General features: G+C 67.3%; 48 protein-coding genes (1 of these 48 only partly in view). 32 read left to right on the forward strand and 16 right to left on the reverse strand.

Annotated features, from left to right (window positions below; translation table 11 throughout):
* Positions 1-122: 122 nt before the first annotated feature.
* From ACSFBL_RS19135 to ACSFBL_RS19165, 7 genes are read left to right on the forward strand one after another with little or no spacing between them, the layout of a single operon-like run.
* Complete coding sequence (locus tag ACSFBL_RS19135; RefSeq protein ID WP_435517387.1) at positions 123-995, forward strand: branched-chain amino acid ABC transporter permease; 873 nt, start codon at positions 123-125, stop codon at positions 993-995.
* Positions 995-2,056: a branched-chain amino acid ABC transporter permease gene (locus tag ACSFBL_RS19140; protein ID WP_435517388.1), complete on the forward strand. Its 1,062-nt coding sequence runs from the start codon at positions 995-997 to the stop codon at positions 2,054-2,056. Before ACSFBL_RS19135 ends, ACSFBL_RS19140 begins: the two co-directional genes overlap by 1 nt.
* Positions 2,043-2,741 carry an ABC transporter ATP-binding protein gene (locus ACSFBL_RS19145; protein WP_435517389.1) on the forward strand — a complete coding sequence of 233 codons (699 nt, stop codon included), beginning with the start codon at positions 2,043-2,045 and terminating at the stop codon, positions 2,739-2,741. Before ACSFBL_RS19140 ends, ACSFBL_RS19145 begins: the two co-directional genes overlap by 14 nt.
* Positions 2,738-3,433, forward strand: coding sequence for an ABC transporter ATP-binding protein (locus ACSFBL_RS19150; RefSeq protein ID WP_435517390.1), 696 nt, complete (start codon positions 2,738-2,740; stop codon positions 3,431-3,433). The genes ACSFBL_RS19145 and ACSFBL_RS19150 overlap by 4 nt, the downstream gene beginning before the upstream one ends.
* A 23-nt stretch (positions 3,434-3,456) precedes the next feature.
* Entirely contained in the window at positions 3,457-4,644 is a 1,188-nt protein-coding gene (locus ACSFBL_RS19155; RefSeq protein WP_435517391.1) for an ABC transporter substrate-binding protein, read from the forward strand.
* A gap of 26 nt (positions 4,645-4,670) precedes the next feature.
* Entirely contained in the window at positions 4,671-6,227 is a 1,557-nt protein-coding gene (locus ACSFBL_RS19160) for a class I adenylate-forming enzyme family protein (RefSeq protein ID WP_435517392.1), read from the forward strand.
* 25 nt (positions 6,228-6,252) lie between these two features.
* The gene (locus tag ACSFBL_RS19165) at positions 6,253-7,398 is read left to right on the forward strand and encodes a CaiB/BaiF CoA transferase family protein (RefSeq protein WP_435517393.1); all 1,146 of its coding nucleotides are present in this window, start codon (positions 6,253-6,255) and stop codon (positions 7,396-7,398) included.
* 13 nt (positions 7,399-7,411) lie between these two features.
* Here the strand turns inward: ACSFBL_RS19165 and ACSFBL_RS19170 are convergent, their stop codons facing one another.
* Positions 7,412-7,999, reverse strand: a complete 588-nt coding sequence (locus tag ACSFBL_RS19170) for a histidine phosphatase family protein (protein WP_435517394.1) — start codon at positions 7,997-7,999, stop codon at positions 7,412-7,414.
* 50 nt (positions 8,000-8,049) lie between these two features.
* On the opposite strand from ACSFBL_RS19170, the gene ACSFBL_RS19175 reads away from it, so the two are divergent.
* Entirely contained in the window at positions 8,050-8,931 is an 882-nt protein-coding gene (locus ACSFBL_RS19175) for an alpha/beta fold hydrolase (RefSeq protein ID WP_435517395.1), read from the forward strand.
* On the opposite strand, the gene ACSFBL_RS19180 is transcribed toward ACSFBL_RS19175, so the two are convergent.
* Positions 8,909-9,943 carry a zinc-binding dehydrogenase gene (locus tag ACSFBL_RS19180; protein WP_435517396.1) on the reverse strand — a complete coding sequence of 345 codons (1,035 nt, stop codon included), beginning with the start codon at positions 9,941-9,943 and terminating at the stop codon, positions 8,909-8,911. The genes ACSFBL_RS19175 and ACSFBL_RS19180 overlap by 23 nt on opposite strands.
* A gap of 113 nt (positions 9,944-10,056) precedes the next feature.
* Here ACSFBL_RS19180 and ACSFBL_RS19185 point away from each other — a divergent pair, with 113 nt between their 5' ends.
* The 5 genes from ACSFBL_RS19185 (at position 10,057) to ACSFBL_RS19205 (ending at position 15,947) form a co-directional block, all read left to right on the forward strand.
* Positions 10,057-10,848 carry an SDR family NAD(P)-dependent oxidoreductase gene (locus tag ACSFBL_RS19185; RefSeq protein ID WP_435517397.1) on the forward strand — a complete coding sequence of 264 codons (792 nt, stop codon included), beginning with the start codon at positions 10,057-10,059 and terminating at the stop codon, positions 10,846-10,848.
* A 33-nt stretch (positions 10,849-10,881) separates the two neighbouring features.
* On the forward strand, positions 10,882-11,670 hold the full coding sequence (locus ACSFBL_RS19190; protein ID WP_435517398.1) for an SDR family NAD(P)-dependent oxidoreductase: 789 nt from the start codon (positions 10,882-10,884) through the stop codon (positions 11,668-11,670).
* 142 nt (positions 11,671-11,812) lie between these two features.
* The gene (locus tag ACSFBL_RS19195; protein WP_435517399.1) at positions 11,813-13,507 is read left to right on the forward strand and encodes a GMC family oxidoreductase; all 1,695 of its coding nucleotides are present in this window, start codon (positions 11,813-11,815) and stop codon (positions 13,505-13,507) included.
* A gap of 42 nt (positions 13,508-13,549) precedes the next feature.
* On the forward strand, positions 13,550-15,037 hold the full coding sequence (locus tag ACSFBL_RS19200) for an aldehyde dehydrogenase family protein (protein WP_435517400.1): 1,488 nt from the start codon (positions 13,550-13,552) through the stop codon (positions 15,035-15,037).
* A 19-nt stretch (positions 15,038-15,056) separates the two neighbouring features.
* A complete protein-coding gene (locus ACSFBL_RS19205; RefSeq protein WP_435517401.1) occupies positions 15,057-15,947 on the forward strand; it encodes a LysR family transcriptional regulator in 891 nt (296 codons plus the stop codon).
* A gap of 34 nt (positions 15,948-15,981) precedes the next feature.
* Here ACSFBL_RS19205 and ACSFBL_RS19210 read toward each other — a convergent pair whose 3' ends face one another.
* From ACSFBL_RS19210 to ACSFBL_RS19225, 4 genes are all read right to left on the reverse strand, one after another.
* Complete coding sequence (locus ACSFBL_RS19210; protein ID WP_435517402.1) at positions 15,982-16,785, reverse strand: enoyl-CoA hydratase/isomerase family protein; 804 nt, start codon at positions 16,783-16,785, stop codon at positions 15,982-15,984.
* 85 nt (positions 16,786-16,870) lie between these two features.
* Complete coding sequence (locus tag ACSFBL_RS19215; protein WP_435517403.1) at positions 16,871-17,839, reverse strand: Bug family tripartite tricarboxylate transporter substrate binding protein; 969 nt, start codon at positions 17,837-17,839, stop codon at positions 16,871-16,873.
* 68 nt (positions 17,840-17,907) lie between these two features.
* Positions 17,908-19,098: a CaiB/BaiF CoA transferase family protein gene (locus ACSFBL_RS19220; RefSeq protein ID WP_435517404.1), complete on the reverse strand. Its 1,191-nt coding sequence runs from the start codon at positions 19,096-19,098 to the stop codon at positions 17,908-17,910.
* An 8-nt stretch (positions 19,099-19,106) separates the two neighbouring features.
* Positions 19,107-20,261: an acyl-CoA dehydrogenase family protein gene (locus ACSFBL_RS19225; RefSeq protein WP_435517405.1), complete on the reverse strand. Its 1,155-nt coding sequence runs from the start codon at positions 20,259-20,261 to the stop codon at positions 19,107-19,109.
* Positions 20,262-20,528: 267 nt separating this feature from the next.
* Between ACSFBL_RS19225 and ACSFBL_RS19230 the strand changes: the two genes are divergently transcribed.
* On the forward strand, positions 20,529-22,877 hold the full coding sequence (locus ACSFBL_RS19230) for a YgiQ family radical SAM protein (protein WP_435517406.1): 2,349 nt from the start codon (positions 20,529-20,531) through the stop codon (positions 22,875-22,877).
* Between the two features lie 51 nt (positions 22,878-22,928).
* Positions 22,929-23,840 carry a hypothetical protein gene (locus tag ACSFBL_RS19235; protein WP_435517407.1) on the forward strand — a complete coding sequence of 304 codons (912 nt, stop codon included), beginning with the start codon at positions 22,929-22,931 and terminating at the stop codon, positions 23,838-23,840.
* 3 nt (positions 23,841-23,843) lie between these two features.
* Here ACSFBL_RS19235 and ACSFBL_RS19240 read toward each other — a convergent pair whose 3' ends face one another.
* Entirely contained in the window at positions 23,844-24,290 is a 447-nt protein-coding gene (locus ACSFBL_RS19240; protein ID WP_435517408.1) for a universal stress protein, read from the reverse strand.
* Positions 24,291-24,722: 432 nt separating this feature from the next.
* Here ACSFBL_RS19240 and ACSFBL_RS19245 point away from each other — a divergent pair, with 432 nt between their 5' ends.
* Positions 24,723-30,671 carry an autotransporter-associated beta strand repeat-containing protein gene (locus ACSFBL_RS19245; protein ID WP_435517409.1) on the forward strand — a complete coding sequence of 1,983 codons (5,949 nt, stop codon included), beginning with the start codon at positions 24,723-24,725 and terminating at the stop codon, positions 30,669-30,671.
* A gap of 17 nt (positions 30,672-30,688) precedes the next feature.
* Here the strand turns inward: ACSFBL_RS19245 and ACSFBL_RS19250 are convergent, their stop codons facing one another.
* The 4 genes from ACSFBL_RS19250 to ACSFBL_RS19265 all read right to left on the reverse strand — a co-directional run bounded on the left by ACSFBL_RS19250 (position 30,689) and on the right by ACSFBL_RS19265 (position 33,811).
* A complete protein-coding gene (locus ACSFBL_RS19250) occupies positions 30,689-31,321 on the reverse strand; it encodes a glutathione S-transferase family protein (protein ID WP_435517410.1) in 633 nt (210 codons plus the stop codon).
* A gap of 29 nt (positions 31,322-31,350) precedes the next feature.
* A complete protein-coding gene (yghU, locus tag ACSFBL_RS19255; RefSeq protein WP_435517411.1) occupies positions 31,351-32,226 on the reverse strand; it encodes a glutathione-dependent disulfide-bond oxidoreductase in 876 nt (291 codons plus the stop codon).
* 40 nt (positions 32,227-32,266) lie between these two features.
* The gene (locus ACSFBL_RS19260; RefSeq protein WP_435517412.1) at positions 32,267-32,713 is read right to left on the reverse strand and encodes a cyclophilin-like fold protein; all 447 of its coding nucleotides are present in this window, start codon (positions 32,711-32,713) and stop codon (positions 32,267-32,269) included.
* Between the two features lie 132 nt (positions 32,714-32,845).
* Complete coding sequence (locus ACSFBL_RS19265) at positions 32,846-33,811, reverse strand: AraC family transcriptional regulator (RefSeq protein WP_435517413.1); 966 nt, start codon at positions 33,809-33,811, stop codon at positions 32,846-32,848.
* 128 nt (positions 33,812-33,939) lie between these two features.
* On the opposite strand from ACSFBL_RS19265, the gene ACSFBL_RS19270 reads away from it, so the two are divergent.
* From ACSFBL_RS19270 to ACSFBL_RS19290, 5 genes are read left to right on the forward strand one after another with little or no spacing between them, the layout of a single operon-like run.
* Positions 33,940-35,160 carry a helix-turn-helix domain-containing protein gene (locus ACSFBL_RS19270; protein ID WP_435517414.1) on the forward strand — a complete coding sequence of 407 codons (1,221 nt, stop codon included), beginning with the start codon at positions 33,940-33,942 and terminating at the stop codon, positions 35,158-35,160.
* A 49-nt stretch (positions 35,161-35,209) separates the two neighbouring features.
* Entirely contained in the window at positions 35,210-35,890 is a 681-nt protein-coding gene (locus ACSFBL_RS19275; protein WP_435517415.1) for a Vgb family protein, read from the forward strand.
* Between the two features lie 41 nt (positions 35,891-35,931).
* Positions 35,932-36,714 carry a DUF899 domain-containing protein gene (locus ACSFBL_RS19280; RefSeq protein ID WP_435517416.1) on the forward strand — a complete coding sequence of 261 codons (783 nt, stop codon included), beginning with the start codon at positions 35,932-35,934 and terminating at the stop codon, positions 36,712-36,714.
* 30 nt (positions 36,715-36,744) lie between these two features.
* A complete protein-coding gene (locus ACSFBL_RS19285) occupies positions 36,745-37,308 on the forward strand; it encodes a hypothetical protein (RefSeq protein ID WP_435517417.1) in 564 nt (187 codons plus the stop codon).
* Between the two features lie 51 nt (positions 37,309-37,359).
* Positions 37,360-37,572, forward strand: coding sequence for a hypothetical protein (locus ACSFBL_RS19290; RefSeq protein WP_435517418.1), 213 nt, complete (start codon positions 37,360-37,362; stop codon positions 37,570-37,572).
* A gap of 19 nt (positions 37,573-37,591) precedes the next feature.
* Here ACSFBL_RS19290 and ACSFBL_RS19295 read toward each other — a convergent pair whose 3' ends face one another.
* The gene (locus ACSFBL_RS19295; RefSeq protein WP_435517419.1) at positions 37,592-38,752 is read right to left on the reverse strand and encodes a zinc-dependent alcohol dehydrogenase; all 1,161 of its coding nucleotides are present in this window, start codon (positions 38,750-38,752) and stop codon (positions 37,592-37,594) included.
* A gap of 361 nt (positions 38,753-39,113) precedes the next feature.
* Between ACSFBL_RS19295 and ACSFBL_RS19300 the strand changes: the two genes are divergently transcribed.
* The gene (locus ACSFBL_RS19300; protein ID WP_435517420.1) at positions 39,114-41,522 is read left to right on the forward strand and encodes a catalase; all 2,409 of its coding nucleotides are present in this window, start codon (positions 39,114-39,116) and stop codon (positions 41,520-41,522) included.
* 27 nt (positions 41,523-41,549) lie between these two features.
* Positions 41,550-42,635, forward strand: a complete 1,086-nt coding sequence (locus tag ACSFBL_RS19305) for a YihY/virulence factor BrkB family protein (RefSeq protein ID WP_435517421.1) — start codon at positions 41,550-41,552, stop codon at positions 42,633-42,635.
* 20 nt (positions 42,636-42,655) lie between these two features.
* Here ACSFBL_RS19305 and ACSFBL_RS19310 read toward each other — a convergent pair whose 3' ends face one another.
* Entirely contained in the window at positions 42,656-42,934 is a 279-nt protein-coding gene (locus tag ACSFBL_RS19310; RefSeq protein WP_435517422.1) for a hypothetical protein, read from the reverse strand.
* Positions 42,935-43,243: 309 nt separating this feature from the next.
* On the opposite strand from ACSFBL_RS19310, the gene ACSFBL_RS19315 reads away from it, so the two are divergent.
* On the forward strand, positions 43,244-43,957 hold the full coding sequence (locus ACSFBL_RS19315) for a hemerythrin domain-containing protein (RefSeq protein ID WP_435517423.1): 714 nt from the start codon (positions 43,244-43,246) through the stop codon (positions 43,955-43,957).
* Here ACSFBL_RS19315 and ACSFBL_RS19320 read toward each other — a convergent pair.
* The 3 genes from ACSFBL_RS19320 to ACSFBL_RS19330 all read right to left on the reverse strand — a co-directional run bounded on the left by ACSFBL_RS19320 (position 43,947) and on the right by ACSFBL_RS19330 (position 46,874).
* Complete coding sequence (locus tag ACSFBL_RS19320; RefSeq protein ID WP_435517424.1) at positions 43,947-45,308, reverse strand: GAF domain-containing protein; 1,362 nt, start codon at positions 45,306-45,308, stop codon at positions 43,947-43,949. The genes ACSFBL_RS19315 and ACSFBL_RS19320 overlap by 11 nt on opposite strands.
* Positions 45,305-45,811, reverse strand: coding sequence for a hypothetical protein (locus ACSFBL_RS19325; protein WP_435517425.1), 507 nt, complete (start codon positions 45,809-45,811; stop codon positions 45,305-45,307). The genes ACSFBL_RS19320 and ACSFBL_RS19325 overlap by 4 nt, the downstream gene beginning before the upstream one ends.
* 88 nt (positions 45,812-45,899) lie before the next feature.
* Positions 45,900-46,874, reverse strand: a complete 975-nt coding sequence (locus tag ACSFBL_RS19330; protein ID WP_435517426.1) for a LysR family transcriptional regulator — start codon at positions 46,872-46,874, stop codon at positions 45,900-45,902.
* A gap of 158 nt (positions 46,875-47,032) precedes the next feature.
* On the opposite strand from ACSFBL_RS19330, the gene ACSFBL_RS19335 reads away from it, so the two are divergent.
* From ACSFBL_RS19335 to ACSFBL_RS19370, 8 genes are all read left to right on the forward strand, one after another.
* A complete protein-coding gene (locus ACSFBL_RS19335; protein WP_435517427.1) occupies positions 47,033-48,013 on the forward strand; it encodes a Bug family tripartite tricarboxylate transporter substrate binding protein in 981 nt (326 codons plus the stop codon).
* 310 nt (positions 48,014-48,323) lie between these two features.
* The gene (locus ACSFBL_RS19340; protein ID WP_435517428.1) at positions 48,324-49,259 is read left to right on the forward strand and encodes a lysophospholipid acyltransferase family protein; all 936 of its coding nucleotides are present in this window, start codon (positions 48,324-48,326) and stop codon (positions 49,257-49,259) included.
* Between the two features lie 91 nt (positions 49,260-49,350).
* On the forward strand, positions 49,351-50,550 hold the full coding sequence (locus ACSFBL_RS19345; protein WP_435517429.1) for a beta-barrel domain-containing protein: 1,200 nt from the start codon (positions 49,351-49,353) through the stop codon (positions 50,548-50,550).
* Positions 50,551-50,552: 2 nt separating this feature from the next.
* Positions 50,553-52,676 carry a peptidase domain-containing ABC transporter gene (locus ACSFBL_RS19350; RefSeq protein WP_435517430.1) on the forward strand — a complete coding sequence of 708 codons (2,124 nt, stop codon included), beginning with the start codon at positions 50,553-50,555 and terminating at the stop codon, positions 52,674-52,676.
* Positions 52,669-54,177 carry a TolC family outer membrane protein gene (locus tag ACSFBL_RS19355; protein WP_435517431.1) on the forward strand — a complete coding sequence of 503 codons (1,509 nt, stop codon included), beginning with the start codon at positions 52,669-52,671 and terminating at the stop codon, positions 54,175-54,177. The genes ACSFBL_RS19350 and ACSFBL_RS19355 overlap by 8 nt, the downstream gene beginning before the upstream one ends.
* 101 nt (positions 54,178-54,278) lie before the next feature.
* Positions 54,279-55,022: an NADPH-dependent F420 reductase gene (locus ACSFBL_RS19360; RefSeq protein WP_435517432.1), complete on the forward strand. Its 744-nt coding sequence runs from the start codon at positions 54,279-54,281 to the stop codon at positions 55,020-55,022.
* Positions 55,019-56,311: an NTP/NDP exchange transporter gene (locus tag ACSFBL_RS19365; RefSeq protein ID WP_435517433.1), complete on the forward strand. Its 1,293-nt coding sequence runs from the start codon at positions 55,019-55,021 to the stop codon at positions 56,309-56,311. The genes ACSFBL_RS19360 and ACSFBL_RS19365 overlap by 4 nt, the downstream gene beginning before the upstream one ends.
* Positions 56,312-56,316: 5 nt before the next feature.
* Positions 56,317-56,373: the start of a flavin reductase family protein gene (locus ACSFBL_RS19370; RefSeq protein ID WP_435517752.1), read on the forward strand. It continues 546 nt past the right edge of the window; only the first 57 of its 603 coding nucleotides appear in the window; its start codon is at positions 56,317-56,319; its stop codon lies beyond the right edge, outside the window.

Genomic DNA, 56,373 nt, shown 5'->3' on the forward strand with positions numbered 1-56,373 from the left:
GGCGGCAAGTTGGGAAACCAGACAAGCCGCGCAATCAAGGCCGGATATAAGGACGCAGCCGACTTCTTCACAGCACGACACGACTTCTTCTTGCAACCCGGGAGGCATCCATATAAGCCGTCATGGACTTCTCGCACATCTTCAACATCGCGCAGCTCGCCAATGCGCTCGCGCTGGCCTCGCTGCTGACGATCCTGGCCAGCGGCCTGGCGCTGATCTTCGGCCTGCGGGACGTGATGAACTTCGGCCACGGCGCGCTGTTCATGCTCGGCGCGTACCTGGGCTATACCTTCTCGGGACTCTTCAGCTTCTGGGCGGCGCTCGTGATCGTGCCGCTGCTGCTGGCGCTGCTGGGGGTCGCTTTCGAGTACGCGGTGATCCGGCCCCTGCAGCATCGTTCGCACATGGACGTGGCGCTCGTCACCTTCGGCCTGGCGCTGGTGCTCAGCCAGATCGTGATCAAGATCTGGGGCACTTCACCGCTGCAACTGGATGCGCCATCGGTGCTGGCCGGATCGATCGACCTGTTCGGGCAACGCTATCCCGCCTACCGGATCTTCCTCATCGGCGTCGGATTCGGCACCTGCGTGGCGCTGGCGGTGTGGCTCAAGTACACGCGATCGGGCATGCACGTGCGGGCCGTGAGCCAGCAGCCGATGGTGGCCCGGATGATGGGCGTCAACACCGATCGCCTGAGCCTTCTCGTCGTGTGCCTGGGCACGGGCTTCGCCGGATTGGCGGGCGTGCTGGCCGGGCCGTACCTGTCGGTCGATCCCGCGATGGGCGGCGGCATCCTCATCAGCTGCCTGATCGTCGTCGTGATCGGCGGCCTGGGCAGCATCGGCGGCGCCATTGCAGCGGCCGTGATCTACGGCCTGATCCAGGTGATCGGCACGCTGGTGTCGCCGACGCTGGCCGTCATGGCACCGTACCTGCTGCTGTTCTTCGTCCTGTTGTGGCGGCCCCAGGGGCTCGGCCGGGGAAGGGTTGCCTGATGGCCATCGCGCAAGATTTCAGCGGGGTCGCGACAGCGGCTTCGCCCGGCGCCCGCGCCAAGGTGCCCGGCCTCGCCAAGCCGGCGTTGGTCGTGATCGCGATCGTTGTGCTCGGCCTGTTCATGCCGCAAGTGGTCAAGAGTTCGTTCTACCTGGGACTTCTGATCAACGCGATCGTGCTCGGCATCGCGGCCGTGGCGATCGGCTTCCTGGCGCATCAGAGCGGACTCATGATGTTCGGCGCCGCCGCCTTCACCGGTGGTGCGACCTACCTGTTCGCCATCGCGGTCACCCAGTTCGGCTGGAGCGTGATGACGGCCGTCTTCTTCACGCTGCTCGCCTCGACGGCACTGTCGGCCTTGATCGGCGCGCTCGTCATGCGCGCCCGGCCGCTGCCCTTCGCGATGCTGACCCTGGCGTTGGCGCAGATGCTGCGCTCGATGGTGATGATCACCGACTTCCGCCCGGTGACCGGCGGCGACGACGGGCTGGCGTTGAACTTCTCGGGCAGCTTCTTCGGCCTGACGCAGGCGCAACTCGCGCGGCCCGAGCTTTTCTGGCCGGTGGCCTGGCTCGCGCTGTGTGGCGTGATGCTGCTGGCCTGGGCGGTGGGGCGTTCGCGGACCGGCCGCGTGTTGCGCGCCATTCGAGCCAACGAGGAGCGCATGCGCTTCTCGGGCTTCAACACCTACGGGCCGCGCGTGCTCGCCTTCACGGTGTCGGGCTTCATTGCGGCGGTGTCGGGCCTGCTCACGGGCCTGAACACCGCCTTCGCATCGCCCGAACTGCTGGACTTCGTCACGGGTGGCCATGCGCTTGTCTCGACGCTGATCGGCGGCGTCGGCACCGTGGCCGGGCCGGTGCTCGGGGCGCTGCTCTACGTCATCGGACAGGATCAGTTCGGTGCCACCGGGCATCTGGAACTGCTCACCGGCCTCGCGGTGGTGCTGGTCATCGTGGCGTTCCCGCAAGGCATCATGGGCTTCATTCGCAATCACCTCGCCAGGGTCTTCAGCAAGAGCGCCGCGGCGAATCCGGGAGGCCGCGATGCTGCGCGTTGAAGACCTGAGCGTGGCCTACGGCAGCGTCAAGGCGCTGGAAGGCATCAACCTCGAAGTCGCACAGCGCGGCGTGCTGCATGGCGTGATCGGGCCGAACGGCGCCGGCAAGTCGACCTTGATGGACGCCATCACCGGGCGGCGCAAGCCCACGCGAGGGCGCGTCTTCGTCAACGGGCAGGACATCACGCACCATTCGGTGGTGCAGCGGCGCCGGCTGGGCATGTCGCGCTCGTTCCAGCGCACCAGCATCTTTCCGGGGATTCGCGTCGGCGAACAACTGGAGCTCGTGGCGTCACAGCTCGGCGAGAAGGACCTCGCGGGCATCGTCGACACGCTGGAACTCGGCGGCGTGTACGACGAGATGGCCGACAGCATCGCCTACGGGGACCAGCGGCGCGTGGACATCGCACTGGCCCTGGTCGGCCAGCCGACGCTGATGCTGCTCGACGAGCCTGCGGCCGGCCTGTCCACCAGCGAGACCGTCACGCTGTTCGAGCACCTGGCCACGGTGGTGCGCAAGCGCAATGTCTCGGCACTGGTGGTCGAACACGACGTCGATGCCGTTTTCCGCTTCTGCGATTCGATCACCGCGCTCGACCTTGGCCGGCTGCTGGCGCACGGCTCGCCGGCGCAGGTGCGCGGCGACCCGAAAGTCATTGCCGCCTATCTGGGGACCGCCGCATGAGCTTCATCGATGTCAAGGGCTTGCGTGCCGGCTACGGCAAGTCGGTGGTGCTGCGCGAGGTCGACCTGCAGGTCGAGGAGGGCGAGGCCGTGGCGGTGGTCGGCAAAAACGGTGCCGGCAAGTCCACGCTGCTGCTGTCCTTCTTCGGCGGTACGACCGTGAGCGGCGGGACCATCGAGGTCGGCGGTGTCGCGTTGCAGAAGCTGCCCGCCTACCGGGCCGCCATGCAAGGCGTCACGCTGTCGCCGCAGGGCCGGATGATCCTGCCGCACCTGACCGTCGGCGACAACCTCCAACTCGGCGCGGCGTGCAGGCGCAAGGGCCACTGGACCATGGATTCGGTCTACAAGCTCTTCCCGGTCCTTCGGGAGCGGCGCGACAAGATGGGCACGGAGCTCAGCGGCGGCCAGCAGCAGATGCTGGCGGTGGGGCGGGCATTGCTCGGCAATCCGCGCGTGCTGCTGCTCGACGAGCCGTCCGAAGGCCTCTCGCCCGTCCTGGTCGACGAGCTGGCCGACATCTTCAACAAGATCCGCGCCGCCGGCACCGGCGTGCTGATGGTCGAGCAGCACCTGAACCTCGTGCGCCGCGTCAGCCAGCGCTTCGTGGTCATGGCCAAGGGCGAGATCATCGACCGCGGACGCACTGCCGACATCGATACCGAGCAGCACCGCGCTGCGCTGGCTTTCTGACTTCAACACAGCAGGAGATCTCCATGATCCGCAATTTGCTCGCCGTCCTGGTCACTGCGGCAGTTTTCCAGGGCGCCGCCCTGGCGCAGGAAACCATCAAGCTCGGCGTCGTGAACATCGACACCGGACCGTTCGCGGTCAGCGGGGCGTTCGTGAACGACGGTGCGGCATTCGCCGTAGAGCGGCTCAACGCCCAGGGCGGCGCGCTCGGGCGCAAGTACGAACTCATCACGCAGAACCACGCCGGCACGCCCGCCACCGCGATCGCGGCGGCCAACCGCCTGGTGGAGCAGCAGGGCGTTTCGTTCTTCACGGGCCTGAACCCGTCGGGCACGTCGCTCGCCATCGCATCCAAGATGTCGGGCCTCAACGCGCTGTTCATCGACGCGACCGCGGCCTCGGACGACCTCACGGGCAAGAACTGCGGCCAGAACTACTTCCGCATCGGCATCACCGACGGCATGCAGGTCAACAGCCTGCGCGAGCAGAGCAAGGCGAGCGGCGTCAAGACCTGGGACCTGCTGATGGCCGACATCGCGGTCGGGCACGACACCGCCAAGCGCTTCACTGCCGCGATGCAGGAAAGCGGCGGCAAGGTGAACAAGACCCTGTTCGCGCCGATCACGGCGTCCGACCTCGGCAGCTACATCGCGCAGCTGCTCGACAAGCCGGCCGAGGGCCTGCTGATGTACTACCCGTCATCGGGCGGCATCGCGCTCATCAAGCAGCAGCAGCCGTTCAAGCTGTTCGAGAAGTACAAGACCGTGGTGTCCGCCTCGATGGTCAACGAGATCCTGATCGGCGCGCACGGCGACGCGAGCGTCGGCCTGTGGTCCGCGCAGAGTTACTTCTGGACCATGCCGGGCGAGCGCAATGCGGCCTTCGTGAAGGCCTTCGAGGAGCGCTACAAGCGCAAGCCGACCTACATCGACGTCGATGCCTACCTGTCTTTCGACCTCGTGCACCAGGCCATCCTGAAGGCGAAGTCGACCGAGGTGCCGGCGGTGCGTGCGGCGCTCGAAGGCCTGAAGGCGAACACCGTGGTCGGCGAAGTCGAGATGCGTGCGGCCGACCACCAGCTGTTGCGTCCGCTCGTCGTGGTGCAGGCGGTCAAGGCCGGCGACGGCAAGGGCGAGATCGCAATGCGCTCGATCGAGCCGACCGCGCAGATCGCACCCGCGGTCAGCCCCGAATGCAAGATCAAGATGTAGGCCGCGCCGAGCGGCGAGGACGCACGATGCGCCTGGCTGACTTGCTGGCGCAGGACTTCGGCACGCTGCCGGTATTGATCCGGGCGCACGCCGGGCAGCGTCCGCGCGACCCTGCGCTTGTGCTCGACGACCGCGTGGTGGACTACGGCACGCTCGACGCGATGATGGACCGGGTGGCCACGGCCCTCCAGCGCGATGGCGTGCAGCCGCGCGAGGTCGTCGCGGTCTGTGCTTCCACATCCATCGAATACGCCACCGTCTTTCTCGGCAGCCTGCGGGCGGGGCTGGCCGTCGCGCCGCTGGCGCCCGACACCACGCCGGCCGGCCTGGCCGCGATGGTGGCCGACGCAGGCGCGCGCTTCTTCTTTCATGACGCGGCGGTAGCGGAATCGCTCGAGGGCGTGCGGGGCCGCATCGCCGCACGCCGGATCAGCCTCGACGATTCGCCGGCCGGCGAGCCCCTGTCGGCATGGCTCGCACCCGTCGGCTCGTTGCCGCAGGCGGTGGAGGTGCAGCCGGACTGGACCTTCAACATCATCTATTCGTCGGGCACCACGGGCACGCCCAAGGGCATCGCGGTGCCTTACTCGTACCGATGGGCGCATGTCAGGCTGTTCACGAGCCTGGGCTACGGCGCGGATTCGTCGGTGCTCGTCTCGATCCCGCTCTATTCGAACATGACGCTGTCGAGCTTCCTGCCGGCGTTGTCGCTCGGTGCGAAGGTCGTGCTCATGAAGAAATTCGATGCCGGCGCGTACCTGAGGCTGGCCGAGCAGCACCGTGTCACGCACAGCATGATGGTGCCCGTCCAGTTCCAGCGGATCATGGCGCATCCGCAGTTCGACCAGTTCGACCTGTCGTCATTCCGCATGAAGTCCTGCGGGAGCGCGCCGTTTCCGCCGGGGCTGAAGGCCGACGTGCTGGCGCGATGGCCGGGCGGCCTGACCGAGTACTACGGCATGACGGAGGGCGGCGGCGTGTGTTCGCTCCCCGCGCACGAGCGGCCCGACAAGCTGCACACCGTCGGCAGGCCCGCGCCGGGCCACGACATGCGCGTGATCGACGAGGACGGCCGCGAGCTCCCGCCGGGATCCATCGGCGAGATCGTCGGCCGCTCGGGCACGATGATGGTCGGCTATCACAACCTTCCGGCGAAGACGGCCGAGGTCGAATGGTTCGATGCCGAAGGACGACGCTTCATCCGCAGCGGTGACGTCGGCCGCTTCGACGAGGATGGCTTTCTCGTCCTGCTCGACCGCCGGAAGGACATGATCATCTCGGGCGGCTTCAACGTCTATCCGAGCGATGTCGAAGCGGTGATGCGCACGCATCCGGATATTGCGGACGTCGCCGTGTTCGGCGTGCCTTCCGAGCGCTGGGGCGAGACACCGGTGGCGTGCGTTGTATTGCGCGAGGGCCTGACGACGTCAGCGGAGCAACTTCAGGCCTGGACCAACGAGCTTCTGGGCAAGCCGCAGCGGCTGTCCGCGGTGCGTGTCGTCGACAGCCTGCCACGCAGCGACATCGGCAAGGTGCTCAAGCGCCAATTGCGCGAGCGATATGGCGCGCCCGCCTCGAACTAGCAACCGACATAGGACGTAAACAGCAATGGGACCACTCCAAGGAATCAAGGTCGTCGAAATGGCAGGCCTGGCCCCCGGGCCCTTCGCGGCCATGATGCTGGCCGACATGGGCGCCGAGGTGTTGCGCATCGAACGGCCCGGCCAGGCGCATCCGCCGGGGCACCCGCATATCGAACTGCTCAATCGCAGCCGGTCCGCCATCGCGCTCGACCTCAAGACACCGGCCGGCCTCGATGCGCTGCGTCGCCTGCTCGCCGATGCCGATGCGTTCATCGAGGGATTCCGGCCGGGAACGATGGAGCGTCTCGGGCTGGGCCCGGAAGCCGCGCTCGCACTGAATCCGAAGCTCGTCTACGGCCGCATGACCGGCTGGGGCCAGGACGGCCCGCTCGCCAAGGCGGCAGGCCATGACATCAACTACGTCGCACTCACCGGCGCCCTGAACTCGATCGGCCCCAAGGACGGACCGCCGGTCGTCCCGCTGAACCTGGTCGGCGACTTCGGGGGCGGCGGCATGTACCTGGCGTTCGGCATCGTCTGTGCGTTGCTGGAGGCTCGGCAGTCCGGGAAAGGCCAGGTCGTCGACGCCGCGATGGTCGATGGTGCGGCGTCACTGATGACCTACATGTATGCGATGCTGGCCGATGGCACATGGAGCGACCGGCGCGGCGAGAACTCGCTCGACGGCGAGACCGCACCCTGGTACGGCATCTACGAGACGGCCGACGGCCGCTACATCAGCATTGCTTCGGCGGAACCGCAGTTCTACGCGGAACTGCTGCGCCTCACGGGGCTGGCCGGACAAGCGCTGCCGGATCAACTCGACCGGAGCAGTTGGCCTGCCTTCCGCGAGCGGTTGGCGGCGGTGTTTCGTGAAAAGACCCGCGCGGAATGGTGCGCGATCATGGAAGGCAGCGACGTGTGCTTCGCACCGGTGCTGACCCTTGCCGAGGCGGTCGCGCATCCACACAATCGCGCGCGCGGAACTTTCGTCGAAGTCGAAGGCGTGATGCAGCCCGCGCCGGCGCCGCGGTTCAGCCGCACCGTGCCCGATGTGCCGACGCTTCCGTGCGCCGCCAGCGAGAACCCTGCGGCGGTCCTGTCATCCTGGGGCTTCGGGGCCGGCGAGGTGGCGGCGCTGGAGGCCCAGGGCGCTTTCGGGGCGCGTTAGGGCTTGCGCCTGATCAGGGCGTGGATTCGTTGAGCGTGCGCACGCGCACGTCCTCGAGCGAGGTGCCCACCGCGCGTGTCACCGAACAGTGGTCGATCGAAAAGAGGTCCGTGCCTGGCGTGCGCAGCGCATGGGAGACCAGCGTCTTGATCGGCATGCCGTGGGAGAACACCGCGATCGTGGTGCCGCGCGAATCCGCAAGCAACTGCGCGAAGGCATCGAACACGGTCTGCCTGAACGCGTCGGGGTCGACGCCCAGGAAGCGCGGCGGCGAGGCGAGAAACTCGGCCCAGCGATGCGGTTCCTCCCGACGGATGGTCTCCGGCGATCGGTAACGCGTCGTGTGCAGGTCGCATTCGGCCAGCCCCGGGATCACCTCGATCTCGATCCCCAGGTGCCGCGCCAGCGGCGCCGCCGTGTCGAGCGCGCGCTGCTGCGGGCTGCTCACGATGCGGTCGATCGGTTCGAGGCAGAGCCGCCTGACGGCCACCGCGCGCGCCTGTGCGTGTCCGACCGCGTGCAGCGGCGGGTCGCCGGGGTTCGAGGCATGGCCTTCGTCGGGACGCCCGTGGCGCACGAGGAGCAGTTGCTTGGTCGACATATTGCGCATAATAACCGTATGCACGTGTACGACATACCTGGAATCCCGTCATGAGCCCGCGCGATGAACTCCCGCCGCCCACGCTCCAATGGACAGCGCCCGACGGCGTGCGGCTGGCCGGCGATGCCTGGGGTGATCCCGCGGGCCCGCTCGTGGTCCTGCTGCACGGCGGTGGCCAGACGCGTCATGCGTGGAAGAACGCCGGCAAGTCGCTCGGCCGGCGCGGCTATCACGCGGTAGCCTTCGACGCCCGGGGTCATGGCGATTCGGAATGGTCGCCGCAGGGCGACTATTCGCAGGATGCGATGGTGTCCGACCTGCGCCTCGTGGTCGATGCGCTCGGCGGTGGCCGTGCCGCGCTGGTCGGCGCGTCGATGGGCGGCGGCACCAGCCTCGTGGCGGCTGGCGAGGGACGGATCGATGCGAGTGCGCTGATCCTCGTGGACATGGCACCGCGGCTCGAAGTCGAGGGCGTCGACAGGATCCGCGCCTTCATGACGCAGAAACCCGAAGGCTTTGCATCGCTGCAGGAAGTTGCCGATGCCATTGCCCTCTATCAGCCGCAGCGTTCGCGCCCTGCGAGCCTCCACGGCCTCCGAAAGAACGTGAGGCTGACGCCCGAAGGCCGCTACCGCTGGCACTGGGATCCGAAATTCATGTCCGGCAAGGCCGACCTGCAGCGGATGGAACAGCGGATGTCCGCCGCGGCGCGCAGCCTGTCGCTGCCGGCACTGCTGATCCGTGGCGGCCTTTCCGACGTGCTGAGCGAGCAGGGTGCCGAGGACTTCCTGAGCCTGTATCCGCGCTGCGAGTACGTCAACATCGACGGCGCGGCCCACATGATCGCGGGCGACCGCAACGATGCCTTTGCGCGCAGCCTGATCTCGTTCCTCGAGCGCAACGTCCCGGCTACGCCTCTGCGCCCATCGTGATCACGATCTTTCCGAACTGCTCGCCGTTCGCGAGGCGATCGAATGCGGCGGGCAGCTCGTCGAGCGTGTAGCGCCGGTCGATCACGGGCCTGATGCTGCCGGCCCCGAAGAGTGCGAGCAGCTGGCGGCATTCCTCGATGCTGCCGCCGGTCGAGCCGTACACCTCGAGCTGCCGGATGAAGAGCCGCTGCAGGTCGGCCGACGGGTTGGAGCCGGTGGTCGCCCCACAGGTGACCAGTCGGCCGCCGCGCCGTAGCGATCTCAGCGAATCGTCCCAGCTCGCCTCGCCGACGCTGTCGATCACCATGTCGACGCCTTCGCCGTGGGTGAGCGCCAGGATGCGCTTCGCGACCTTCTCGCGCCGGTAGTTGACTCCGGCCGCCGCGCCGAGGGCCAGGGCGCGCTCGATCTTCTCGTCGCTCGATGAAGTCACCAGCACCCGCGCTCCCGCTTGCACGGCCAGCTGCAGGCAGGCCACGGCGACGCCACCGCCCACGCCGACGACCAGCACGGTCTCTCCGGGCCGGAGCGCGCGCTTGCCGAACAGCATGCGCCACGCCGTCAGGTAAGCGGCGAGGAGGGCACCGGCCTCGACGAGGTCGACGTGCTCGGGCAGCGGCAGCACGCAGCGCGCCGGCATCGCGACGTACTCGGCGAAGCCGCCGTCGCGGTGCTCGCCCATGATGTTCGCGCGCAGGCACAACGGCTGGTCACCGGCCAGGCAGTAGCGACAGGTTCCGCAGAAGGCGTTGGAAAAGACGACGGCTTTCTGTCCCGCCGCGAGCCCGCTGTCGGCATCGGCCTCGACCACCACGCCGGCCGCCTCGACCCCCAGCGTCTGCGGCAAGTCATGCGTGATGCCGCTGCCGTTGTCGCGCATGTAGAGGTCGACGCGGTTCAGGCCCGCGGCGTGGACACGCAGCAGCACTTCGCCGTCGCGGCGTATCGGCATGGGCGCTTCACGCACGAAGAGGCCGTCACGGCCCCGCTGTTGCAGTACGGCGGCTTTCATCGATGCATCCTTCCAGAATTAACGTTAGTATGTGGATAGTGCGATAGCGTACGACATATGGAAAACACTGACCGGAGAGATCGACGGTCTTTCGATCCACAAGGAGACTTGCGATGCCAGGACCCTCGGAGACGCACACCGTTGTGCCACACCGCCTCGCGGGCGTGGTCTGTCTCGTCACCGGGGCGGCGCGCGGCATCGGGCTTGCCATCGCCGAGCGCTTCGGTGCCGAGGGCGGCCGCGTGGCCTGCCTGGATGTCGGCGCCGTGCGCCTCGACGGCGCGGTCTCGGGGCTCGTGGCACGCGGCATCGACGCGCGCGGCTATGTGGCCGACGTGGGCCGTCGCGATGCGGTCGCTGCCGCCTTCGAGGCAGTCGAGCGGGACTTCGGCGCCCCGGTCGGCGTGCTCGTCAACAACGCCGTGTGGGCGCGCTTCCAGCCGCTCGAGGAGGTCGACGAGGACAGTGCCGCGAACACCTTCGACGTCGGGCTCAAGGCGCTGATCTGGACGCTTCAGGCGGCCGTGCCCCAGATGAAGCGCCGCGGATCGGGCGCGGTCGTCAATCTCAGTTCCTCGTCGGCGGTGCAATCGCTGCCTCATTCCATCGCCTACGCCGCGATGAAGGCCGGCGTGCTCGGCCTGACCCGTGCGGCCGCCGTGGAGTTGAGTCCGCACGGCATCCGTGTGAACGCGATTCTTCCGGGAATGATCGCCACGCCGGCGTCGATCGGCAAGTTCGACGATGCGACGGTGAATGCCCGGCTGGCCGCGATGCCGCTCGGCCGTTTCGGGGAGCCCGAGGAGATCGCGTCCGTCGCCGCTTTTTTGGCGAGCGACGATGCGCGCTACGTCCAGGGCGCGCAACTGGCGGTCGATGGCGGCTGGACGATCGCGACGCGCTGAAACCATCGAAGCCGATTCCCAAGGAGACACAGCATGGACAGACTGGCCGACAAGCGCTGCGTGATCACCGGCGCGGGCAGCGGCATCGGGCGCGCCAGCGCGATCCGCTTTGCACAGGAGGGCGGCTCGGTGCTCGCCATCGGACGCAGTGCCGACAACACCGAGGAAACCGCTGCACTGGTCCGCGCGGCCGGCGGCCGTGCCATCGCGATGGTGGCCGACGCGACCGAGGAGGGCGACGTCGAGGCCGTCGTTGCGCGTTGCATCGCCGAATTCGGCGGGCTCGACGTGTTCTTCGCGAATGCGGGCACGCCCGGCACCAACACGCCGCTGCTGGCGCAGAGCGTGGACGAATGGAACGACGTGTGGCGGGTCAACACCATCAGCGCCTTCCTCGCGGTGAAGCATGCCGGCCGGTTCATGACGGAGCAGGGCAGCGGGTCGATCATCCTCACCTCGTCGGCGGCCTCGCTGCGCGCCAACGCGGGCTCGATCCAGTACAGCGCGAGCAAGGCGGCCGTGAACAGCCTGGCGCAATGCGCGGCCAATGCGTTCAGCGGCACGGGCGTGCGCGTCAACGCGATCCTTCCCGGGCTGGTGGAGACGAAGATGACACGCAAGGTGTTCGAGCAGGCGCGCGAGCGCGGCGTCGAGGCGCGCATCGGCCACATGACGCCGATGAAGCGCGCCGGCCATCCGGAGGAGATCGCGGCAATGGCAGCCTTCCTCGCAAGCGACGACAGCTCTTTCGTGACCGGCCAGTGCTACGCGGTCGATGGCGGCGTGAGCAGCACCCATCCGCACGGGCGCATCGCGTTGTGACGCGAAGTCTGTGATCGCGATTCACAGATGATGTGCCGCATGCCGCCTTGTTGCGCGGATGACTTGACGCGATGCTGGCTCTATCGAGAAGAAGCGATGCCGCACGGAACGGAACGCATCCCATGAGCAGGAGACAGACCGCATGAACCGTTCGCCAGAAGCGTTCGACTACATCGTGATCGGTGCCGGATCGGCAGGTTGCGTCATCGCGAACCGGCTGTCGGCGGACCCGGCCGTCCGCGTCGCCTTGATCGAGGCGGGCCCTTCGGACCGGCGCTTTCCGGTCAACCTCAAGACCGCGCTGCCGGTGGGCAACATCTTCCTGCTGCCGCATGCGCGCTACAACTGGCAGCACAGCTTCGCCGGTGGCGAGGCCGTCAACCACCGCACCATCGGCTGCCCGCGCGGCAAGCTGTTCGGCGGCTGCAGTTCGGTGAACGGCTCGGTGTACATCCGCGGTCACCGCGAGGACTACGACGAGTGGAAAGCGCTTGGCAATCCGGGCTGGGGCTACGACGACGTGCTGCCGGTGTTCCGCCAGCACGAGAAGCGCCATGCGGGCGGCTCGGCGTACCACGGCACGGGCGGCGAACTGGATGTCAGCCTCCCCAAGTCGCCGAACGTGCTCTCCCGCGCTTTCGTCGATGCCGCGGTCGAAGCCGGCCATCGCCGCAGCGACGACTTCAACGGCGCCGTGCAGGACGGCTATGGCATCTACGAACTCAACCAGCGCGAAGGCGTGCGGTTGAGCAATTCACGCGCCTTCCTGCATCCGGTGCTGGGTCGGCCCAACCTCACGGTGTTTGCCGACACGCTGGTGGAAAAGATCGAACTGGAGGGCGACCGTGCGGTCGGCGTGCGCATCGTGCAGGACGGTCAGCAACGGCTGCTGAGTGCGACGAACGAGATCGTGTTGTGCGGTGGCGCGGTGAACTCGCCGCAGTTGCTGATGCTCTCGGGCATCGGTCCCGAAGCGCACCTGCGGGACATGAACATTCCCCTGAAGCTCGCCCTGCCCGGCGTGGGCCACAACCTGCAGGATCATCCGACCGTCTATGTCTCGCACCGCAATCCGAGCGGCGAGTCGTATGCGCTATCGCCCAGTTCATGGTCGCGCGTGGCGCTCAGCCCGCTGCGCTACCTCTTCAACCGCACGGGCATGCTGTCTTCCAATGCGGCCGAGGCCGGCGGCTTCGTGCGCACGCTGCCCGGGCTCGATCGTCCCGACGTGCAGATGACCTTCCTGGTCGGCCTGAAGGGCAACGCGCGCGTCATTCCCCGGGAGCACGGTTTCATGGTGCTCGTGCAGTTGCTGCGGCCTGTCTCGCGCGGGCACCTGGAACTGGCCTCGGCCGATCCGGCGGCCAAGCCGGTGATGCATCCGAATTTCCTGGAAGACCCGGCCGACATGGCGACGCTGGTGCGCGGGGTGCGCGAGGCGCGACGCATCTTCGGCGCTTCGGCCCTGGCGCAGTTCTCGGGTGGCGAGATCGAGCCGGGGGCCGCCGTGCAGGACGATGCCGATCTCGAAGCCGCGTTGCGCGCTCAAGTCAATACGGCCTATCACCCTGTGGGCACTTGCAAGATGGGTCCGGCCAGTGATCCGATGGCCGTCGTGGATGCCGAGTTGCGCGTCCATGGCATCCGGGGCCTGCGCGTCGCGGACGCTTCGATCATGCCTAACATCGTGGGCGGCAACACCAGTGCGCCGGCGACCATGATCGGCGAGCGTGCGGCCGCCTTCCTGCGCGGCGAGAAACGGCGGGCGCCGCGCGCGACACCTTTCACTGCCGATCGCCTCGAAGTCCGACACGGCACGCCTGCCGAGGTGGACTGACCCCCGGCGAACCCTTCAACGTTTACGACGAGGCACACGACCATGCAGCAGCCAAGCACCCTCCCGATGCCGGCCTTTCTCGACGGCAACATCAAGCGAATGTTCATCGACGGCAAGCATGCAGCGTCGGTCTCGGGGCGCACCTTCAAGACGCTCAATCCCAGCACCGGCGAGGTACTGGCCGAAGTGGCCGAAGGTGACGAGCAGGATGTCGCGCTGGCCGTCGCCGCCGCGCGCCGGGCCTTCGCCGGCCCGTGGAGCAAGTTCAAGCCCTTCGACCGGCAGCAGGTGATGCTCCGGCTCGCGGACCTCGTGGAGCAGCACTACGACGAGCTGGCGATGCTCGACACGCTCGACATGGGGGGGCCGATCTCGCGCACCACGCTGGGCCGGCGCCGCGCGGTGGGCCTGCTGCGCTTCTATGCGGGACTGGCGACCTCGACGCACGGCGAGACGATCGAGAACTCCGCCCCGGGCGAAGTCTTCAGCTACACGCTCAAGGAACCGGTCGGCGTGGTCGGCGCGATCAATCCGTGGAACGGGCCGATCGGCCTGGCCATCTGGAAGCTCTGTCCGGTGCTCGCCTCGGGCTGCACCATCGTGCTCAAGCCCGCCGAGCAGGCGCCGCTGTCGCCACTGCGCCTGGCCGAACTGTGCGCCGAAGCGGGCATTCCACCGGGCGTGGTCAATGTCGTCACCGGACTGGGTGCGGCCGGCGCGGCACTCGCCGCGCACCCCGGCGTCGACAAGATCGCGTTCACCGGCTCGACCGAGGTGGGCCAGAAGATCATTCGCGCCTCGGCCGGCAACATCAAGCGCGTCTCGCTCGAACTGGGCGGCAAGTCGCCCAACATCGTGTTCGCCGATGCGGACCTCGATGCGGCCGTGCCCGGCGCGGCGATGGCCGTGTTCGGCAATTCGGGCCAGATCTGCAGCGCCGGCACACGGCTGTTCGTCGAGCGCAAGGTCCATGACGAATTCGTGCACAAGCTGGCCGAATTCGCGCGGACCCTGCGCGTGGGCAATCCGCTCGACGCCGACACGCAACTCGGCCCGCTGGTCTCGAAGGAGCAACTCGACCGGGTCTGCGGCTATCTCGCCGCCGGCAAGGAAGAGGGCGCCACGGCGCTGGCGGGTGGCAAGCGGCTTCAAGGCGACGGGCTCTCCAACGGCTACTTCGTGGAGCCGACCGTCTTCACCGGCGTCAGGGACGAGATGAAGATCGCCCGCGAGGAAATCTTCGGCCCCGTGATCTCGGCGCTGCCCTTCGACGACATCGACGACATGCTCCGGCGCGCCAACGACACCGACTACGGCCTGGCGAGCGGCGTGTGGACGCGCGACGTGAGCAAGGTGCACCGCGTCGCCAAGGGCCTGCGGGCCGGCTCGGTCTGGGTCAACTGCTACCAGGTGATGGACCCGGCCGTGCCCTTCGGCGGCTACAAGATGAGCGGCTATGGCCGCGAATCCGGTACGCAGCACATGGAGGAATATCTGCAGACGAAAGCGGTGTGGATCAAGACGGATTGACGATGGATACTCCCGGCTCATGAACGATCGCATCCGGGAGCTGGACGTTTTCCTTCGGGTCACTGAGGAGACCAGCTTTTCCGCGGCGGCGCGCAGCCTCGACTGCAATCCGTCGACCGTCAGCAAGCTGATCCAGCGCATGGAAGACCGGCTCGGCGTTCGCCTGTTCCACCGCACCTCGCGCGTGCTCAAGCTCACGCGCGAGGGTGAGCGGTTCCTCGAAGGCGCGCACCGCGTGATCGACGCGCTGGAGGAGGCCGAGAGCGGCCTCGGGCAGTCGCGCCTGGAGGCGGCGGGCGTGCTGCGCATCAACAGTCCGCTGCTGCTGGCCCAGTACCAGATTTCACCGCTGATCCCGGAGTTTCTCGAGCGGCATCCGAAGATGCGAGTCGAGTTCGTGCTGACGGCGGCGCCGATCGACCTGTTCGAGAACCAGATCGATGTGTCCTTCCAGAGCGGCAGCATCCCCGATTCATCGCTCGTGGCGCGACGCATCGCCACCACGCGGTGGAGCATGTGCGCAGCCCCCAAGTACCTGGCCCAGGCCGGCATCCCGCTGACCCTCGAAGACCTCGCGCCCCACAACTGCCTGAACTTCCTGGCCGGGTCTTTCCGCAGCGGATGGCCGCTGCGCAGCGGGGACGAGCACATCACGCTCGATGTCAAGGGCAACATCGGCAGCAATTCCGCGGAGCTGTTACGCACCTTCGCGGTCAACGGGCTCGGCATCGTGCGCCTGTCCGACATCCATATCGGACCGGACATCGAATCCGGTCGCCTGGTGCGCGTGCTCGAAGGGCTCCAGGTCGATGCCGAAGAGCCGCTCTACGTCGTCTATGCGAGCAAGCGCAATCAGAGCCTGCGGGTGCGGGCCTTCCTCGATTTCGTCGACGAGAAATTTCGGGCCTAGTGGGTCGGGGCCTGGGGCCTGGCGATGCGGCGGGTCAGCGGCCCTTGAATTCGGGGGGGCGCTTCTCGAAGAACGCGGTGACGCCCTCGGCGGCGTCTTCGGTGTCGAAGCAGATGTTGAAGGCGGCCGCCTCGCGGGCGAGTGCATCGCGCAGGTCGCCGTGTTCGCCGCGATGGAGCGACTGCTTCGCCAGGCGAATCGCGACCGGCGGGCCCGCGGCGATCCGCCCGGCCAGTTCGAGGACGGTCGGCATCAGCCGATCGGGCGGCACGACGCGCGAGACGATCCCGAGACGCAGCGCCTCGTCGGCTTCGATCGTGTCACCCGTGAAGGCGAGCTCGCAGGCCTTGGCCATGCCGACGACGCGGGGCAGCAGGTAGGTGGCGCCCGTGTCCGGCGGAAGCCCGCGCTTCACGAAGGCCTGCGCAAATCGTGCGCTGGTCGAGGCGATGCGGATGTCGGCGGCCAGCGCCATGTTCATGCCGGCGCCCGCCGCCGCGCCGTTGATGGCGGCGATGACCGGCTTGCCCGCTTCATGGATCGCGAGCAGCATCGCGTCGCGAGCGGGGCGGATCTTTTCCTGCAGGCTGCGACCCGCACCGCTGGCGCGGGACTCGGCCATTTCCTTGACGTCGCCGCCTGCGCAGAAGGCCGCGCCGGCACCGGTCAGCACGATGACCCTCACTTCGTCATCGAGTTCGGCATGGGCCATGGCCGCCGCGATGTCCTGCTTCAGCGTGCCGCCGATCGCATTCATGCGCTCGGGCCGGTTTAACGTAAGGATGGCGATGCCGCCGCGGCGTTCGCAGAGAAGACTGGTGTATTCGGGGAAGCTCATTGGCAGGTCCTGAAAGGGCGACGTTGGCAGGACGGCGGCATCCGTCGCGTTGTCAGTGCGTGAAGCGGATCGGGCAAGCCGTGTTTCATTCGGGCTGGATGTTCTGTTCGCGAATGATGGTGCTCCAGCGCGACACGTCCTGCTTCACATAGTCCATCACCTTGGCCGGCGCGCTGCTCTCGGCGTCGACGCCGAGCGAATCGAAGCGCTTGCGCACGTCCTCCGATGCGACGGCCGTCACGATGGCCTTGTGCAGCTGCTCGATGATCTCCGGCGGTGTTCCGGCCTTGACCAGGATCGCGAACCACGAATAGAGCGTGAAGCCGGGAACGGACCGGGCGATCACGTCGGCATTCGGGTCGTGGGGAGAGGGGGCCTCGGAGGTCACGCCCACGAGCTTGATCCTGCCGGTCGCAATCTGGCCGCGCATGGCCTCGGTCGGCGTGGTCAGCAGCACCTGCACCTCGCCGCCGAGCAGCGCATTGAGCGTCGGCGCCTGGCCCTTGTAGGGCACGTGGGTCATCTTGAGTCCCGCCTGCTTGAGCAGGAGTTCGGTGCCCAGGTGGCCGAGCGAGCCGATGCCCGCGCTGGCGTAGTTGGCGCTGCCGCCGCTTTTCTTCGCCCAGTCGAGGAAGGACTTCATGTTGCTCGCCGGCACGGCCGCGCCGACCGCTAGCACCATCGTCGACTTCGCGACCATCGAGACCGGCGCGAAGTCCTTGACCGGATCGAATCCTGCATTCTTCTGCAACAGCGGCGTGACCGCGCTCGGTCCGTTGTTGCCGAGGAAAAGCGCGTAGCCGTCCGCCGGTGCGCGCAGTACCTGTTGCGCGCCCAGTGCGCCGCCGACGCCGGGCACGTTGTCGACAATCACCGTCGCGCCGCCGAGCGCCTTCTGAAGCGGCTCCTGCAGGATGCGCGCCATCGCATCGGTGGGCCCGCCCGCTGCATAGGGCACGACGAGGCGAATCGGTTTGTCGGGGTACGCGGCCTGGGCGGCGAAGGGGAGGGTGGCTGCGACGAGCAGGGCCAGCATGCGTTCGAGGGATTTCATCAAGGTGTCTCCGAGGGCGCTTCCGCCCCGTTCTTCTGGTTTGCTTCGTCCTGCCGATCCGGCGTCTGTCAGCCGCCCAGCACGCCTGTTTCTTTCAGCCGGGCGATGCCTGCGGCGTTCGTGTGCAGCAGTTGTTCGAGAATCGCCGGTCCGTCGGCGCCGAGCGCGGGAATGTGCGCGCGCGGACCCGCGTTGCCGTGGGTCATCCGGAACGGCGTGCCCGCGACGACGAAGGTGCCTGCGCCGTCGTCCATCTCGCACATCGTTCCGCGCTCCCGAACCGTCGGCAGCGCCATCGTTTCCTTGATGTCGAGATAGCGCGAACAAGGAACGTGGTGCGCGTCGAGGATGCGCTCGCACTCTTCGGCACTGTGCTGCATGGCCCACTTCGCCAACTCGGCCAGGAATTCGTCCCAGTTCTGCTGGCGCCCGCGACCGGTGGCGAAACGCGGATCTTCGAGCCACTCGTGGTGGCCCGTGGCCTCGCACAGCGCCACGAAGTTGTCCTGCGTGGTGGGCGCCACGACCAGGTGGCCGTCGCGCGCCGGCGTCGGCTTGTAGACGAAGTGGATCGGCTGCTCGGGGAACTGGGCCTCGCCCACCTCGCACACCAGCAGGCTGATCATCGAATCGAGCAGCGACAGGTCGACGTAATCCCCCTTGCCGGTGCGCTGGCGCTGCACCAGCGCCGCCTGGATGCCGCCGAACGCGAGCGAGCCGCCCAGCACATCGGCCACGAAGATGCCGGTGTTGGGCGGCCGGCTGTCGTCGTCCTGGTAGGAGCGGAGGGCGCTGTCGAAGCCAGAGAGCGCGTGCAGGGTCGGTGCATACGCCCCCTTGCCGTCGCCGGACTTGCCCTGACCAAAGCCTGAGATCGAGCAGTAGACCAGGCGCGGATTGATCTCGCTCAAGGTCTCGTAGCCGAGCCCCAGCCGCTTCATGACGCCAGGGCGAAAGTTCTCCACCACCACGTCGGCTTCCTTGACGAGTTCATGGACGATGTCGCGCGCCTCGGGACTCTTGAGGTCGAGCACGATGCTGCGCTTGCCGCAGTTCAGCGAGGCGTAGTAGCTGCTGCGACCGTCCCGCAGCGGAGGGCGGCTGCGCGTGAGGTCGCCCGCCTTCGATTCGATCTTGATGACGTCTGCGCCGAGGTCGGCCATCAGCCGCGTGCAGTACGGCCCCGACATCACGAAGGTGAAGTCGAGCACGCGCACGCCGGAGAGTGCGCCCTGGGCGCTCGGAGAAATGGCGGGCATGGGGCAACTCAGCGGAAACCGAGTGCCCGGCGGGCGATCACCATGCGCTGGATCTGGTTGGTACCCTCGTAGATCTGCAGGACTTTGGCATCGCGCATCATGCGTTCCACATGGTTGCCGCGCACGTAGCCGTGGCCGCCCAGGACCTGCACCGCGTCGGTCGTGACCTTCATCGCGGTGTCGGTGCAGAAGCACTTGACCATCGAGGCCATCTCCGTGAGTCGCTCGGTGTGACCGGCGTCGATGGCACGCGTGCACTTGTAGAGCAGGGCGCGCGCCGCCTCGATCTGGATGTGCATGTCGGCCAGCATGAACTGCAGGCCCTGGAATTCGCCGATCGCCCTGCCGAAGGCCTTGCGCTCCTTGGCGTAGGCGACCGCGATGTCGAAGGCCCCCTGCGCGACGCCCACGGCGCTGGCCGCCACCGTCGGGCGGTTGAGGTCGAGGATGTGCATGCACGAGAGGAAGCCCTTGCCTTCTTCGCCCATGCGGTTCTCCACCGGCACCCGCACGTTGTCGAAGTAGATGTCGGCATGCGGCGTGCCGCGCTGGCCCATCATCTTCTCGCCCTTTCCGAGCGTGATGCCCGGCGATTTCATGTCGACGATGAAGCAGCTGATGTTGTCCACGCCGCGCCTGGCGGTGTCGCCGGTCTTGGCGAACAGCGTGATGTAGTCGGCCAGCGGCGCCATGGTGATGAAGCACTTCTGGCCGTTGACCACATAGTGGTCACCGTCGCGAACCGCGCTGGTCCGCATCGCGCCGACGTCGGAGCCGGCATGGGGCTCGGTGATCGCGACCGAACTCACGACCCCGCCCTTGGCCACGAGCGGCAGCCATTTGCGGCGCTGCTCCTCGGAGCCGAAATGAAGCAGGGGCAGGACGAAGGAGATGGTGTTCTGGTTGATGAGCTGCGCGCCGGTCATCGAGACCCGGGCCACCAGTTCCTTGGCCATGCAGGTCGTCGTGAGGTCGAGGCCGGGGCCGCCGTATTCCTCCGGCACCCTGGCCTGCATGAGACCCAATTCGCCGAAGACCGAGATCAGGTGCTTCGGGAAGGTTTCCGTCTCGTCCATCTGTTGGGCCAGCGGCGCGATTTCCTTGTCGACCACGCGTTGCAGGCTGTCGAGCAGGGCTTCCTGAAGTTCGGTGCGTTCTTCCATGTTTGTCTCCATGTCGGTGATTGAGAAAGGCCGTTCAATGCAAAGGCCTCGTGTGAGGACAATGGTGCTGTTTGCCCTAGGACATGGAAAGAACCGCACCCGCACATCATCTGTGAATTGGCTTCACGGACGCTTCGCTTACGAGAAGTTGGGGTGATGCCCACGTAGGCACCCCTGTGGCTGCATAAAACCCTAAAATCGGAGGTTGCCCACAACGGGCCCACCCGGCCCGCAGGCCTGCGCGGCACCCATGCCGTCCCATCCCCGATGAATGCCCCCGTCGACGTCTCCTTTTTCGCGCGTGCCGCCAAGCCGCTGACCAGCTACCGCAAGTACTGGGCGGCCCGTTTCGGCACGGCCAAATTCCTTCCGACCTCGAAGGCGGAAATGGACGCGCTCGGCTGGGACAGCTGCGACATCATCGTCGTCACCGGCGACGCCTACGTCGACCATCCCAGCTTCGGCATGGCCGTGATCGGCCGCATGCTGGAGGCCCAGGGCTTCCGCGTCGGCATCATCTCTCAGCCCGACTGGCAGAGCGCCGACCCCTTCAAGGTGCTGGGCAAGCCGAACCTGTTCTTCGGCGTGACCGCCGGCAACATGGATTCGATGATCAACCGCTACACCGCGGATCGGAAGATCCGCAGCGACGATGCCTACACCCCCGGCGACGTCGGCGGCCGGCGGCCGGACCGCGCGGCCATCGTCTACTCGCAGCGATGCAAGGAAGCCTGGAGCGACGTGCCCATCGTGCTCGGTGGCATCGAAGGCTCGCTGCGCCGCATCGCGCATTACGACTACTGGCAGGACAAGGTCCGCCGGTCGATTGTGGTGGACGCCAAATGCGACCTGCTGCTCTACGGCAACGCCGAGCGCGCCATCGTCGAGATCGCGCACCGGCTTGCGGCCAAGGAGCCGGTGCATCAGATCACAGACGTGCGCGGCACTGCCTTCGTGCGGCGCGAGACGCCGGAGGGCTGGTTCGAGATCAATTCGACCAGCGTCGACGAGCCAGGCCGTGTCGAGGCCCACGTCAATCCCTACCTGATGGTGTCGGACCAGGCGAAGGCCAACGGCGCGACCTGCGCCAAGGAAGACGAGGCGCAGGCCGTCGCAGAAGCGGCCGAGGCCGCCGGCTCGGCCAACCCCGCGATCAAGCCGCTGAAGTTCGTCCCCAATCCGGCGCTGCAAATTCGCGAGCGCATCAGGGTGCCGCCGCGCGACCGTTCGGTGATCCGCCTGCCGTCGTACGAGCAGGTGCGCGCCGACCCGGTGCTGTATGCCCATGCCAACCGCGTGCTCCACCTGGAGACCAACCCCGGCAATGCACGCGCGCTGGTGCAGGCGCACGGCGAGGGCACCACCGCCCGCGACGTCTGGATCAACCCGCCGCCGATCCCGCTGACCACGGCCGAGATGGACCACGTGTTCGACCTGCCGTATGCGCGCAGCCCGCATCCGGGCTACGCCGACGAGAACGGCAGCCACGACGGCGCGACCAAGATCCCCGCGTGGGAGATGATCCGCTTCAGCGTGAACATCATGCGCGGCTGCTTCGGTGGCTGCACCTTCTGCTCCATCACCGAGCACGAGGGCCGCATCATCCAGAGCCGCTCGGAAGAATCGATCATCAAGGAGGTCGAGGCGATCCGCGACAGCGTGAAGGGCTTCACCGGCACCATCTCCGACCTGGGCGGCCCGACGGCCAACATGTACCGCATCGGCTGCAAGTCGCCGGAGATCGAACAGGCCTGCCGCAAGCCGAGCTGCGTGTACCCGGGCATTTGCCCGAACCTGAACACGAACCACGATCCGCTCATCAAGATCTACCGCCGTGCGCGCGCGCTCAAGGGCATCAAGAAGATCCTGATCGGCTCCGGCCTGCGCTACGACCTGGCCGTGCAGTCGCCCGAGTACGTCAAGGAGCTGGTGCAGCACCACGTCGGCGGCTATCTCAAGATCGCGCCCGAGCACACCGAGCAGGGCCCGCTGACCAAGATGATGAAGCCGGGCATCGGCAGCTATGACAAGTTCAAGCAGATGTTCGAGAAGTTCAGCGCCGAGGCCGGCAAGAAGCAGTACCTGATCCCGTACTTCATCGCCGCGCATCCGGGCACCAGCGACGAGGACATGATGAACCTCGCGATCTGGCTCAAGAAGAACGGCTTCCGCGCCGACCAGGTCCAGACTTTCTATCCGTCGCCGATGGCCACGGCCACGACGATGTACCACACCAACAAGAACCCGCTGCGCAAGATCACGCGCGAGAGCGAGACGGTGGACATCGTGCGCGGCGACAAGCGCCGCCGCCTGCACAAGGCCTTCCTGCGCTACCACGACGCCAACAACTGGCCGCTGCTGCGCGACGCGCTCAAGGCCATGGGCCGCGCCGACCTGATCGGCAACGGCAAGCACCACCTGATCCCGACCTGGCAGCCGCTGACCGACGGCAGCTACCAGAGCGCGCGCCGAAAGAACTCGACCACCGTCGCGCTCACGCCGGTGAAGCCAGCGAAGGGCCGCATCCTCACGCAGCACACGGGCCTTCCGCCGCGCGAAACCGGGGCCGCGCGCACCCGGCCTTCGGCCGGCAAGGCAATCCGCAAGAGCCGCTGAGACGGGCCGTCGCCGCGAGGAAGCGCAATCCTCGCGGTGTATCGTGTCGGCATGAAAAAGCTGCTGGTCGCGTTGTCGCGTGGGTGCTGCATCGGCGTGTGGATGTGGCTCGGCACGATGGCGCCGGGTGCACACGCCGCGACGCTCGAAGCCGGATCGGCGCCGGCCATGCGGGAACTGCATCGCAAGCTCGGCGACCAGCTTGCCAACAGCCCCCTGCGTCGTCCCGTCGTGCTGGACTCCACCGAAACCGATGGGGGTTTGCAGGGTGACGTCTACGCGGTCGTCAATCACTCCATCGAGGACGTGCGCCGCGCACTCGAGCGATCGTCGCAATGGTGCGAGATGCTGATCCTCCACATCAACAACCGCCGCTGCCGCGCCGCACAGGGGCCGAATGGCGAGAGGCTCACCCTCAGCGTCGTGCCGCGCTACGACAAGCCGATCGACCAGGCCTTCGAACTCACCTTCGTCCACCGCGTCGCGAGCGCCACGCGCGACTACCTGCTGGTGGACCTTTCCGCCGACTCGGGCCCGATGGGCACCAGCCAGTACCGCGTGCTGCTCGAAGCCGTACCGCTCGGCGAGCGACAGACCTTCCTGCACTTCGCCTACGCCTACGACCACAACATGGTCGCGCGCCTCGCGACAATGGCCTACCTCGCGACCTTCGGCAGCGACAAGGTGGGTTTCACGGTGGTCGGCAAGACGGCCGACGGCGGTCCGGAGTACATCCGCAGCCTGCGCGGACTGGTTGAGCGCAATGCGATGCGCTACTTCCTGACGCTCGAGGCCTATCTCGACGGCTTTTCAGTGCCGCCGCCGGAGCGGGCCGACAAGCGCCTCAACAGCTGGTTCCAGTCCATCGAGAAGTACCCGACGCAACTGCACGAAGTCGACCTCGCGACCTATCTCGCCGTCAAGCGCGAAGACCGCGAGCGCGACGGGACGACGACGCGCTGAGCGCTATCGAAGCACCAGCACCGGCGTGTGCGAGTGCGTCAGCACGTGGAGCGTCTCGCTCCCCATCAGCAGGCGCTTGATGCCGCGGCGCCCGTGCGAGGCCATCACGATCAGGTCGCACTTGTGCACGCGCGCGGCTTCAATGATGGCTTCGGACACGAGCTCCGATTGCATCACGATCGCCCGCGTGCTCTTCACGCCTTTCGCTTCCGCGGTGGCCTTGACGGCATCGACCACGCGCTGCGCTTCCGTGCCGGCCTGTTCGCGCAGGCGCGTCACTTCCATCTGGCTAAGAAGCATCGAACCTTCGAAGTAGCTGGCGGGATAGTGGTGGACCACCTTGACGACGATCAGCTCCGCCTGGGTCAGAAGGGCCAGGTCGATGGCGCTGGTCACGGCCAGTTCGGACAGGTCGGAGCCATCGGTGGCAACGAGGATGCGTTCATACATGGCGACGCTCCCGGGCGGGTGAGGGCCCGCCCCGCTTCAGCTTAGTACGCGGATGGGCGCGGGGCAAGGCGGCCAAAACTTTTAGGCGGCATTGCCTAGGTTCGCTTTTCGCTTCGCGGTTCACCTGTCCCAGGTCGGTTCAGCGCCTGTGCGATGCGCTTGATTTTTCGGCCGCATTGAAGTGGGTTCATTCCTCGAAGGTGCGCGTCTCAGAGGGAAATCACGGTCGACGTTGTGCCCAACAAGGTCGCGCTGGGCGTGTATTGCCATGCGCTGCCGCTGCATGCCGGCGCAACCAAACCGATCGGCTTGTTTCTTCCCTGGTCTGCAAATAGAACCACGGGCGTTCGTTGGTCCAAAGGTTCTGCAGAAGTCGTCGTGCCAGAAGCCGAAGGCAGTCAGAGCGGCTCCACTGGGGAGGAGAGAGCAATCATGAACAAGATTTTCAGCATCGTCTGGAGCGCGCACCAAGGTCGAATGGTGGTTGCCTCGGAGTCCGCGAAAAGGACAAGGCCAGGTCCGCAAGGCGCTAGTTGTGCCGCGGCGGTGGGGGCAGCGGTCCTGCTTTTCGCTCACACCGCGTTGGCCGATGGCCTTGGCGGGAGCAACGCCGCGGCGCTGGGTGGCAACGGAGCGTACGGTGCCCCGGGGGGTGGCGGCGGTACCGGTGGCGTTGGCGGCACGGGGAACGGCAACGTAGCGGCCGGGGCGAACGGATCGAGCGGCAACGGCGGCGCCGGCAGCCTTGGCAGCAATTCGACAGGCGGAACGCCTGGCACCCCCGGAGCCGGAGGCTCTGTCGGCTCAGCCGCGAATCCCATCGGGGGCAATGGCGGCGATGCCGGCGATGCGGTTTGCGATACATGTACGGCCGGCCTGGGAGCCAGCGGCGGCGGCGGCGGTGGCGACGGCTTCAACGGCATCACCCTGGACGGTGTGAGCAGTCCGATCATCGGCGGCAACGGCGGGAATGGCGGCAGTGCCTTGTCGGCTTCGGCGAGCGGCGCGGATGGCGGCAGCGGCGGCGGCGCCGGAGCGGGCGCGGTGATCGTCGGTGGCGGCAGCACCAGCACCAGGGCAAGCATCACCGGTGGCACCGGAGGCAATGGCGGCAATGCGTTGGGCCCGGGAGGTGCAGGCTTCGGTGGCGGTGGCGGCTCAGGCCTGGTGATCAACGCCGTCGACCTGACGAACGCATTCACGATCCAGGGCGGCAATGGCGGCAACGGCGGCAATGGCGCCCAGGCCACCCATGGACGGAGCGGCGGGACTGGAGGCGCGGGAATCACCGGCACCTCGCTCGCGGTCAGCAACAGCGGCGTCATTCAAGGCGGCAACGGCGGCGCCACGGGCCTCAATGCCAATGCCGGGGCGCCGGGCGCCATCGCTGTCGGTGGCGCTGGCGTCCAGGGCACGAACGTGCAAATCCTCAACTCGGGAACGATCGCGGGTGGCATGAACGGCAATGGCACCGTGCGCGCAAACGCGATCTCCTTCACCGGCGGCGTCAACAGTCTGACCCTGCTTCCAGGGTGGAACATCACCGGCAACGTGGTCGGTTCCGGCGGCAGCACGAACACGCTGATTCTGGGCGGCAACACCACCGATCTTTCCAGCGATCCGACGGGCGCGTCAGTGTCGACGATTTTCAGTGTCTCGCAGATCGGCTTGGCCTATCTGGGCTTCAGCAGCTTCCAGAAGACCGGTGCCAGCACCTGGCAGCTGACAGGAACCACAGCGAGCTCGACGCCGTGGACCATTGCGGGCGGCACATTGCAAATCGGCAGCAATGGCGCGCTCGGCGGAGCGGGCAGCGCGCTCACGCAGGCCGCTGGCAGCACGCTCAACGTGGCACTGGGTAGCACGCACCCCGTCATCTCCGCGACCAACGCAAGCCTGGACGGCACGCTCAACGTCACCGGCTTCAGTGCGAGCGTGCCGAGCAGTGCCAGCGCACTGGCCGGCACGCAGTTCAACTTCATCCACACGACGGGCGGTATCGCCAACGACTTTGCCACCGTGACGCTCGGCGGAGCGGCCAGCCCGGTCGACTACCTGACCCTGGAGGGCAGCAAGTCCGCCGATTCGCTCGACTACAACGTGGGCTTCGGACTGACCTGGCAGGCAGCAAGGACGCCGGGCAATGGCGTCTTCACCATCGCGGCCCCGGCCGACACCTTCAACGTCGACGTGGTGTTGAGTAACCAGACAGCGGTCGCCGCGACCGGATGGGACGGCGCGGCGCTGACGAAGAATGGCGCCGGCACGCTGGTGCTCTCGGCCGCCAACACCTACACGGGCCAGACCCTCGTCAACGCCGGCACGCTGCAAGCCGGCATCGCCGACGCGTTCGCCAGCAGCGGCGCAGTGGACTTGGCGAGCGGCGCCACCCTGGATCTGAAAAACTTCAATCAGACGGCCAACAACCTTGCAGGCGCAGGCAGCGTGGTCCTGGGCTCAGCAGAGCTGACGGCCAACAACACAGCCGACACGACATTCAGCGGCGGTATCGGTGGCGCCGGCAACGTGATCAAGACAGGCACCGGGGCACTGACCCTCACGGGCGACAACACCTACGCCGGCGGCACGGCGATCAGCGCTGGCACGCTGCAAATCGGTGAGGGTGGCACCACCGGCTCCATCACGGGCAATGTGACCGACGACGGCATCCTGGCCTTCAACCGCTCCGATGCCGTCATCTTTACGGGCGCCATCAGCGGAAGCGGGGCGGTCGAGCAAAGGGGCGGTGGCACCACCACGCTGACTGCGGACAACACCTACGCAGGCGGCACGACCATCACCGCCGGCACCTTGCAGTTGGGCAGCGGCGGCACGGCCGGCTCGATCACGGGCAATGTCACCGACAACGGCGTCCTGGCCTTCAACCGCTCCGACACCGTTGCCTTCGCTGGCACGATCAGCGGCAGCGGCTCGGTCCACCAGATGGGCGGCACGACAGTCCTGTCTGCCGCCAACACCTACACCGGTGGCACGACGATCTCCGGCGGCACCGTTTCCGTCGGCGCGGACGCGAACCTCGGCGCTGCGGCTGGTGGCCTGACGCTCGACGGTGGCACGCTGGAGAGCACGGCGAGCTTCACGACGGCGCGCGGTGTCACGATCACCGGCAACAATGGCACCGTCCAGACCGATGCGGGCACGACGCTGACCACCACCGGTGCCGTCGCCGGGACCGGCGCCTTCACCAAGAACGGCGCCGGCACGCTGGTGCTCGCTGCCGACAACACCTACGCGGGAGGCACGACGATCGGCGCAGGCACGTTGCAGTTGGGTAGCGGTGGCACCACCGGCTCCATCACGGGCAATGTCACCGACAACGGCGTGCTGGCCTTCAACCGTTCGGATGCCATTGCCTTCGCAGGGTCGATCAGTGGCAGCGGGGCGGTCAACCAGATGGGGGCCGGGGCGACGACGCTGACGGCCGCCAACACCTACACCGGCGGCACGACCATCACCGCTGGGACACTGCAGCTGGGCAATGGCGGTACGACGGGATCGATCACAGGCAACGTGACCGACAACGGCACCCTGGCGTTCAACCGCTCCGATGCCGTCACCTTCGCGGGCACGATCACCGGCAGCGGCTCGCTGACGCAGGCCGGTACTGGCGTGACCACGCTCACGGGCACCGGCTCTTCGGTGGCCAGCGCGAGCGTCGCGGCCGGCACCTTGAACCTCGCCCAGGCCGGCGCCTTCACCACCACGGGCGGCTACACCACCGCGACCGGTGCCATCACCCAGATCGCTGCCGACTCGACCTTGAACGTCGGTGGTGCACTCACGCAGGCGGCGGGCAGCACGCTCAACGTGGCATTGGGCAGCACGCAGCCCGTCATCTCCGCCACCAGCGCGAGCCTGGACGGCACGCTCAACGTCACCGGACTCAGAGTGCCTGACACCGCCAGTGCACTGCCCGGTACGTTGTCCAACGTCATCCACACGACGGCCGGCATCACCAACGACTTCGCCGCCGTGACTCTTGGCGGTGCGGTCAGCCCGGTCGACTACCTCACGCTGGCGGGGGGCAAGTCCGCCGATTCGCTCGACTACAACGTGGGCTTGGGAATGACCTGGACGGCGGGATCGGCGCTGGGCAACGGCACCTTCACGCTGGCGAATGCAGCCAGCACCTTCAATGCCGATGTGGCGCTGGCCGACCAGGCATCTTCCAGCACCGGGTGGGACGGCAGGACGTTGACCAAGGACGGTGCCGGCACCCTGGTGCTTTCGGCCGCCAACACCTACACGGGGGCCACCCAGATCAACGCCGGCACGTTGCAGGGCGGGATCACCAATGCGTTCGCCAACAGCAGCGCCGTGAACATCGCCAGCGGCGCCACCCTCGACCTGAACAACTTCGACCAGATCGCCAACAACCTGGCTGGCGCCGGCAACGTGACGCTGGGCACCGCGGCGCTGACCGCCAACAACACCGCGGACACCGCCTTCAGTGGTGGCATCAGCGGCGCCGGCCGGTTGGTCAAGGCGGGCGGCGCTGCGCTGACACTGACAGGCGACAACACCTACACCGGTGGCACCACGATCAGCGAAGGGACGCTCCGGCTGGGGGATGGCGGCACCACCGGCAGCATCGCGGGTGACATCAGGAACGATGCAGCCCTGGTCGTGAACCGCTCCGATGCGCTTACGCTGGGCGGTGTGATCAGCGGCAGCGGTTCACTGACCCAGGCCGGCCCCGGCACCACCACGCTCAACGGAGCGAACACCTACAGCGGCGCCACCAACGTCGCGGCAGGCACCTTCAAAGCCGGCGCCGCCAACGCCTTCAGCGCCAACTCGGCCCACACCGTGGCAAGCGGCGCGACGCTCGACACCGGGGGATTCAACCAGACAGTGGCATCGCTCGACAACGCCGGCACCGTCAACCTGCTCAGCGCGACACCGGGCAGCTCCCTGACCGTCACCGGCGCCTACGTCGGACGTGGCGGCACGCTGCGTCTGGGCACTGCCCTCGGTGACAGCGCCAGCGCGAGCGACCGTCTCGTGCTCGATGGGCCGGGTGCCAGCGCCAGCGGCACCACGAACCTGCAGGTCACCAACCTTGCTGGCCTGGGCGCACTCACGAGCGGCAACGGCATCGAGGTGATCAGCGCGCGCAACGGCGCCACTACGACCGCGCAGACCACCAAGGACGCCTTCGTGCTCGCAGGCGGCGTGACCGTTGCCGGTGCCGCCAAGGGAGGCAGAGTGAGGGAGGCGCCCCATATCGACGCAGGCGCCTACGAATACCGTCTCTACGCTGCGGACGCCAGTGGGGCTGGCGAGAACTGGTATCTGCGGTCGACCACGGATGTGGTTGCTCCGCCGGCGCCGCCACCGCCCGTGGGCGAAGTGGCGCCACCACCACCGCCCCCCGTGGTCGTTCCTACCTACCGCGCCGAGGTCCCGATGGTTGCTGCGCTCTCTTCCCAGTCACGCCAGGGCGACGCGGCCATGCTCGGCAACCTGCATCGCAGGATGGGTGATGACGACGTGACGAGAGAAGCGACCGGCGCCACCCCCAACCAGCTCGATCGGCGCGCGTGGGGCCGTGCCGTCTACACCGACGTGGACGTCCGCCAGCAAGGCATCGCACAGGCCGGGAGCAACGGCTCGCTGAGCGGATTTCAGGCCGGCATGGACCTCTGGTCCGACCCGTCGTGGCGCGCCGGGCTGTACGCCGGCCTTCTGCAGGGCGGCGTGGACGTCTCAGGCAACGCGCATGGAGAGATCGGGCACGTCGGCTCCAACCGACTGCAGTCGCGCTACCTGGGCGGTTACGCAACCTGGACCGACAGGTACGGGCGCTATGCCGACATCGTGCTGCAGGGCGGCAGCCACCGCTACGACCTGCGCCCCGACGGCAACCCTCAGGTTTCGGGCAAGGGCAGCAGCCTCACGGCCTCGGTCGAAGCGGGGCAGCCCTTCGCCATCGCCGAGGGCTGGACCATCGAACCGCAAGCGCAGCTGGGCTACCAGAAGAGCAGCTTCGATGACCTGCAGCTAGGCGGCGCGCTGGTTCAGCAGCAGATCGACGCCGGCTGGTTCGGTCGACTCGGCGTGCGCGTCAAGGGCGACATGATGACGAGCGTGGGACGCCTGCAGCCCTACGGACGCCTCAACCTGTACTTCGCCGGCTCCGGCACCGACGTCGCGCGCTTCGTCTCGCCGGCGGCGGTCACCGAGGTCCCCACACGCACCGGCTACACATCGGCCGAGGTCGCCGCGGGCATGACGCTGGCGCTGAACCCGAGCACCAGTCTCTATGGCGAAGTCGGGCGTGTGTTCGACGTCTCGGGCAACGCGCGCGTGCGCTCGTCAGTTCAGGGCACCGTGGGCATTCGTGTCCGCTGGGATTGACGGCCCGTCGCGGGTGGCTAGAGCGACATCGCCGGTCGCTGCGCCATCGCGAGTCGCCAGCGTTGCAGGTGCGGGTGCTGCTCTCCCGGCTTGACCTTCACCACCCGCGCGAAGTCGACCGCCACCACCGCGGTGATGTCGGCAATGCTGAATCGATCCGCGGCGATGAAGTCGCGTCCGGCCAGACGCTCGTCGAGCGTGACGAAGAACTTCTGCAAGCGTGCCAGGCCGCGCTGCGCGAGTTCGGGGATCTGCGCGTAGTCCACCGGGCCCGGCAGGGCCCGATTGGCCAGGGAGGGTGTGCTGTTGCGCAAGGCCTCGGCGATGGGCAGCAGTCCTTCGAACTCGACGCGCCAGTTCCAGCTTGCGATCTCCGCCTTCTCCTGCGGCGAATTGCCCAGCAGGGGCGGCTCCGGATAGCGGGCTTCCAGGTAGGCGGTGATCGCGGCGTTGTCCGTCAGCAGCAGGCCTTCGTCGGTGTGCAGGACCGGCACGGTGCATTGCGGATTCACCTTCCGGAACGCCTCGCTCAGTTGTTCGCCGGTCCTCAGGTCCACCTGGACCGTTTCATGAGCGACGCCTTTCTCGGCCAGCAGGATGCGGGCGCGGCGTGGGCTTGGCGCGGTGGCGCAGTCGTAGAGGGTGACCATCGTCGTCTCCTGTCGAAGTCTGTAGCGTGTCAGTCCGCCGGGGCCAGCTTGTCCTGCGTCTGCGTGTCGAAGTCCGCGGCGTCATGGCGCTCGTGCAACTGGCTCGACGGCTGCCCCCAGGTGCGGTTGACCATGCGGCCCCGCTGCACGGCCGGTCGTTTGGCGATCTCGTCCGTCCAGCGCAGGACGTGGCGGTATTCCTGCACCTGCAGGAACTCGCCCGCCTCGTACAGCTGTCCCTTGACGAGCGTGCCGTACCAGGGCCAGACGGCCATGTCCGCGATCGTGTAGGCGTCTCCGGCCAGGTAGGGCCTGTCCGCGAGGTGGCGGTCCAGCACGTCGAGCTGGCGCTTGACCTCCATCGCGTAGCGGTCGATGGCGTATTCGATCTTCGTCGGGGCGTAGGCATAGAAGTGGCCGAAACCGCCGCCGAGGAAGGGTGCGCTGCCCATCTGCCAGAAAAGCCATGAAAGGCATTCGGCGCGCGCCGCGCCACCCGCGGGAAGGAACGCGCCGAACTTCTCCGCCAGGTGAATCAGGATCGCGCCGGACTCGAACACGCGCACCGGCGTCGGCCCGCTGCGGTCCCACAGGGCCGGGATCTTGGAGTTCGGATTGATCGCGACGAAGCCGCTGCCGAACTGCTCGCCCTCGTTGATGCGGACCAGCCAGGCGTCGTACTCCGCGCCGCGATGGCCGAGCGCCAGCAGTTCTTCCAGCATCACCGTGACCTTGACGCCGTTCGGCGTGGCCAGCGAATACAGCTGGAAGGGATGGCGTTCCACCGGCAGGTCCTTGTCGTGGGTGGCGCCGGCGATCGGCCGGTTGATGTTCGCGAAGCGGCCGCCGTTGTCCTTGTTCCAGGACCAGACAGTGGGCGGCGTGTAGGGGGACGCGTCGTTCATTCGATGATCTCCAGGCAGCGTGCCGGAAGCGGCACGCCGGTCACCCGCGAGCGTAACCGCTCACGGAACCCTCGCACGGTCGGCTGCCGGACCGCGCGACCTGGCGAGTGTGCCGGCATGTCGGCCGGATGTCCCGGGCGGGCACTTCGATGCGCACTTCGACGGGATCGGGGCCGCCGAATTCCTCGGCCCCGAAGTCGAGCTTGCCCAGGACGTGGATGCCGCCGCTCACCGACCGTCCGTCATGGCCATAGAAGACGGTCAGGTCGGGCCCGGGGCCCCAGCAGACGAGGTCGCCGATCTCGTAGGCCTGCGTGCGCGTGCCCTTGCCCGATATGGCCTGGGGCAGGGGGCCGAATTTCTCCCGCTTGAAGAGATCGTGCATCGTGATCGTCAGCGGCAGCATGGCAACGAACTCCCGCGCGGTCCGGTTGTTCGCCAACGTGGCCGGGATCACCTTGCCATTCAGTTTCAGATGGATCTTCATGGTGGACCTTTCCGTAAAACTCATCGAAGGGACGAACGTCCCCTGCGGTGCGCCGTCGGGCGGCACCGCTTACATTGCGATCGGGGTTGGCGACCAGCGGCGCTGCGCACGGCAGCGCGCCGTCCTGCGTCTTCAGTTGTTCACGCGACCCAGCTGGAGTTCGCGCAGGCGCTTCACGTCGCGCGCCGGAGGCAGGCCGAAAAAGCGGCTGTACTCGCGGTTGAACTGCGACTGGCTCTCGTAGCCCACGCGGTGTCCCGCGGTGGCGGCGTCGACGTGCTCGCTGATCATGATGCGCCGCGACTCCTGCAGCCGGAGCTGCTTCTGGAACTGCAGCGGGCTCATCGCCGTGACGGCCTTGAAGTGCTGATGCAGCGACGACACGCTCATGTGCACCTCGTCCGCCAGGTCCTCGACCCGCAATGGCTCCTGGAAGCGCTGCGACAGCATGCTGATCGCCTGCGCGATGCGCTGGCTGTGGCTGTCCACCACGGCCATCTGCGCCAGGCGCCAGCCATCGTCCGACCTCAGCAGGCGGTAGAGGATCTCGCGGGTGATCAAGGGCGCCAGGGCCGGCACGTCCTCGGGGGTGTCCAGCAGCCTGATCAGTCGCAGTACGGGTTCTAGCAGCGTGGTGGACAGTTCACCCGTGAAGATGCCGCGTTGCGAAGGCGCTTTCGGCGAGGCTTCGCCCAGCCGGAGGTCGAGCGCGAGCGCCGCGATGTCCTTCACGTCGAACGCCAGCCGCAATCCAAGGTACGGCGCTTCCGGCGATGCGTCGATCACCTGGCCTGACACGGGGAGGTTCTGCGACACCACCAGGTACTGGTTGCTGTCGTAGATGTAGACCTCGTCGTTGAGCAGGACGCGCTTGCTGCCCTGCGCCAGCACGCAGAAGGCGGGCTCATGCATGGCGTGAACCGGGTGCTGCATGTGCGAAGCGCGCGCCAGCATGAAGCGCGGAATCGCGGTCTCGTGGGCGCCGTCGGTGACGGTGATGCGGTCTATCATCGCGGCGAGCTCGGCCCGCATCATGGTGGTCTGGAGCTGGTCGACGGGACGATCGTTGCGCAGTGCGCCGGTGGTGGAGGTCAACATGGACTCAAGCTTAGGCATCTCGACGCCGCTTGTCTCGCCTCCAACCGGTCGGGCGGAGGATCGTGCAAACATCTTCAACGATTCTGCAAGTGCGGCGCGCCGTGCTCGCGCTCGGGTAGTCTGTGGCCATGGATTCACTGATCGCCGCCTCTGCGCGCGCCCTTGCCGCGGGTGACGCGCTCGGCGCCCTCAAGCGCGTCGCCCTGCGTGAAGACCCGCCGGCACTGGCCCTGCGCGGCATCGCCATGGCCCAGCTGGGCGAACATCCGCGTGCCCGTGAACTCCTGCGGCGCGCTGCCAGCGGCTTCGGCGCCCATGAGGAGCTGTCGCGCGCGCGTTGCGTCGTGGCCGAGGCGGAAGTGGCGCTGGCCATGCGCGACCTGGGCGGCTCGCCGCGTTCGCTGGCCGCCGCATCGGCAACGCTGGAGGCGCACGCGGATCGCGCGAACGCGCTGCAGGCGCGATTGATCGCGGCGCGCCGACTCCTGCTGCTGGGCCGCCTCGACGAAGCCGAAGCCGCGCTGGAGCGCATCGACACGCAGGGCCTGTCGCCCGCGCTGGTCGCCATCGCCGAACTGGCTGCGGCCGAGCTGGCGCTGCGCTCCTTGCGCACCGGCGCGGCGCATGAAGCGCTCCTCCGCGCGCAGCAGGCGGCAGAGCGGGCGCGCGTGCCGGCGCTGCTGGCCGAGGTGGCCGAGGCGCGCGCCGCCTTCGAGCGTCCGGCGGCGCGGCGGCTGGCCGCGGGCAAGGAACAGGTGCTGCACCTCGACGAGTTCGCGTCGCTCCTGGCCTCGGGCGCGCTGGTGGTCGATGCCTGTCGTCACGGGGTGCGCGCCGGCAGCGCCTGGTTGCCGCTGGCGCGCAGGCCGGTGCTGTTTGCATTGGCACGCAGGCTGGCCGAGGCCTGGCCCGGCGACGTGGACCGCGAGGCCCTGATCGCCACCACCTTCCGCACCCGGCACCCCGACGAGACGCATCGGGCGCGCCTGCGGGTCGAGATCGGCCGGCTTCGCGCGCTCGTCAAGTCGCTGGCGGACGTCGAGGCCACTGCGCGGGGTTTCGCCCTCCGCCCGCTGGGCGAGCGCGATGTCGTCGTGGTCGCTCCTCCCATCGACGGCGAGCAGGCGTCGCTGGTCGCGCTGCTCTCCGACGGCGCGGCGTGGTCGACATCGGCGCTCGCGCTCGCTTTGGGCGACAGCCAGCGCACCGTGCAGCGCGCCCTGGCCGAACTCGAGGCGGCCGGACGCGTGCGCTCGATCGGCCAGGCGAGGGCGCGCCGCTGGCTGGCGCCACCGCTGGCGGGATTCACGACGATCTTGTTACTCCCCGCCGCGCTGCCGATTGAATAAAGTTGTCTCACGGCGCCGATCCGAGCCGCACCACCAGCAAGGAGCAGTGATGACAACCACGACCAAGACCAAGGACAGGCCCCAGGCCGCGGTGCATGCGGCCGAGATCGTGCGCGAGTACGGTCCCTTCGACGGTGCCCCGAACATCCACGGCGTGACCCACGACGGCCGCCGCGTCTGGGCCGCCACCGGCGGCCGGCTGCTCGCCATCGACCCCGCGAACGGCGAACCCACGGACACGCTCGCCTGTGCCTGCGACGCCGGCACGGCCTTCGACGGCAGGTACTTCTATCAGATCGCCGAAGCGCGCATCGACAAGATCGACCCGGCCACCGGCAAGGTGCTGTCGTCGATCCCGGCACCCGGACACGGGCGTGACTCGGGACTCACCTGGGCCGAGGGCAGCCTCTGGGTGGGGCAGTTCCGCGATCGCAAGATCCACCAGATCGACCCCGAAAGCGGCAGGATCACCCGCACCATCGAGTCGAACCGCTTCGTCACCGGCGTGACCTGGGTCGACGGCGAGCTGTGGCATGCGACCTGGGAGGCCGACGAGAGCGAACTTCGCCGGGTCGACCCGGAGAGCGGCGCCGTGATCGAGCGCTTGCAGATGCCGCCCGGCATCGGCGTCAGCGGCCTCGAATCCGACGGAGCGGACCTCTTCTACTGCGGCGGCGGCGAGAGCGGCAAGGTCCGCGCCGTGCGGCGCCCGAGAGCGGCCCGGTCGTGATCGACGCGGCGCATCCCTTTTCCATCGTCAAGGAGCACCTCATGAACACCGCCATGGCCGAAGCAGGCACAACCAACCATCCCGTCGTGTCGATGGCGCAATGGATCACAGAGCGCAAGGCGCTGCTGGCGCGCGAAAAGGAACTGACGCGCCTGCAGGATCAGATCGCCAGCGAGCGCCGTGCGCTGCCTTGGGTACGCATCGACGAGGCCTACGCGTTCGACACGCCAGAGGGCCGGCGCTCGCTCGCCGACCTGTTCGAGGGCCGGCGCCAGTTGGTGGTGCAGCACTTCATGCTCGGGCCGGGCTGGGAAGAGGGCTGCAAGAGCTGCTCGTACATGGCCGACCACATCGACGGCATGAGGCTCCATCTGGAACATCGCGACATCACGATGCTGGTCGTCTCGCGCGCACCGTTGGCCGAGATCGAGCGCTTTCGCGAACGCATGGGCTGGAAGTTCAAGTGGGTGTCCTCGTACGGCACCGGGTTCAATCACGATTTCGGGGTGAGCTTCACGCAGGACGAACTCGCGCGGGACGAGGTCTGCTACAACTTCGACATGCAGCCCTTCCCGCACGAGGAGGCGCCGGGCGTCAGCGTGTTCTACAGGAATGACGCGGGCGAAGTCTTCCGCACGTACTCCAGCTACGGACGCGGCGTGGAAGTGATGATGGGCACCTACCGGCTGGTGGACCTCACGCCGAAGGGCCGCGACGAGCGCAACCCCTTCGACACCATGGACTGGGTGCGCCACCATGACCGGTACGAGGCGCAGGCGCCCGCCAAGACGGCGGCCCATGCCTGCTGCGGCGCGCACGTCTGACCGGCGAAACGCCGACCCGGCGCACATGTCATGGCAAGCCTCTGGCCGTGGCTCGTCGTTGCAGGCGTAGGCGCGCTCCACGGGCTGAACCCGGCCAGCGGCTGGGTGTTCGCGGCGGCATGGGGCGTGCGCGACCGCGATCGGAAGCAGGCGCTCCGGGCGATGGCGCCGATCGCGATCGGGCATGGCGCATCGGTCGCGCTGGTGGCCGGTGCCGTGGCGTTGGGCCTGTCGATGGACCGCCTGGTGCTTCAATCGCTTGCGGGGGGATTGGGTGTGGTCGCCGTCTTCGCCCACCTGTGTCGCCGAACGCCGAAGGTCATGCGCGCACCCGCAGGGCATGCCGGGCTGGCCCTCTGGTCCTTCATGATGTCCACCGCCCATGGCGCCGGCCTGATGCTGGTGCCTGCGCTGATCCCCCTCTGCATGGGCGATGCGGCTGGCAGGGAGCTGCCGGTTTCCGATTCGCTGATGCTCGCGCTCGGCGCCGTCGGTGTTCATACCGCCGCGATGCTCGTGGTCAGCGGTGCGGCTGCGATCGCGGCTTGCCGCGGCTACGAGGTCGGCGTCGGATGGTTTCAACGGTTCAGGTAACGCGATGAAACGTCATGCCCCCGATGGAGCCGGACGTTCCACACTTGGGCCATGCGCCTGTTTCCACGACGTCGACTGCCCGAGCGTGTCGACCCCGAGTTGCCTGAAGTCAGCCAGCCGATGCCTCTGGCCGAGCCGCCCGCGCGCGGACCAGCCAGCGGCATGTCGGTCCGCGAGTTGACCGAACTCGAAGCGCGCGCCCTTTGCGCGCGCGAGGGCATCCCGGTGTTCTGGCCGAAGCCCGACCGCGACAAGCGCGCCTGAGCGAGCGGAAGACGCTTTCCTAGGGCGTCAGGACCACCTTGCGGCAATCCTCTTCCTTCTGGTCGAACACCTTGTAGCCGCGCGTGGCTTCGGACAGCGGCATCCGATGGCTCACGATGACTTCGGGCTTCAGGCGGCCTTCGGCGATATGCGTCAGAAGCTCCGGCATGAAGCGCTGGACGTGCGTCTGGCCGCTCTTGATCGTGAGACCCTTCTCGAAGACATCGCCGAACAGGAAGCCGTGCAGGAAGCCGGTGTAGACGCCCGGCACGCTGATGATGCCGCCACGACGAACGGTCGCGATGCACTGGCGAAGCGCCTTGCCGCTGCTGGTCTCCAGCTTGAGCATGTTCAGCGCGGTTTCCACCGTGCTGCCCTTGGCTTCGAAACCTACCGCATCGATGACCGCGTCGACCCCACGCCGATGCGTCGATTCGATGATGATTTCGGCGGCGTCGACGTTGTCGAAATTGATGGGGATGACGCCGAAGGTGCGCCGCGCGAATTCGAGGCGATAGGCGTGGTGGTCGACCATGATGATGTCCTCCGCACCGAGCATCCGCGCGCAGGCAGCGGCCATCATCCCGACGGGACCGGCGCCGAAGATCGCCACGGTCGAGCCCTTCGTGACCTCGGCATTTAGCACGGCCTGGTAGCCGGTCGGCAGGATGTCGCTGAGAAACAGCACCTGTTCGTCCGCGAGGCCATCCGGAATCCTGATCGGGCCGGTATTGGCCTTGGGCACCCGCACGAGTTCCGCCTGGCCGCCCGGGACTCCGCCATAGGAGTGCGAGAAACCGAATAGCGCCGCGCCCGGCCGGATCCCCTTGGGGTTGAGGATGGTTCCCTGGTCCGGATTGGTGGTCTCGCACGCGGCGAAGAGCCGGGTGTTGCAGAAGTAGCAGGAGCCGCAGGCGATCACGAAAGGAACCACCACGCGGTCGCCGACGCTGAGGTCGGTCACACCGGATCCCGCCTCGACGACCTCGCCCATGAACTCATGGCCCAGGATGTCGCCCGGCAGCAGCGTGGGCACCTTGCCCCGATAGAGATGGAGATCGGAGCCGCAGATGGCCGTGGCGGTCACGCGAAGAATGATGTCGTCGGGTGCCTGCAGAACCGGGTCCTTGACCGTGTCGACGCGAACGTCCTTGCTGCCGTGATAGACGAGTGCTTTCATTGAGATCCCGGGGTTCGATTGAATTGGAGAGTCGGAGAGGCGGGAGTCGCTTCGGACTTCCTGCGGTCTATCCCTTTCCTTCTTCCGGGCTTGTGCGGTCTCGTCAGGCTTGCACGTAGGCGGCGCCCCTAGGCGACTTGATCCGATGCCCCGCCGGGGTAAAGGGCATGCGGCGGATGAGCGTGGTTCTCTCATTCGCGCGCCACATCGAAGCGCTTGTCAATGTCCCAGGACATAAGTAGAGGAACTATGGAGAGTCACTGACAGGGTTCGCGTGTGAACGCTGACCAACGTCGCGGAGCGTGCCGCCTAGCTTCCTGACATCCACCGGAATCCACCGAACGTACGTCACAAAGGCCCCATGTCCACATCCAAGCAAAACGAGAAATCGTCCAAGAAGACCGCCGCCGCGGCCGCCGCGCGCAACACCGACAGCGGTGCGGCGAACTTGCCAGCCGGCGAAGCGCTGGACGCCGCATCTCAAAAGGCGGCACAGGTGCAGGAAATGGTTGCGCAGATGCCTGCCAACGCCAACAAGGCGCTGGAGCACGGGCATGACAACGCGCTGAACCCGCCCGTGGGTGCTTCGGTGAGTCCGTCGTCTCCCGTGGCGACCGGCAGTACCTTGTCGGAAGAGATCAGCTCGGCCAAGGTCGGCAGCCTGGCGGTACCCGGCGTCAACGCAACCATCGAGCCGCTCGACCGCGTCCGCGTCGATTCCGCCGGCCAGCAATTGACGACCAACCAGGGCGTGCCGATCGCCGACAACCAGAACTCGCTGAAGGCCGGGCTGCGCGGACCCGCGCTGCTCGAGGACTTCATCCTGCGCGAGAAGATCACGCACTTCGACCACGAGCGGATTCCCGAGCGCATCGTGCACGCGCGCGGTTCGGGCGCACATGGCTTCTTCGAATGCTACGAAGGCATTCCGCAGTTCACCAAGGCCGCGCCGCTGCGTGAGGCGGGCAAGATCACACCGGTCTTCGTTCGCTTCTCGACCGTGGCGGGCGAGCGCGGCTCGAAGGACACGGCGCGCGACGTGCGCGGCTTCGCGGTCAAGTTCTACACCGACGAAGGCAACTGGGACCTGGTCGGCAACAACATGCCGGTCTTCTTCATCCAGGATGCGATCAAGTTCCCCGACCTCGTGCACGCGGTGAAGCCCGAGCCGCATCACCAGATGCCGCAGGCGGCCAGCGCGCACGATACCTTCTGGGACTTCGTCGGCCTGATGCCCGAATCGACGCACATGCTGATGTGGCAGATGTCGGACCGCGCCATCCCCCGCAGCTATCGGATGATGCAGGGCTTTGGCGTGCACACCTTCCGCCTGGTCAACGAGGCTGGCGAGTCGGTCTTCTGCAAATTCCACTGGAGTCCGGTGCTCGGTACGCATTCGCTCGTGTGGGACGAGGCGGTAAAGATCTCCGGCGCCGACCCCGACTACCACCGGCGCGATCTGTGGGAAGCCATCGAAGCGGGCGAGTTTCCGGAGTGGGAGCTTGCCGTACAGGTCTTCACCGAAGCGCAGGCCGAGGCCTTCAGCTTCGACGTGCTCGATGCCACCAAGCTCGTGCCCGAGGAACTGGTGCCGCTGACGCCCGTCGGCCGCATGGTGCTCAACCGCAATCCGGACAACTTCTTCGCCGAAACCGAGCAGGTCGCCTTCTGCACGGCGCACGTCGTGCCGGGCATCGACTTCAGCAACGACCCGTTGCTGGCGGGGCGCATCCATTCGTATGTCGACACGCAGATCACGCGCCTGGGCGGGCCGAATTTCCATGAGCTTCCGATCAATTCGCCGGTCGCGCAAGTCCACAACAACCAGCGCGACGGCATGCACCGCCAGGCCATCCATCGCGGACGGGTGTCGTACGAGCCAAATTCGCTCGCAGGTGGCTGCCCCTTCCAGGCGGGCGCGCAGGCCGGCTTCATGACCTTCCCGCAGAAGGTCGAGCAGGACAAGGTGCGCGGCAAGCCGGAGAAGTTCGCCGACCACTACACGCAGGCCACGCTGTTCTTCGAAAGCCAGACGCCCGTGGAGCAGGCGCACATCGCAGCGGCCTTCCGCTTCGAGTTGTCGAAGTGCACGGTTCCGGCCGTCCGCGAGCGAGTGGTCGCAAGCCTGCTCAACGCGTCACCGGATCTCGCGCAGAAGGTGGCCGACGGCCTGGGCATGAAGCTGCCGAACGGCTTGCCGAAGGCGCTGGCGGTGCCGACGCCGCCGGAGGTGATGAGTTCACCCGCTCTTTCATTGATGGCACGGCCGGGCGACGGGTCGGTGCGCACGCGCAAGGTGGCGCTCCTGGTCGCGGACGGGGTCGACGGCGATGCGCTGGCCGCGATCCAGAAGGCGCTGCTCGATGCCGGCGCCGTCGGACGGCTGGTCGGCCCGCGCATCGGGCCTTTCACCACCGCGTCCGGCCAGCAGATGGAAGCCGACGCTTCGATGGAAAACGAGCCGGGCTTCCTGTTCGACGCACTCGTGCTGCCGGACGGAAAGAAGGGTGTCGAAACGCTGGCCGCCGACGGGCACACGGAGGAATTCGTCAAGGATCAATTCCGCCACTGCAAGACCATCCTGGCGCTGGGTGCGTCCGGCGCCCTGCTCGATGCCGCCAAGGTGCCGCCAACGCTGCCTTCGGGCGAGCCTGATCCGGGCCTGCTGCGGCACGAGGGCGCCGACCTGCAGGCGACGATCGACGCGTTCATCGGCGCGCTGGCGAAGCATCGCCATCCCGTGCGCGACACGGATCCGCCTCGCGTCTGAGACGGTGCCATGTAGGGGAAGGGCGCCATGCCGAAGGAATTCCTCGCTCTTTGCCGGACCTCGGTCATGGCCTGGGTCGAGGACTACGCACCCAGCATGGGTGCGGCCATTTCCTACTACACCATCTTCTCGATGGCGCCCCTGCTCGTCATCGTCATTGCCATCGCAGGCAGGGTCTTCGGCCATGAGGCCGCTCAGGGGCAGGTCGTCGCGCAAATCGCCGGCCTGGTCGGGCAAGAGGGCGCCGCTGCGGTCGAAGCGCTCCTGCGCAGCGCCAGCGAACCGGGCAGGGGCTTCATCGCCGGTTCGATCAGCGTCGCCGTGCTGCTGATCGGCGCGACCACGGTCTTTGCCGAGCTGCAGAGTGCGCTGGACCGCATCTGGCATGTGCCCGAGCAGAAGAAACCAACGGGCGTGTGGGCCGTCGTCCGGGCGCGTGTCCTGTCGTTCGGGCTCATCCTGGGCCTTGCGTTCCTGCTCATGGCCTCTTTCATCGTGAGCGCCGGCGTCGCCGCGCTCGGCGGGTGGGTCGGCGGCTTGCTCCCCGGCTCCGAGCTTCTGCTGCAGGGCGTCAACGAGGTCATCTCGATCGGTGTCTTCACGCTGTTGTTCGCCATGATCTTCAAGCTGATGCCCACCGCGGACATCGCCTGGCACGACGTCTGGACGGGTGCCTTCGTCACGGCCGTCCTTTTCGAGGTCGGCAAGCTGCTGATCGGGCTCTACCTGGGCAAGAGCGGGCTGGGCGGGCCGTTTGCCGCCGCAGGTTCGTTGGTGGTGCTCATCGCGTGGGTCTATTACGCCGCGCAGATCTTCCTGCTGGGCGCGGAGTTCACCAAGGCCTATGCCGACTCGCACGGATCGTTGGCGGCTTCGAAGGCGATGGACGCCACCCTCGCGGCCAAGGCACCGCCGGAGCCCATTCCAGAGCCGCTTCCGGACTATTCAGCCATTGCGCGGACCGCAGCGGTGCAGAGCGAGGTGGATCAGCGCATTACGAGGGCGACCCGGATTCTGGGCCGGCAACTGGCAGTTCTTGCGGTGCTCACGATCGGCAACGCCTTGCTCGAGCGCCGGACCCGTCGCGAGCGGAAGATTGCGCGCCGGCGCTAGCCGTCGATATCGATCGTCGTTCAGCGCTCGTAGCCCACGAACGGGCCGAAGAAAACCATCTCTCCTTGCAGTCCTTCTGCGATCTCGTTCTGCTTGGGCAACTGGTCGATGAATTCGGGCCACGACTGTGCGACGTGCGCAGGCCACTGGCGAAGGTCGATGCGGGAGATGGGGCCCTGTGTGTCCAGGAACTCGAAACCCTGTGCAGTGAGGCGGGTGACGGCCAGCCTCGTGGCCGATTCGTCGTTGTCCGCCGTCACGTAGGCCGACACGTAGGCGCCCGCCAGCGTCTTCGGCATGCGGCCGTTCGAGCCTCTCCCTACCTTCACGTTGACCAGATACAAGCCGCGCCCCGGCGCCGGCCGTCTTGACTTGAACAAGCCAAACATCGAAATCCGCCCCAAAAAATCAGGCGATATCGTAGCGCGGGCCCTCATGCGCCTCCTCAAAGGAGTGGAGGCCAGCCGTGTTGTGCCTGAATTTAAGGTTTGGTGAGGGATTGCTTAAGCAATTCTTAGCGGCGGGCGAAGGGGTGGTTTCCTAGACTTCATTCACAGCAGGAGGGTGCACGGTGCGCTTTCCGCTGGACCGCAATGAGGACACCCGCAATGAACATCGATCAGCGCGAAATGCGCCAGGTCGCGGAGGCCGCAGCGCCCCGCGTCGATATGTACGTCGGCATCCACAAGGCGCTGCGCGCGCTGATGGCCGACAACCTGCTGGTCGTCGGACGCATGGACGTCGACGACGCACTCGAGCTTGCCCAGGTCACGCAGCGCGTGCTGGAACTGTTGGACTTCTGCCGCTCGCACCTGCAGCACGAGAACGACTTCGTGCACACCGCGATGGAAGCCCGCGCGCCCGGCGCCAGCGGCCAGATCGCGCACGAGCATGAAGAGCACGTCCAGGCGATCACCGCGCTGGCGAACCAGACCACGGCGCTGCTGCAATGCGAACCCGAGGCGCGGGCGGCGGGCGCCCTGGCGCTGTACCGCGCGCTGTCGCTGTTCATCGCCCACAACTTCGAGCACATGCACGTCGAGGAGACGGCGCACAACGCGGTGCTGTGGGCGCGCTACACCGATGCCGAATTGATCGGGATCCACAACGCGCTGGTCGCCTCGATCCCGCCGCACGAGATGATGTTCGTGGTGCGCTGGATGGTGCCCTTCATGAACCCGACGGAGCGTGCGGCGATGCTGGGCGACATGCGTGCCCATGCACCGGCGCCGGCCTTCGCGGCGGCGCTCGACGTGGTGCGCCCGCACCTGACCGAACGCGAGTGGGCCAAGCTCAGCGCGAGCCTCCAGCTCAGCCCGTGATCTCGGTGAGTGCGACCGGCCGCTCCATCCGCAGCCGGAAGCGGCCGCGTCCCGTCTTCTCGATGCGGATGTGCGGACAGTTCTCGACCAGCCGGCGCTGCAGCAGCACCAGCCGTGCCTCGAGGTTGTCCGCGAGATCGGGAAGGCGGATGGCGGGGTCCAGGCGTAGCTCGCGGTTGGTGAACTCGCTGCGGCCCTGGTCCGAGTATTCGCGCAGCAGCTTCCCGAGGATGGCGCCCGCCACGCCCTTGATCAGGTAGCTGTCGCCGATGAAGACGCTGTTGTTGGCGAGGTAATGGCGCACCGGCACCGGCGCGCCCGTGGCCGACGGCGCACCGGCCGCGACCGGCTCTTCCGCGGACGCCGCGGGTTCGTCACCGGTGCGCAGGAGCTCCAGCGCTGCCCCCAGATGGCCGGCGATGGCGACCAGCGCATCCTCGTCCTCGAAGCCGAAGCGCATGTCGTGCGGGCTCTCCACGAACAGCGCGCCCAGCAGTCGTCCGCTGGAGACGATCGGCACGGCCAGCTGGCTGTGCGGCTCCGGCAGGCCCGGGAAGCAGATCTCGGTGTCGAGCACGAGGCCGGGCTCCGTCTCCCGCATGCTGCTGCGCACCGCATGGCTGTAGCTGGCTGCATTGGTCATGTGGCTGATGCGCACCGGGGTTCGTTCGCGCGCGGCCACGCCGATGACGCCGTGTCCGATTTCGATCTCCGAGCCGACACCCGATGTCGCATACCCGCAGCTCGCCACCGTGTAGAGGCGTTGCGTCGCTGAATCCAGCATCAGCACCATGGCGTGGTGCACGTCGAGGTGGTCGTTCAGGACCGCGAGCGTGGTCTGGAGGAGTTCGTCGGTCGCGCCGCATGCCGCGAGCCGTTCGGCCGAGCGCCGCACGCCGGCGAGCAGGCCCAGGCGCGGAGGTTGCGGGGGAAGACGCTCGCCCTCGACGCTCTCGACGGCCTCGACCTCGTACACATCCGAACCGAGGAGGCGGAAGACGCCCGCCATGCCCGAGTAGGAGGCGATGCCGGCCAGTTGCGCCTTCATGCTCTCGAACAGCGGGCCGCTCGTTTCCGTGCGCAGGTAGCGCAGGTGCAGTCGGTAGTAGGCCGCGCTCGCCGGATCGATCAGCAGCACGCTGCTGTATGGGTTGGCAAGGATGTTCTGCCGCGTCTTGTTGAAGAACTGGAACGACAGCGCGACGTGCCGCTCGTCCACGTAGTTGACCTGCGAGATGTAGGCGACGTTGGGCGTTCCGTCAGCGGCGCAGGTGCACATGATGGCCGGGATCGCGCCTTCGAAGCAGGCGCGGATCTGGTGCAGCGAGACGGGCGGGGCGGCCGGAATCATGCGGTTGCCGACGCGGGCAGCGCGCTGCCTGCCTTGGGGCCGGGCGTCTGGTCGAAGGCTTCGCTGGGGTGGAAGCTGACGGCCACCAGGTTCTCGAGGCGGAACGCGAAGATCGTGCGCACGAAAGGCGCGTCGCAGCCGACGAGGTCCAGCTCGTATTCCATCGACGCGAGATAGCGTCGCAGGGCCGGCAGATCCTCTTCACCGGCCGCGCGGAGTTCAGCCTTGCGTGCCTTCACCTGAACGGTGCGGTGGCTCAGCGGCTCGCTGAAAACGACGGCGATCTGGCCGGTGGCCGCGATGTCCTGCAGGAGCTGTCGCCCCTGGCCACGCGCGAGGAAGACCGTGATCTCCGTGCCATCCGGCGCGATGCGGACCCCCATGGCGCGCATCAGGCTGGGCCGCAGGGCGGCATTGCGCGACGCGACGATGGTCGACACGCCCTTGTCGATCATCGCGATGTGCTCGGGATTCAGCAGCGGACGAGGAGGAGCGTCGGACATGGGGGCAACGGCCGGGCTTGGGAGAAGGGCATTGTGATTCAAAGCCCTTGCCGGCGCATGGAAATCGCCGCGACCCCGGCGGCGCGCCTCAGGCGTACTGGCGGATGTCCCGGGCGACTGGCGCCGTCACCCGCAGATGGCGCGTCGCGCCCGCCGTGCGCATGACCGCCGACAGCAGCGAGCGGAACCAGATGTGCGCCGGCGCCTGCTGGTTGCGTCCGTGCCAGAGCTGGTAGAAGCGCATTGGCGGAAAGTCGATGGGCGACGGCACCACCGCCAGCGGCAGCATCGCCGCGAAGTGCTGGGCGAAGTGGCGGCTGGTCGTGAAGATCAGGTCGGTGCCCGGCAGCAGGTGCGGCGCCATCGAGAAGTAGGGCACCGTGACGGTCGGCGCCCGCGACAGCCGCTGGGTCGCGAGATGCGTTTCGACCACCCCGCGCTGCAGCGTGCTGTAGAGCTGCGGCACGACGTGGGAGCCGTCCAGGTAGTCGTTGACCATGAGGCCGTTCGCGCCCGGATGGTCGCGGTCGACCAGGCAGACGACCTCGTCCTCCAGCAGGAGCGTGGTGCGAAGGTGTTCGGGCGGCTGCGGCCAGTTGCCGATGACCACGTCGAGTTCGCCTTCGGCGAGCGCGGCATCGAAGTCGTAGTCCGGGCCGAGCGGCTGCAGGAAGAGGCGCGCGCCGGGCGCGGTCGTGCGCATGTAGTGGACGACAGCGGCCATCAGCGGCGGCGCGAGATAGTCGGGCGAGCCGATGCGGAAGGTCTGGCGCGTCGTCGCGGGGTCGAAGACGTCACCGGGCGACAGCAGCGCGTCGATCTCGCCGAGCACCACGCGCACCGACGCCTCCAGTTGCAGCGCCCGCTCGGTCGGGACCATGCGCTGCTTGTCCTTGATGAGCAGCGGGTCGTCGAACACTTCCCGCAGCCGCTTGAGCGCAGTGCTGACGGCAGGCTGCGACTGGTTCAGCCGCGTGGCCGCGCGCGAGACGCTGCGCTCGCTCATCAGCATGCTGAACACACGCAACAGGTAGGTATCGAAAGGGTCGTTGGAGCGTGACATGGGCTGTCGCCGCACAGCTTTGGTGCCCCGGCGCACCGGCGACAGTCGCCAGCGGGCTCCGGGGCGGCCGTTTGCTATGCCGCTGATACGGCGCTAGCGATTGGCGTGCCATGCCGGCGTTCCTACAGTGCAGGCATCGCTTTTGCTCAAGGACAGGCATGACCACCACCCCCCACCCCACGCGCCGCGGCGCACTCCAGTTGCTCGCCGCCGGTGCCGCTTCGCTCGCACTGCCGGCCTTTGCGCAGTGGCCGGACAAGCCGATCAAGATCATCGTGACCTTTCCGGCGGGCGGCTCCAGCGACATCCTCGCGCGCGTGATGGGCGAGCAACTCACCAAGAAGCTCGGCCAGGCGGTCGTGGTCGACAACAAGCCGGGCGCGGGCGGCACCATCGGCGGCGGGCTGGTCGCGGCGTCCGCGCCGGACGGCTACACCCTCATGCTGTCGAACACCACGCCGATCGCGCTGGGGCCGTTCACGCTGGAGAAGCAGCCCTACGACCCGGTCACGGCCTTCACGCACATCGCCGCGCTCGGTTCGGCGCCGCTGGTGATCATGGCGAGCAAGCCGTCGGGCCTCACCACCTATGCCGAACTCGATGCAAAGGCGCGCAAGGACGGACGGCTGGACTTCGGCTCCGGCGGCCCTGGCTCGATCGGCCACGTCCATGGCGAGCTGATCCGCAAGGTCACGGGCGCCAACCTTGTGCACGTTCCCTACCGCGGCGGCGCGCCGATGACGACCGACCTGATCGCCAACGTGATTCCGGTCGGGATCGACGTCATCACGGCCTACGTGCCTTTCTTCAAGGGCGGCCAGCTTGTGCCGCTCGCCGTGACGGGCAGCACGCGCTCGCCGCTGATGCCGGACGTGCCGACCATCGTCGAAGTCGGCCAGCCCAAGCTGGTGCTGGAGAACTTCTTCGGCCTCAGCGGCCCGGCCAAGCTGCCGCCGGACATCGTGGCGAAGCTCAACACCGTCTGCAATGAAGTGCTGGTCATGCCCGAGGTGCAGAAGAAGCTCATCGAGTTGGCCATCGTCGCCAAGCCGGAGAGCACGGCGCGCTTCGAAGCCATCGTGAAGGAGCAGGTCGCCGTGCTCGCGCCGACGGTGAAGGGCGCCGGCATCAAGCTTTGATGTCCAATTGCTTGCATGGGATTAATCTGAAAATCAATGAATAACGTCGGTCCGTTACGGATCGTTGCTTTCCGCGATGTAGACTTCGGCCGCCCTCAATTGAGGGCGCTTTTTTTACATCCAGGGAGCATTCAAATGCAAAAAATCGATCGCGAAGCGTTGGCGAATTCAATGATCGCAGGTGGCACCGCCAAGTGCTGCAAGCCGGCGTCCTGCCCCCCGACCACGACGCCAACCCCCACGCCGACGCCGACCCCCACGCCGACGCCGACGCCTTAAACAGGAATACGGACCGCAAGGTCCGTTTTTCATGAAAGCAGGAATCGCGCGCTGGCGCCAGCGGCTGAGACTCATGCGCCATCGCTGCGCAGGCGCACTTGTGGGGCGAATCCCCTTGGGACTCTTCGGGCGAATGGTGCCGGCGGCGTGGCGGATCGCGAGTCTTTTCAGTAGCCGAGTCCGGGCCAGCGGAAATGCGCGGGTCGAAATCGGGCGAGAGGTGCTGGGGCTTTCAATACGGCAGGCTCGAGGCGCAAGCTCAATGGCATTTCGGGAAAGCCTCATTGATCGGCGTATTTATTTCGGCAGAGAAAGGTCGGCAAATGAAAAATGGCCTGATCTACAAGAAATTTCCGCTGCCCTTGCGCAAGAGATTTCGCGATTAAAAAAGGAACGCGACGGGCGTCCTGTGATTGTTTCGCCGTTTCATTACGTTTCTCAATACGCGAATATCTATGTCATCGACAAGTTGCGCGCATTGCTGGAAATTGAATCGATCGCAGTCGTTTCCGGGGTTCCCAGGAATATGTACGGTGACGACGCCGCGCAAATACCTGGGGTCAAGGTGCTCTACACATTCGGCGACGAGGATCGCAACGGCCTGGGATTGCGTGTCGCACGAGCATTGAAGCGCCACGGCGTCATCGTTCTCTTTGCCGACGTGCCGCCGTTCATGATGCATCGCTACCCGACGCAGACGGTCGGCGTCTCCATGTTCGGGCGCCCGGCGCGCATCCATAACGGCGTCTTTCGCCTCGGAGCGCCTTTCGACGCGGTGCTGCTTCCTTTCTGCCTGCGCTTCGAGCGGGGACGGTTCAGGGGCGATCTGTTCGACCCTATCCCGCTGGCCGAACCGGAAGCACCGCAGCGCCTTGCCGACTGCATCGAGATGGCGATGACCGCCAACTATGCGAACTGGCTGCCGGCGGGGCACCCGTCCATGTACGCGTTCGCACCTTCCAGATAGAGCGATCGCCTCCGCGCCCCCCAGGCGCGCGGCGCGATTCCCCACCCAGAAAAGCCGAGAGGCCCGTTGTCGGGCGGCGGCCAGTGAAATCATGAAACCAGTCGACCTCCCTCGCTTTCAGGACGTGTCCTGGCGATGGGTCTCCTACACGGCATCTATCGTCATCGTGGTCGCCGTCGCTTTCGCCTTCGTTCACGAGATCGAACTCAAGCAGGACGTGCAGGGGGAGATCGTCTCGCCCTCGGACGTCAAGATCCGCGGGCTGAGCGGCCTCGTGTCCGCGATCCATGTCCAGCCCTCCGCGAAGGTGGCGGCCGGGACGCCGCTGTTCGTGCTCGACAAGAACCTGACCCTGTCGAGCGACGGGCGCCAGCGCCCGCAGTTCGACGAGCAGATGCGCAGCACGCAGATCGGCACCATGCGGACCCAGTACGAACAGCGCAGGACCAGCCTGGCCGCCCGGCTCGAAGCCGCGCGCCTGACCCAGGCGAGCCGGCAGGCCGAAATGGCGGCCCTTGACGCGCAGGGTGCACAGAACCGCGCCCTCGTGGCCGAAGCGGAGAAAAAGTTGTCCCCGCTGAATTCGGTCTCGGATTACCTGCCCGCCGACCGGATCGAACAGGCACGCAGCGAGATGCGCCAGAGCAAGGTGGTGCTGGCACAGGGCGCGGCCCGGCGCCAGCAACTGCTAGGCGAACTGGCGGCGTCGCGGAGCACCCAGACCGAACTGGAGGTGCAGATCGAAGCGCTCGAGTCGCAGCATGCGCGCGACGTGCAGGACCTCGATGTCCGCTTTGAAGAATCGCGCCAGCGCATGACGATTTCCGCTCCCAAGGCCGGCGTCGTGACCTTTTCCAACCTCGTGCCCGGGCGCACGTTGGAGGACGGCGATGTCGCGCTGGTCATCAGGACGGCGGAGGGCGGGCCGCTGCGCGCCGCGCTGCGGATTCCGTCCCGGCGTCGCGGCTTCGTGCACGAGGGGCAGACCGTCAGGCTCAAGTTCGATGCCTTCCCCTACGAGCGCTTCGGCAGCTATGCCGCGCGCATCGATTCGATCTCGGGCACGACCGTGCAGTCGCCCGCCGCAGCTTCGGGTCCGCGCATGCCGGGAGTCGGCACCGACGGCGACGACTACATCGCCTGGGCGACGCTGGAGGGCGATACCTTCAATTTCGAGCGGCGGAAGTTCATGATCCTGTCGGGCATGCGGGCCACCGCCAGCATCGTCGTCGAGCGCCGGACCATCGCCGAATGGGTGTTCGCGCCCCTGTTTCGCGTTTTGAGGGGCTGACCGTGCGGGCCATCTACCAGAACGAAGTCGCGGAGTGCGGCTATGCCTGCCTGGCGATGGTGCTGTCGCACCTCGGGCGGGCCACGGAAGTGCGCGAGCTGTCCGCCTACCGGCCGATCTCGGCGAACGGGTTGTCGCTCATGGACCTTCACGACATGGCGGTCGACTTCGGCCTCGCCGTGCAGGCCTATCGATTCGACCCGGCGGACCTGACGGGCATCGCGCCGGGGTCGATCATCCACTACGGCGGCGCGCACTTCGTCGTCTTCGAGAAATGCCGCCGGGGGTACGTGCACATCATCGATCCGGCCACGGGCCGTCGACGGGTGGCGATGGACACCTTCGCGACCAACGTGTCGGGCTACCTGATCGAGTGCGCGCCGACGCCCGAGATGCCCCGCATCCGCGCCAGGTCCGGCGTGCCCGCGGCCCTGGCCCGGGTCCGCGCCTGCAATCCGGAGCTTCGCGGCCGGATCGCCAAGGTGCTGTTCGTGGCGCTCGGCAGCCAGTTCGCGATCCTGGCGATGCCCTATCTCGGCAATCTGGTGCTCGACCACGTCGTGGCGACCGACAACCTGAACCTGCTGAACGTGCTCGTCCTGACCTTCGCGAGCATCTTCGCGATCGGGGCGCTGAGCCAGTACGTGCAGTCCTATCTGGTCGAACTGCTGCATGGGCTGGCGCAGATCAAGGTCACCGAAGGCCTGCTCGGCCACCTGCTGCGCAATCCGATCCCATGGTTCGAGAAGCGCAACGTCGGCGACCTGTTCGCGCGCGTCAGGGCGCAGGACGAGATCAACAACTACGCGACGCGCGTGAGGATCTCGCTGTGGATCGACCTGACGGTGGCTGCGCTGGCCCTCATGCTGATGCTGATCCAGAGCTGGCTTTTGACCGCGGTGGCGCTGCTCGTCTTCATGCTGTATGTCGCCGTCTCATTTGCCTTGTTCGTCCGCATGCGCGACACGCACGCGCTCGTCATGGAAAACTCGGCGCGCTGCGACGACGCGCTGATCGAAACGATCCGCGCCGCGTCGCTGATCAAGCTGTCGCAGGGCGAGACGCGCCGTACCTCCATCTTCATGACGAAGTACACGGCCTTCATGGCCTCGGTGCTGCAGAGCAGCCGGCTCGCCAGCTTCCGCGACGGCATCCTGAAGCTGCTCGACTACGGGGACATGATCCTCATCACCTGGCTGGCGGCGCAACTGATGCTGGGCGGCACCATTTCGGTGGGGGTGTTCTATTCGTTCCTGATCTACAAGACCGTGCTGTCGGAACGGCTCGCGCGTTCCATCAATGCGGCCTTCGCCTACTTCATGCTGAGCGTGCCGGTGGGCCGGGTCGACGACATCGTCAAGTGCGAGCCCGAACGCTACACATCGCTGGGCGACACCCACAAGACCGTCGAGGTGCGCGACTTCGGCGGGATCGAGATGCGCGACCTGGGCTTCCGCTACGGCGTGTCCGACCAACCCGTGCTGCGAGGCGCGAGCCTCGACATCCGCAAGGGCGACAAGATCGTCATCACCGGGCCTTCGGGCAGCGGCAAGTCGACGCTCTTCAAGCTGCTCGCGGCCGCTGAGCCGCTGCAGGAAGGGCAGATCACGCTCAACGGCATCGCCTGGTCGAATCTCGCGGTCGACGAGATCCGTCGCCATGCCGTGCACATGCGCCAGGGCGACATGATCCTGCACGGCTCGATCACCGACAACATCTGCCTGTTCGAGGGCAACCCGGACGAGGCGCGCATCCATGCACTGCTCGACGCGGTCGGCCTGCTCGACGACATCATGAAGCTGCCGATGCGCACGCGAACCATCGTCAGCGAGACGATGGCCAACGTCTCGGCGGGCCAGCGGCAGCGCCTGCTGCTGGCGCGGGCGCTGTACCAGAAGCGGGAACTGCTGCTGCTGGACGAACCGACCTCCAACCTCGATCCCGCGACCGTTCGCCGCATCGCCGCATTGCTGCGCAGCCTGGACCGCACCGTGGTCGTCATCACGCACGACATGTTCCTCGCGTCGTGCTTCGACCACCGCTACCGGTTGACCGGGGGACGGCTCGAGCGCGAGACGGTGGACGGCCATGTCGATACCGGCAGCATTGTCCCCAGCCATGCATAGGCGCGGCATCGGCGTCCTGCTCGGCTGCTTCGTGCACGCGGGCATGGCGCACGCGGTCGACCTGATGACGGTGGTGGAGCAGGCCACCGCCCACGACGCGGACCTGGCGCAGGCCCGCGCAGGCTACGAAGCCGCGAAGCAGGCCGTGCCCCAGGCGCGCGCCGCACTGCTGCCGCGCATCGACGGCGGCTGGGGGCGCGGCCACAACCGCATCGATGCGGGCGACGCGCCGGCCACGAGCTACTGGCAGAACGGGTGGACCGTCAATCTCTCGCAGCCGCTGTTCGACTGGACCCGATGGCGCAACTACCAGCAGGCGGACTGGATCACCGCACGTGGCGCCGTCGAGTGGGCCGATGCACGGCAATCGACGATCCTGCGTGCGGCGCGCACGTACTTCGAAGTCCTCGCCGCCGAGGACGAACTCGAGCGCGCGTCGGCCTACCAGGCGGAGATCGCCTCGCACCTCGAGATCCTGCGGCGCAAGCGCAGTGCGGGTGAAGCCACGCTGACCGACCTGCGCGAGGCCGAGGCGATGAGCGAACAGGCGCGGCTGCAGCAGACGGAGGCCCGCAACGCGCTCGAACTGCAGCGCCGGGCGATCGAGCAGATGACCGGCCAGACCTTCACCCGGCTTTCGCGACTGCCCGACACCGCCGCGCGGCCTAAGCTGGAGCCGAGGGACGTGGACAGTTGGGTGGCGCAGGCACGCGAGAAAGCCTACCCGGTGCAACTGAAGCAGATCGAGTGGCAGATCGCGAAGCTCGAGGTCAGCAAGGCGAAGGGCGAGCACTATCCATCCGTGAACCTGACCGCGAGCCACATGCCGGCCTCGGCCGCGTCCGGCTTTGCGCAGGCGACGAAGACCACGACGGTCATGCTGTCGGTGAGCGTTCCGTTGTTCGCGGGCGGCGGGATTCAGGCGAAGGTGAAGGAATCGGTCGCGCTGGAGGACAAGGCGCAAAGCGGCCTGGTGTCGGCGGCGCGACAGGCTGAAGCATCAACGCGCGACGATTTCTCGCGCTTCCAGTGGGCGCTCGACCGCCTCGATTCGCTGACGCGACTGGTGCAGGTTTCGCGCGAAGCCCTCGCCGCGACGAAGATCGGCTACGACGTCGGGACGCGCACCCATGCAGATGTGCTGCGCGCCTTCGATGCCTTGCGCGTGAGCCAGCGCGACCGGATGCGCGCGCAGTACGAAATCCTCACGACGCTGTTGCAGCTCAAGGCGCAGACAGGGACGCTCAACGTCGGGGAAGTGGCGCGGCTCAACGCGATGCTGGTTTCCGAAGCGTCCATTGCAATGGCGCCGCAGCCGAAGCAACGCACCGAAGTGCGACCTTCGACGCCGCCGCTGCCGACACCGCCAGCGTTACCGCCACCGCTGCCTGCACCTCCTCCGCGCAAGTCGCTGCAGGCGGACCTCGCGCCCACCCCGGCCCGCGCTCCAGAGGCCAAGCCGGACGGTCCCGCCTTGGTGACGTGGATCGCCGACAGCTGACCCGCAGCGTCAGCAACGCAGGCGCTTGCGCGGCCGGTCTCGCGGGAAGATGATCGCGCGTGGTCCGGCGGTGCCGGATCCTCGAACACCAGGAGATCTTGATGGCGCAACATTCATGCCTCGATCCCGCCCGCCGCAGCCTGCTTCTCGCGGGTAGCGCGTGGGTCGTTCTCACGGCGCTGCAGCCGGGCAGCGCACTGGCGCAGGCCGCCCCCGGCATGCGCATCGGCATCATCGGCGCGGGCCGCATCGGCGGGACCATCGGCGGGCTGTGGGTCAAGGCAGGCCACCCGGTGATGTTCTCGTCGCGACATCCCGAAGAGCTCAAGGATCTGGTTGCGGGGCTCGGTCCGCTCGCCAGCGCCGGCACCGTGGAACAGGCCATCGCCTTCGGCGATGCGCTGTTCATCGCCGTGCCCTACGGTGCGCTGCCGCAGATCGGCAAGGACTACGGCAGCGCGCTCAAGGGCAAGGTCATGCTGGACGCCTGCAACGCGGTGGCGTCGCGCGACGGCAGCGTGGCCGACGAAGTGGAGCAGGAGGGCATCGGCGTCGTCTCGCAGAAGTACCTCGGCGGCGCGCGTCTGGTGCGTGCGTTCAACACCATGTCCTACACGATCTTCGCGCGCGAGGCCAACCGGCCCGCACCGCGGCTGGCGATACCGATTGCCGGCGACGATCCCGAGGCCGTCAAGGTGGCGGCGGGCCTCGTGCGGGATGCCGGATTCGATCCGGTGGTGGTCGGCAAGCTGGCCGATGCACGGCGATTCCAGCGCGGCGGGCCGGGCTACGGCCAGTCGGTGACTGCGGCCGAACTCAAGCAGAAGCTCTCGCTGGCGCCATGACGGCGGCGCAACGCTGGCTGCGGCGGGCGGTTCCCGCAACGCCGCAAGAGCTGGCGGCCGCGCTGTGGTCCTTCGGCTATTTCTTCGCGCTGCTTGCGGGGTACTACGTGCTGCGCCCGTTGCGCGACCAGATGGGCATCGCGGGTGGCACGCGGGCGCTGCCATGGCTCTTCACGGCCACCTTCGTGACGCTGCTCGTCGCGCAGCCGCTCTACGGTGCGCTGGTGGCGCGCCTGACGCGGGCACGGTTCATTCCCATCGTCTATCACTTCTTCGTCGTCAACCTGGCCGTGTTCTGGGTGCTGCTGGCGATGGGCATCGAGCCGGTGATCGTGGCGCGCGTGTTCTTCGTGTGGGTCAGCGTCTTCAACCTGTTCGCCGTCGCGGTGTTCTGGTCCTTCATGGCCGATCTCTTCACCAGCGAGCAGGGCAAGCGGTTGTTCGGCTTCATCGGCGCGGGCGGCACGGCGGGCGCGCTGCTGGGGCCGGTCATCACCATCGCGCTGTCGGTGCCGTTGGGGCCGCACAACCTGCTGATCGCCGCCATCCTGTTCCTCGAGATCGCGGTGTACTGCGCACACCGGCTCGAACGAAGCGCGGGCGTGAATCCCGGCCAGCGACGCGACGAGACGCGCGTGGGCGGCAGCGCGTTCGCGGGGCTCTGGGGCCTGTTCCGGTCACCGTACCTGCTCGGCGTTGCCGCGTGGGTGAGCCTCCTGTCCTTCGGCGCGACGATCCTCTACTTCGCGCAGGCCAACGTGGTGTCGGCCACCGTGCAGGGCGCGGGCGCCCAGACGCGCATCTTCGCGAGCATCGACCTGGCCGTGGGCCTCCTCACGCTGGCCACGCAGGTGTTCGCCACCGGCCGTTTCCTCCAGCGCTTCGGCACCGGCGTGGCGGCGGGAGCGTTGCCGGCCATCTACGTCGTCGGCTTCGTCGCGCTGGCGTTGGCGCCGAGCCTGGCGGTGGTCGTCGCGTTCCAGGTGGCGCAGCGATGGATGAACTTCGCCATCGCCAATCCGGCACGGCAGGTGTTCTTCACTGTCATGGATCGCGAGCAGAAGTACAAGGCCAAGAACCTCATCGACGTGGTGATCTACCGGGGCTCCGATGCGCTCTACGGTTGGGTGTACGACGTGCTGCATGCGGTCGGGCTCAAGATCGGCGCCATTGCCCTGTGCGCGGTGCCGGTGGTGCTTGCGTGGCTGATCCTGTCGGCGGCGTTGGGGCGCACCCAAGAGCGGCGGGCCTCGCTCGACGCTTCCGACGGTGTCCAATCGGAGGCATGAGCAGCATGAATCACTTCCAGCCGGTCGCACTCGCGCATGCGAGCCGCCTCGTCAATCATGGT

This window comes from Variovorax glacialis, assembly GCF_051216375.1.
Taxonomy (GTDB): domain Bacteria; phylum Pseudomonadota; class Gammaproteobacteria; order Burkholderiales; family Burkholderiaceae_C; genus Variovorax.

What these genes read in the sequence shown, in the direction of transcription:
- ACSFBL_RS19135 (WP_435517387.1), top strand. Translation starts at nt 123, where the DNA reads ATGGACTTCTCGCACATCTTCAACATCGCGCAGCTCGCCAATGCGCTC.
- ACSFBL_RS19140 (WP_435517388.1), top strand. Translation starts at nt 995, where the DNA reads ATGGCCATCGCGCAAGATTTCAGCGGGGTCGCGACAGCGGCTTCGCCC.
- ACSFBL_RS19145 (WP_435517389.1), top strand. Translation starts at nt 2,043, where the DNA reads ATGCTGCGCGTTGAAGACCTGAGCGTGGCCTACGGCAGCGTCAAGGCG.
- ACSFBL_RS19150 (WP_435517390.1), top strand. Translation starts at nt 2,738, where the DNA reads ATGAGCTTCATCGATGTCAAGGGCTTGCGTGCCGGCTACGGCAAGTCG.
- ACSFBL_RS19155 (WP_435517391.1), top strand. Translation starts at nt 3,457, where the DNA reads ATGATCCGCAATTTGCTCGCCGTCCTGGTCACTGCGGCAGTTTTCCAG.
- ACSFBL_RS19160 (WP_435517392.1), top strand. Translation starts at nt 4,671, where the DNA reads ATGCGCCTGGCTGACTTGCTGGCGCAGGACTTCGGCACGCTGCCGGTA.
- ACSFBL_RS19165 (WP_435517393.1), top strand. Translation starts at nt 6,253, where the DNA reads ATGGGACCACTCCAAGGAATCAAGGTCGTCGAAATGGCAGGCCTGGCC.
- ACSFBL_RS19170 (WP_435517394.1), bottom strand. Translation starts at nt 7,999, where the DNA reads ATGTCGACCAAGCAACTGCTCCTCGTGCGCCACGGGCGTCCCGACGAA.
- ACSFBL_RS19175 (WP_435517395.1), top strand. Translation starts at nt 8,050, where the DNA reads ATGAGCCCGCGCGATGAACTCCCGCCGCCCACGCTCCAATGGACAGCG.
- ACSFBL_RS19180 (WP_435517396.1), bottom strand. Translation starts at nt 9,943, where the DNA reads ATGAAAGCCGCCGTACTGCAACAGCGGGGCCGTGACGGCCTCTTCGTG.
- ACSFBL_RS19185 (WP_435517397.1), top strand. Translation starts at nt 10,057, where the DNA reads ATGCCAGGACCCTCGGAGACGCACACCGTTGTGCCACACCGCCTCGCG.
- ACSFBL_RS19190 (WP_435517398.1), top strand. Translation starts at nt 10,882, where the DNA reads ATGGACAGACTGGCCGACAAGCGCTGCGTGATCACCGGCGCGGGCAGC.
- ACSFBL_RS19195 (WP_435517399.1), top strand. Translation starts at nt 11,813, where the DNA reads ATGAACCGTTCGCCAGAAGCGTTCGACTACATCGTGATCGGTGCCGGA.
- ACSFBL_RS19200 (WP_435517400.1), top strand. Translation starts at nt 13,550, where the DNA reads ATGCAGCAGCCAAGCACCCTCCCGATGCCGGCCTTTCTCGACGGCAAC.
- ACSFBL_RS19205 (WP_435517401.1), top strand. Translation starts at nt 15,057, where the DNA reads ATGAACGATCGCATCCGGGAGCTGGACGTTTTCCTTCGGGTCACTGAG.
- ACSFBL_RS19210 (WP_435517402.1), bottom strand. Translation starts at nt 16,785, where the DNA reads ATGAGCTTCCCCGAATACACCAGTCTTCTCTGCGAACGCCGCGGCGGC.
- ACSFBL_RS19215 (WP_435517403.1), bottom strand. Translation starts at nt 17,839, where the DNA reads ATGAAATCCCTCGAACGCATGCTGGCCCTGCTCGTCGCAGCCACCCTC.
- ACSFBL_RS19220 (WP_435517404.1), bottom strand. Translation starts at nt 19,098, where the DNA reads ATGCCCGCCATTTCTCCGAGCGCCCAGGGCGCACTCTCCGGCGTGCGC.
- ACSFBL_RS19225 (WP_435517405.1), bottom strand. Translation starts at nt 20,261, where the DNA reads ATGGAAGAACGCACCGAACTTCAGGAAGCCCTGCTCGACAGCCTGCAA.
- ACSFBL_RS19230 (WP_435517406.1), top strand. Translation starts at nt 20,529, where the DNA reads ATGAATGCCCCCGTCGACGTCTCCTTTTTCGCGCGTGCCGCCAAGCCG.
- ACSFBL_RS19235 (WP_435517407.1), top strand. Translation starts at nt 22,929, where the DNA reads ATGAAAAAGCTGCTGGTCGCGTTGTCGCGTGGGTGCTGCATCGGCGTG.
- ACSFBL_RS19240 (WP_435517408.1), bottom strand. Translation starts at nt 24,290, where the DNA reads ATGTATGAACGCATCCTCGTTGCCACCGATGGCTCCGACCTGTCCGAA.
- ACSFBL_RS19245 (WP_435517409.1), top strand. Translation starts at nt 24,723, where the DNA reads ATGAACAAGATTTTCAGCATCGTCTGGAGCGCGCACCAAGGTCGAATG.
- ACSFBL_RS19250 (WP_435517410.1), bottom strand. Translation starts at nt 31,321, where the DNA reads ATGGTCACCCTCTACGACTGCGCCACCGCGCCAAGCCCACGCCGCGCC.
- yghU (WP_435517411.1), bottom strand. Translation starts at nt 32,226, where the DNA reads ATGAACGACGCGTCCCCCTACACGCCGCCCACTGTCTGGTCCTGGAAC.
- ACSFBL_RS19260 (WP_435517412.1), bottom strand. Translation starts at nt 32,713, where the DNA reads ATGAAGATCCATCTGAAACTGAATGGCAAGGTGATCCCGGCCACGTTG.
- ACSFBL_RS19265 (WP_435517413.1), bottom strand. Translation starts at nt 33,811, where the DNA reads ATGTTGACCTCCACCACCGGCGCACTGCGCAACGATCGTCCCGTCGAC.
- ACSFBL_RS19270 (WP_435517414.1), top strand. Translation starts at nt 33,940, where the DNA reads ATGGATTCACTGATCGCCGCCTCTGCGCGCGCCCTTGCCGCGGGTGAC.
- ACSFBL_RS19275 (WP_435517415.1), top strand. Translation starts at nt 35,210, where the DNA reads ATGACAACCACGACCAAGACCAAGGACAGGCCCCAGGCCGCGGTGCAT.
- ACSFBL_RS19280 (WP_435517416.1), top strand. Translation starts at nt 35,932, where the DNA reads ATGAACACCGCCATGGCCGAAGCAGGCACAACCAACCATCCCGTCGTG.
- ACSFBL_RS19285 (WP_435517417.1), top strand. Translation starts at nt 36,745, where the DNA reads ATGGCAAGCCTCTGGCCGTGGCTCGTCGTTGCAGGCGTAGGCGCGCTC.
- ACSFBL_RS19290 (WP_435517418.1), top strand. Translation starts at nt 37,360, where the DNA reads ATGCGCCTGTTTCCACGACGTCGACTGCCCGAGCGTGTCGACCCCGAG.
- ACSFBL_RS19295 (WP_435517419.1), bottom strand. Translation starts at nt 38,752, where the DNA reads ATGAAAGCACTCGTCTATCACGGCAGCAAGGACGTTCGCGTCGACACG.
- ACSFBL_RS19300 (WP_435517420.1), top strand. Translation starts at nt 39,114, where the DNA reads ATGTCCACATCCAAGCAAAACGAGAAATCGTCCAAGAAGACCGCCGCC.
- ACSFBL_RS19305 (WP_435517421.1), top strand. Translation starts at nt 41,550, where the DNA reads ATGCCGAAGGAATTCCTCGCTCTTTGCCGGACCTCGGTCATGGCCTGG.
- ACSFBL_RS19310 (WP_435517422.1), bottom strand. Translation starts at nt 42,934, where the DNA reads ATGCCGAAGACGCTGGCGGGCGCCTACGTGTCGGCCTACGTGACGGCG.
- ACSFBL_RS19315 (WP_435517423.1), top strand. Translation starts at nt 43,244, where the DNA reads ATGAACATCGATCAGCGCGAAATGCGCCAGGTCGCGGAGGCCGCAGCG.
- ACSFBL_RS19320 (WP_435517424.1), bottom strand. Translation starts at nt 45,308, where the DNA reads ATGATTCCGGCCGCCCCGCCCGTCTCGCTGCACCAGATCCGCGCCTGC.
- ACSFBL_RS19325 (WP_435517425.1), bottom strand. Translation starts at nt 45,811, where the DNA reads ATGTCCGACGCTCCTCCTCGTCCGCTGCTGAATCCCGAGCACATCGCG.
- ACSFBL_RS19330 (WP_435517426.1), bottom strand. Translation starts at nt 46,874, where the DNA reads ATGTCACGCTCCAACGACCCTTTCGATACCTACCTGTTGCGTGTGTTC.
- ACSFBL_RS19335 (WP_435517427.1), top strand. Translation starts at nt 47,033, where the DNA reads ATGACCACCACCCCCCACCCCACGCGCCGCGGCGCACTCCAGTTGCTC.
- ACSFBL_RS19340 (WP_435517428.1), top strand. Translation starts at nt 48,324, where the DNA reads ATGAAAGCAGGAATCGCGCGCTGGCGCCAGCGGCTGAGACTCATGCGC.
- ACSFBL_RS19345 (WP_435517429.1), top strand. Translation starts at nt 49,351, where the DNA reads ATGAAACCAGTCGACCTCCCTCGCTTTCAGGACGTGTCCTGGCGATGG.
- ACSFBL_RS19355 (WP_435517431.1), top strand. Translation starts at nt 52,669, where the DNA reads ATGCATAGGCGCGGCATCGGCGTCCTGCTCGGCTGCTTCGTGCACGCG.
- ACSFBL_RS19360 (WP_435517432.1), top strand. Translation starts at nt 54,279, where the DNA reads ATGGCGCAACATTCATGCCTCGATCCCGCCCGCCGCAGCCTGCTTCTC.
- ACSFBL_RS19365 (WP_435517433.1), top strand. Translation starts at nt 55,019, where the DNA reads ATGACGGCGGCGCAACGCTGGCTGCGGCGGGCGGTTCCCGCAACGCCG.